Annotated in this window: 52 protein-coding genes (2 of these 52 only partly in view); 10 read left to right on the top strand and 42 right to left on the bottom strand. The window is 58.2% G+C overall.

The window, feature by feature from the left end; translation table 11 throughout:
- From KDN35_RS02280 to KDN35_RS02305, 6 genes are all read right to left on the bottom strand, one after another.
- Window positions 1-444 carry the 5' portion of a GNAT family N-acetyltransferase gene (locus KDN35_RS02280; protein WP_171564889.1) on the bottom strand. It extends 234 nt beyond the left edge of the window, so only the first 444 of its 678 coding nucleotides appear in the window; its start codon is at window positions 442-444; its stop codon lies off the left edge, out of view.
- A 16-nt stretch (window positions 445-460) separates the two neighbouring features.
- Complete coding sequence (locus tag KDN35_RS02285; protein WP_171564890.1) at window positions 461-1318, bottom strand: carbon-nitrogen hydrolase family protein; 858 nt, start codon at window positions 1316-1318, stop codon at window positions 461-463.
- A gap of 190 nt (window positions 1319-1508) precedes the next feature.
- Entirely contained in the window at window positions 1509-2768 is a 1260-nt protein-coding gene (locus KDN35_RS02290) for a M20 family metallo-hydrolase (protein WP_171564891.1), read from the bottom strand.
- Window positions 2765-4387 (bottom strand): amidohydrolase, encoded by a 1623-nt coding sequence (locus tag KDN35_RS02295; protein ID WP_212131986.1) that lies wholly within the window; start codon window positions 4385-4387, stop codon window positions 2765-2767. The genes KDN35_RS02290 and KDN35_RS02295 overlap by 4 nt, the downstream gene beginning before the upstream one ends.
- Window positions 4388-4411: 24 nt before the next feature.
- A complete protein-coding gene (locus tag KDN35_RS02300) occupies window positions 4412-5899 on the bottom strand; it encodes a sodium:solute symporter family protein (RefSeq protein WP_171564893.1) in 1488 nt (495 codons plus the stop codon).
- Complete coding sequence (locus KDN35_RS02305) at window positions 5896-6096, bottom strand: DUF3311 domain-containing protein (RefSeq protein WP_171564894.1); 201 nt, start codon at window positions 6094-6096, stop codon at window positions 5896-5898. Before KDN35_RS02305 ends, KDN35_RS02300 begins: the two co-directional genes overlap by 4 nt.
- A 174-nt stretch (window positions 6097-6270) precedes the next feature.
- On the opposite strand from KDN35_RS02305, the gene KDN35_RS02310 reads away from it, so the two are divergent.
- Window positions 6271-7893 (top strand): PucR family transcriptional regulator, encoded by a 1623-nt coding sequence (locus KDN35_RS02310; RefSeq protein ID WP_171564895.1) that lies wholly within the window; start codon window positions 6271-6273, stop codon window positions 7891-7893.
- Between the two features lie 86 nt (window positions 7894-7979).
- Here the strand turns inward: KDN35_RS02310 and KDN35_RS02315 are convergent, their stop codons facing one another.
- The 7 genes from KDN35_RS02315 to KDN35_RS02345 form a co-directional block, all read right to left on the bottom strand.
- Complete coding sequence (locus KDN35_RS02315) at window positions 7980-9593, bottom strand: ABC-F family ATP-binding cassette domain-containing protein (RefSeq protein WP_171564896.1); 1614 nt, start codon at window positions 9591-9593, stop codon at window positions 7980-7982.
- A gap of 386 nt (window positions 9594-9979) precedes the next feature.
- The gene (locus KDN35_RS02320; protein ID WP_212131987.1) at window positions 9980-11104 is read right to left on the bottom strand and encodes a sulfate/molybdate ABC transporter ATP-binding protein; all 1125 of its coding nucleotides are present in this window, start codon (window positions 11102-11104) and stop codon (window positions 9980-9982) included.
- A complete protein-coding gene (cysW, locus tag KDN35_RS02325; RefSeq protein WP_171564898.1) occupies window positions 11104-11964 on the bottom strand; it encodes a sulfate ABC transporter permease subunit CysW in 861 nt (286 codons plus the stop codon). The genes KDN35_RS02320 and cysW overlap by 1 nt, the downstream gene beginning before the upstream one ends.
- A 3-nt stretch (window positions 11965-11967) precedes the next feature.
- Complete coding sequence (gene cysT / locus KDN35_RS02330; RefSeq protein WP_171564899.1) at window positions 11968-12813, bottom strand: sulfate ABC transporter permease subunit CysT; 846 nt, start codon at window positions 12811-12813, stop codon at window positions 11968-11970.
- Between the two features lie 35 nt (window positions 12814-12848).
- Window positions 12849-13898 carry a sulfate ABC transporter substrate-binding protein gene (locus KDN35_RS02335; RefSeq protein WP_212131988.1) on the bottom strand — a complete coding sequence of 350 codons (1050 nt, stop codon included), beginning with the start codon at window positions 13896-13898 and terminating at the stop codon, window positions 12849-12851.
- A 268-nt stretch (window positions 13899-14166) separates the two neighbouring features.
- The gene (locus KDN35_RS02340; RefSeq protein ID WP_171564901.1) at window positions 14167-14811 is read right to left on the bottom strand and encodes an MOSC domain-containing protein; all 645 of its coding nucleotides are present in this window, start codon (window positions 14809-14811) and stop codon (window positions 14167-14169) included.
- Window positions 14812-14960: 149 nt separating this feature from the next.
- Window positions 14961-15500: a dUTP diphosphatase gene (locus tag KDN35_RS02345; RefSeq protein ID WP_171564902.1), complete on the bottom strand. Its 540-nt coding sequence runs from the start codon at window positions 15498-15500 to the stop codon at window positions 14961-14963.
- A gap of 345 nt (window positions 15501-15845) precedes the next feature.
- Here KDN35_RS02345 and KDN35_RS02350 point away from each other — a divergent pair, with 345 nt between their 5' ends.
- From KDN35_RS02350 to trhO, 5 genes are all read left to right on the top strand, one after another.
- Complete coding sequence (locus KDN35_RS02350) at window positions 15846-16583, top strand: hypothetical protein (protein WP_212131989.1); 738 nt, start codon at window positions 15846-15848, stop codon at window positions 16581-16583.
- Entirely contained in the window at window positions 16576-17667 is a 1092-nt protein-coding gene (locus KDN35_RS02355) for a DUF3419 family protein (RefSeq protein ID WP_171564904.1), read from the top strand. The genes KDN35_RS02350 and KDN35_RS02355 overlap by 8 nt, the downstream gene beginning before the upstream one ends.
- Window positions 17664-18668, top strand: a complete 1005-nt coding sequence (locus KDN35_RS02360; RefSeq protein ID WP_171564905.1) for a hypothetical protein — start codon at window positions 17664-17666, stop codon at window positions 18666-18668. Before KDN35_RS02355 ends, KDN35_RS02360 begins: the two co-directional genes overlap by 4 nt.
- A gap of 10 nt (window positions 18669-18678) precedes the next feature.
- Window positions 18679-19374, top strand: a complete 696-nt coding sequence (locus KDN35_RS02365) for an iron-containing redox enzyme family protein (RefSeq protein ID WP_171564906.1) — start codon at window positions 18679-18681, stop codon at window positions 19372-19374.
- Window positions 19375-19495: 121 nt separating this feature from the next.
- Window positions 19496-20437 carry an oxygen-dependent tRNA uridine(34) hydroxylase TrhO gene (gene trhO / locus KDN35_RS02370; RefSeq protein WP_171564907.1) on the top strand — a complete coding sequence of 314 codons (942 nt, stop codon included), beginning with the start codon at window positions 19496-19498 and terminating at the stop codon, window positions 20435-20437.
- Between the two features lie 106 nt (window positions 20438-20543).
- On the opposite strand, the gene KDN35_RS02375 is transcribed toward trhO, so the two are convergent.
- The 5 genes from KDN35_RS02375 to KDN35_RS02390 form a co-directional block, all read right to left on the bottom strand.
- Window positions 20544-21593: a sensor histidine kinase gene (locus KDN35_RS02375; RefSeq protein ID WP_171564908.1), complete on the bottom strand. Its 1050-nt coding sequence runs from the start codon at window positions 21591-21593 to the stop codon at window positions 20544-20546.
- Complete coding sequence (locus KDN35_RS02380; protein ID WP_212131990.1) at window positions 21590-22264, bottom strand: response regulator transcription factor; 675 nt, start codon at window positions 22262-22264, stop codon at window positions 21590-21592. The genes KDN35_RS02375 and KDN35_RS02380 overlap by 4 nt, the downstream gene beginning before the upstream one ends.
- A 5-nt stretch (window positions 22265-22269) precedes the next feature.
- Complete coding sequence (locus KDN35_RS02385; protein WP_212131991.1) at window positions 22270-24051, bottom strand: ABC transporter ATP-binding protein; 1782 nt, start codon at window positions 24049-24051, stop codon at window positions 22270-22272.
- Between the two features lie 296 nt (window positions 24052-24347).
- Window positions 24348-24473 carry a hypothetical protein gene (locus KDN35_RS20055; RefSeq protein ID WP_283092121.1) on the bottom strand — a complete coding sequence of 42 codons (126 nt, stop codon included), beginning with the start codon at window positions 24471-24473 and terminating at the stop codon, window positions 24348-24350.
- Window positions 24474-24505: 32 nt separating this feature from the next.
- The gene (locus KDN35_RS02390) at window positions 24506-24955 is read right to left on the bottom strand and encodes a hypothetical protein (RefSeq protein WP_171564911.1); all 450 of its coding nucleotides are present in this window, start codon (window positions 24953-24955) and stop codon (window positions 24506-24508) included.
- Between the two features lie 254 nt (window positions 24956-25209).
- Between KDN35_RS02390 and KDN35_RS02395 the strand changes: the two genes are divergently transcribed.
- Entirely contained in the window at window positions 25210-26193 is a 984-nt protein-coding gene (locus KDN35_RS02395; RefSeq protein ID WP_171564912.1) for a glycerophosphodiester phosphodiesterase family protein, read from the top strand.
- A 105-nt stretch (window positions 26194-26298) separates the two neighbouring features.
- Here the strand turns inward: KDN35_RS02395 and KDN35_RS02400 are convergent, their stop codons facing one another.
- The 4 genes from KDN35_RS02400 to KDN35_RS02415 all read right to left on the bottom strand — a co-directional run bounded on the left by KDN35_RS02400 (window position 26299) and on the right by KDN35_RS02415 (window position 29712).
- On the bottom strand, window positions 26299-27399 hold the full coding sequence (locus KDN35_RS02400) for a YheC/YheD family endospore coat-associated protein (protein ID WP_171564913.1): 1101 nt from the start codon (window positions 27397-27399) through the stop codon (window positions 26299-26301).
- Between the two features lie 42 nt (window positions 27400-27441).
- Entirely contained in the window at window positions 27442-28362 is a 921-nt protein-coding gene (locus KDN35_RS02405; protein WP_212131992.1) for an RluA family pseudouridine synthase, read from the bottom strand.
- A gap of 33 nt (window positions 28363-28395) precedes the next feature.
- Window positions 28396-28743, bottom strand: a complete 348-nt coding sequence (locus tag KDN35_RS02410; protein WP_171564915.1) for a thioredoxin family protein — start codon at window positions 28741-28743, stop codon at window positions 28396-28398.
- An 81-nt stretch (window positions 28744-28824) separates the two neighbouring features.
- Window positions 28825-29712 carry a LysR family transcriptional regulator gene (locus KDN35_RS02415; protein ID WP_171564916.1) on the bottom strand — a complete coding sequence of 296 codons (888 nt, stop codon included), beginning with the start codon at window positions 29710-29712 and terminating at the stop codon, window positions 28825-28827.
- A gap of 112 nt (window positions 29713-29824) precedes the next feature.
- Between KDN35_RS02415 and leuC the strand changes: the two genes are divergently transcribed.
- Complete coding sequence (gene leuC, locus KDN35_RS02420; protein ID WP_171564917.1) at window positions 29825-31255, top strand: 3-isopropylmalate dehydratase large subunit; 1431 nt, start codon at window positions 29825-29827, stop codon at window positions 31253-31255.
- Entirely contained in the window at window positions 31255-31851 is a 597-nt protein-coding gene (gene leuD, locus KDN35_RS02425; RefSeq protein WP_171564918.1) for a 3-isopropylmalate dehydratase small subunit, read from the top strand. Before leuC ends, leuD begins: the two co-directional genes overlap by 1 nt.
- Before the next feature lie 287 nt (window positions 31852-32138).
- Here the strand turns inward: leuD and KDN35_RS02430 are convergent, their stop codons facing one another.
- The 20 genes from KDN35_RS02430 to KDN35_RS02525 all read right to left on the bottom strand — a co-directional run bounded on the left by KDN35_RS02430 (window position 32139) and on the right by KDN35_RS02525 (window position 57521).
- Window positions 32139-33797: an AMP-binding protein gene (locus KDN35_RS02430; protein ID WP_171564919.1), complete on the bottom strand. Its 1659-nt coding sequence runs from the start codon at window positions 33795-33797 to the stop codon at window positions 32139-32141.
- Window positions 33798-33973: 176 nt separating this feature from the next.
- A complete protein-coding gene (locus KDN35_RS02435) occupies window positions 33974-34444 on the bottom strand; it encodes a hypothetical protein (protein ID WP_171564920.1) in 471 nt (156 codons plus the stop codon).
- A gap of 80 nt (window positions 34445-34524) precedes the next feature.
- The gene (locus tag KDN35_RS02440) at window positions 34525-35016 is read right to left on the bottom strand and encodes a YajQ family cyclic di-GMP-binding protein (protein WP_171564921.1); all 492 of its coding nucleotides are present in this window, start codon (window positions 35014-35016) and stop codon (window positions 34525-34527) included.
- Between the two features lie 49 nt (window positions 35017-35065).
- The gene (locus KDN35_RS02445; RefSeq protein ID WP_171564922.1) at window positions 35066-35854 is read right to left on the bottom strand and encodes an SDR family oxidoreductase; all 789 of its coding nucleotides are present in this window, start codon (window positions 35852-35854) and stop codon (window positions 35066-35068) included.
- Window positions 35855-36068: 214 nt separating this feature from the next.
- Window positions 36069-39152 carry an efflux RND transporter permease subunit gene (locus tag KDN35_RS02450; RefSeq protein ID WP_212131993.1) on the bottom strand — a complete coding sequence of 1028 codons (3084 nt, stop codon included), beginning with the start codon at window positions 39150-39152 and terminating at the stop codon, window positions 36069-36071.
- Between the two features lie 3 nt (window positions 39153-39155).
- On the bottom strand, window positions 39156-40379 hold the full coding sequence (locus KDN35_RS02455; protein WP_212131994.1) for an efflux RND transporter periplasmic adaptor subunit: 1224 nt from the start codon (window positions 40377-40379) through the stop codon (window positions 39156-39158).
- A 245-nt stretch (window positions 40380-40624) separates the two neighbouring features.
- Window positions 40625-42436: an oligoendopeptidase F gene (pepF, locus tag KDN35_RS02460; RefSeq protein WP_212131995.1), complete on the bottom strand. Its 1812-nt coding sequence runs from the start codon at window positions 42434-42436 to the stop codon at window positions 40625-40627.
- A 122-nt stretch (window positions 42437-42558) separates the two neighbouring features.
- Complete coding sequence (locus KDN35_RS02465; RefSeq protein WP_212131996.1) at window positions 42559-43848, bottom strand: UDP-glucose dehydrogenase family protein; 1290 nt, start codon at window positions 43846-43848, stop codon at window positions 42559-42561.
- Between the two features lie 9 nt (window positions 43849-43857).
- Window positions 43858-44934, bottom strand: a complete 1077-nt coding sequence (locus tag KDN35_RS02470; RefSeq protein ID WP_171564927.1) for a glycosyltransferase — start codon at window positions 44932-44934, stop codon at window positions 43858-43860.
- Window positions 44935-45054: 120 nt separating this feature from the next.
- Window positions 45055-45876 (bottom strand): glycosyltransferase family 2 protein, encoded by an 822-nt coding sequence (locus KDN35_RS02475; RefSeq protein WP_371808871.1) that lies wholly within the window; start codon window positions 45874-45876, stop codon window positions 45055-45057.
- Entirely contained in the window at window positions 45873-46919 is a 1047-nt protein-coding gene (locus KDN35_RS02480) for a glucose-1-phosphate thymidylyltransferase (protein WP_171564928.1), read from the bottom strand. The genes KDN35_RS02475 and KDN35_RS02480 overlap by 4 nt, the downstream gene beginning before the upstream one ends.
- Window positions 46920-47042: 123 nt before the next feature.
- Window positions 47043-48236, bottom strand: a complete 1194-nt coding sequence (locus KDN35_RS02485) for a glycosyltransferase family 4 protein (protein ID WP_171564929.1) — start codon at window positions 48234-48236, stop codon at window positions 47043-47045.
- Complete coding sequence (locus tag KDN35_RS02490) at window positions 48217-48576, bottom strand: hypothetical protein (RefSeq protein WP_171564930.1); 360 nt, start codon at window positions 48574-48576, stop codon at window positions 48217-48219. The genes KDN35_RS02485 and KDN35_RS02490 overlap by 20 nt, the downstream gene beginning before the upstream one ends.
- A gap of 202 nt (window positions 48577-48778) precedes the next feature.
- Entirely contained in the window at window positions 48779-49474 is a 696-nt protein-coding gene (locus tag KDN35_RS02495; protein ID WP_171564931.1) for a DnaD domain-containing protein, read from the bottom strand.
- Window positions 49475-49599: 125 nt separating this feature from the next.
- On the bottom strand, window positions 49600-50889 hold the full coding sequence (gene asnS, locus KDN35_RS02500) for an asparagine--tRNA ligase (RefSeq protein WP_171564932.1): 1290 nt from the start codon (window positions 50887-50889) through the stop codon (window positions 49600-49602).
- 228 nt (window positions 50890-51117) lie between these two features.
- Window positions 51118-53910, bottom strand: coding sequence for a WIAG-tail domain (locus KDN35_RS02505; RefSeq protein ID WP_249178865.1), 2793 nt, complete (start codon window positions 53908-53910; stop codon window positions 51118-51120).
- Between the two features lie 212 nt (window positions 53911-54122).
- Window positions 54123-55634, bottom strand: coding sequence for an AAA family ATPase (locus KDN35_RS02510; protein ID WP_171564934.1), 1512 nt, complete (start codon window positions 55632-55634; stop codon window positions 54123-54125).
- Window positions 55627-56154: a hypothetical protein gene (locus tag KDN35_RS02515; protein WP_171564935.1), complete on the bottom strand. Its 528-nt coding sequence runs from the start codon at window positions 56152-56154 to the stop codon at window positions 55627-55629. Before KDN35_RS02515 ends, KDN35_RS02510 begins: the two co-directional genes overlap by 8 nt.
- A gap of 175 nt (window positions 56155-56329) precedes the next feature.
- Entirely contained in the window at window positions 56330-56809 is a 480-nt protein-coding gene (locus KDN35_RS02520; protein ID WP_171564936.1) for a cell wall elongation regulator TseB-like domain-containing protein, read from the bottom strand.
- Between the two features lie 28 nt (window positions 56810-56837).
- Window positions 56838-57521, bottom strand: coding sequence for a hypothetical protein (locus KDN35_RS02525; protein ID WP_171564937.1), 684 nt, complete (start codon window positions 57519-57521; stop codon window positions 56838-56840).
- 133 nt (window positions 57522-57654) lie between these two features.
- Here KDN35_RS02525 and KDN35_RS02530 point away from each other — a divergent pair, with 133 nt between their 5' ends.
- Window positions 57655-57671: the beginning of a hypothetical protein gene (locus KDN35_RS02530; RefSeq protein WP_171564938.1), read on the top strand. 145 nt of this gene lie beyond the right edge of the window; only the first 17 of its 162 coding nucleotides appear in the window; the start codon lies at window positions 57655-57657; its stop codon lies off the right edge, out of view.

Raw genomic sequence — 57671 nt, forward strand, 5'->3', positions numbered from 1 at the left:
CAGGCGCTTCAGCCCTTTGTGGACGACCAGTTCGTACATTGCCTGCATCATCCATTTGCCCAGCCCCAGCTTGCGGTGGGACGGACGGATGCAGATGTCCACGATGTACAGGGTGTCTCCGTTGGGATCGTGGTTGCGAATGTAGCCGCTGTCGGTCACTTCCTCCCAGGTGTGGTCCGGGTGAGCCGGGTCAAACGTGACCAGCAGGCCGGTGATGGAGCCGGCGAGAACGCCGTCCACCTCGACGCAGACGGCTCCCTCGGGAAACAGGGTGACGTGGTTGGTCAGCTGCTCCTTGTTCCACCACAGTTCCGAGGGAAACGGCGGCGGAAAGCTCTCCTGCTGGATCCGGATCAGCTCGTCAAAGTCGTCCGGCGTATAATTGCGGATCATCGCCTTGACCGGCTTGTCCTGATCAAAGACGTACAGCTCTTTGCGGTACATGAGGCTTCCCTCCGTTTTACTTCCAATCAGGATACAGGTCGATGCGGCGATCGCGCCAGGTGGTGACGGAGCCTTTTTCCCGCACGTCGTACAGGAGCTGCAGATCCAGGTCGGCGGTGACGATCATGTCGTGGTTGATCTCCCCTTCTGCCAGGACGCCGCGCGGCGGGAACGGCACGTCGTTGGGCGTCAGCACGGCCGCTTGCCCAAAGTTGGCCCGCATGAAATCGACCGTAGGCAGCGAGCCGACAGTGCCCGTGACGACTACGTACACCTGGTTTTCAATGGTGCGCGCATGGCTGGTGTAGCGGACGCGGTGGAACGCGTGCCGATCGTCGGTGCACGACGGGCAGAAGATGACGTCGGCACCGCGCGCCTTGGCCATCCGCACCAGTTCGGGAAACTCGATGTCGTAGCAAATGATCACGGCGATTTTCCCTTTCTCCGTCTCGAAAATCTCCAGTCCGTCTCCTGCGCCCATGTTCCATCCCTTGATTTCCCACGGGGTGATGTGGACCTTTTTCTGACGGCCGACACGTCCGTCCGGGTAAAAAAGGAAGGCTGTGTTGTAGAGCCGGCCGTTTTCTTCAATGATGTGGGTGCCGCCGATGATGTGCATGCCATGCCGGGCGGCCAGCGTGGAGAACAGATTGACGTAGTCCTCCGTAAACGATGGGAGGGCGGTAATGGGCAGGGCGCTGCCTGTCCCGTCGCCAATTGACATCAGCTGCGTGGTGAACAGTTCCGGAAACAGCAGGAATTCCGTTTCGTACTCCTCCGCCGTTTTCACGTAGTGCTCCACCTGGCGGGCAAATTCATCAAAACTTTGTATGGTATGCAGGTGATACTGCACCGCGGAGACGCGCATCTTCATGAAGACGATTTCCTCCTCGCAATATTCGTGATAGCTAAACTATAGCAAAAAAGCGCGCCAAAGTCTTCCTGCGGCCGCACTTTTGCCGCAGGTATCCTGAATACGGAACACGGCTGTCTGTACCAGGACAGACAGCCGTATGGAGAAATGCCGATTGGCGAAACCCATGACAGCCGGCGTTCACTAACGCCTATCGGAGCGCGGCCATCCGCAAGGCGGTGCGGTACAACAGTTCAGTGCCGAGCGCGATGTCTTCGGGGGAGGCATACTCCTGCGGGTTGTGACTGATGCCGTCCTTGCAGCGGACGAAAATCATCCCGTACTCGCAAGCGTAGGAAAGCGCCAAGGCGTCGTGGAACGGGCCGCTCATCAGTTCGGGCGTCGTAAGTCCCATCCGTTTGCTTTCCTCCCGCATCACTGCCTTGATCCACTCGGCGCAGTAGCGCGGCTCGCTGTTTGTGTCTTCGGTGATCGTGTACGCAAGTCCGCATTCGACCGCGGTCTGTTCGATTACCTCGCGCAGTTCCGCCTCCCGCCGGTTTCGCCGGTCAAGGTCGATATCGCGCAGGTCGATGCTGAACCTGACCCGCTCCGGGATGATGTTGCGCGAATCGGGGAAGACCTCCAGATGGCCGACGGTTCCCACCGTGGGAGCGTTCGGGTCCTGACTGGCGATCTTGTTCAGGGCGGCAATTACCTTGGCGGCCCCCACCAAGGCGTCACGTCGCATCGACATCGGCACGGAGCCGGCGTGACCGGCAAAGCCGGCAAATTCCACAGTCCACCAGAGCGGACCGGAGATGCCGGTGACAATGCCGACGGGCTGCCCCGCCTGATCCAGTACCGGCCCCTGCTCAATGTGCAGTTCCAGATACGCCCCGATTGCCCCGGCCGGATAGACGGAGTCGGCAAGCCGCTCCGGGTCACAGCCAAAGTCGATCAAGGCCTGTCTGCGCGAGATGCCGTTTTTGTCCGTTCGTTCCAACTCTTCGGCCTCCACCTGCCCGAGGATGCCGCGAGAGCCGAACAGCCCCTTTTGAAACCGGCAGCCTTCTTCATCGCAAAATGCGACCACCTCAATCGGCCGCTCTGGCTGAAATCCGTTTTCGATCATCGTCTGCACCGTCTCCAGCCCGCCGAGCACGCCGATCGTGCCGTCAAAACGGCCGCCATACGGCTGGGAGTCGATGTGCGAGCCGATCATCAGCACCGGCGCATCCGGCTGTCTTCCCTCCAGCCGCCCGATCAGGTTGCCAAAGTGGTCGATCCGCGTCGTGAGTCCCGCCTCCTCCATCCAGCGTTTGACCAGTTCCACGCCCGCCCGGTCCTCGGGGGACAGCGCCAGCCGGCACACCCCCGTCTCCCCGATTTTGCCGATTTGCGCCAATGCCTCGATCCGCTGCTGCAAGCGTTCCCGGTTGATCGCAAGCGCTCCTGCCTCGGTATTCATCCCTTCCTGACCTCCCTGCCCTGTTTTTGGTAGACAATCTCTCCGTCGATCATGGTGAGCTCCACTTGCAGGTCCCTGATCCGCTCCGGTGCTGCGTCGAGAATCCGCCCGTTCAAGACGACCAGATCAGCCAGTTTTCCCGCTTCGATGCTGCCTTTGATGTCCTCTTCAAAGCTGGCGTAGGCGCCGTTTACGGTAAACAGGCGAATCGCCTCCATCACCCCGATCCGCTGACGGTCCCCCACGACCCGTCCGCTTTTGCTCCTGCGGTTGACGGCGGCGTGAATGCCCAACAGCGGTGAAAAATCCGTCACCGGGCAGTCTGAACCCCCTGCCGACACGATACCGCTTTGGAAAAAGTCGCCGACGGGATACATGTGGCTGACCCGATCGCCGATGCTCCGGACGTAACCGTCGCCGTACTCGTAGAGAAAGGCGGGATTGGGAATCGGCACGACGCCAAGACGGGCCATCCGCTCGACCAAGTCGGGGGCGGAGACGCCGGCGTGCTCGATGCGGTGGCGGTGGTTGCCCCGCGGATGTTTGCGCAGCGCGTCCTCGATACAGTCGAGCAGCAGGTCAATGGCCCGGTCCCCCTGTGCATGAGCGGTAATCTGGAACCCTTTTGCATGCGCTTCTCCCAAAATCGTATGCAGCTCGTCCCGGTTGTAGTAGAGGATTCCGCAGTCGCCGGGACGGTTGTCGTACGGCTGCCGCATCGCCATCGTCGCTGCGGTGCTGGCTCCGTCCACGAACACTTTGGCGGGGCCAATCCGAAACCGCTCGTCTCCCAACCCTGTCACGACACCTGCCTCCATCATGCGGCGGACGAAGGCGTCTGACTCGTTCAACGCGCAGATCATCGCGTAGATCCGCACTTTTACGTCGCCGCTCCGCACCGCTTTCTGCATCGCCCGCAGGTTGTCCGGCCCGTATCCGCCCGCGTCGTGCACACTGGTGATGCCCGCGGCCACAAAATCGTCCGAAGCCAGGCGCAGGGCTCTCCGGTACTCTTCCTCGCTAAATGCCGCCGTTTCAAACATCTTCATGTGCGCCGTTTCCACCAATAGTCCCGTCAGCGCCCCCGTCTCGTCCCGGTCAAGCCGTCCCCCCTGCGGATCGGGCGTATGTTCGTCAAACCCGGCCAAGGCGAGCGCCCGGCTGTTGACGACGGAGTGATGGGCGCAGGTCCGCATCACGAAAATGGGATGCTCCGTCGACACCTCGTCCAGTTCCTGCCTGGTAGGGTAACGCCGTTCCTTCATCCGGTTTTCGTCAAATCCGGAGGCGCGCACCCACGATCCCGCCGGCGTCCGTTCCGCCTGCCGCTTCAACGCCTCCAGCAGGCCGTCCACCGAGTCGATGCCCGCCGCCTTGCAGTCCACCCCCAATTTGTTCGTGCCGTAGAGTGTGATGTGCAGGTGGGCGTCGATGAATCCCGGCAGGAGACTCCTGCCTTCCAGATCAATCACGCGCGTGCCCGCGTGCACATGGCGGCGCATCTCTTCGTCTCCGCCCACGGCGACGATACGGTTTCCGCTCACCGCCACCGCTTCCGCCACGCGGTTTTGCGTGTCTGCCGTCACTACCTGTCCGTTCAGAAAAACGATGTCAGCCATCTCATCCCCTCCCTTTTCCTGCCCCTAGATTGTCGGCGACTTTTCCGCCGCTGCCCGAGTCCCGGACGCTGTCAGCCGGGCGGTCAGGACATGGACCACCCCCATCACCGCCACGTTGATGAGCAGGGCAATCACGCCCACGTTGATGTCCTTGATGAAGGCCGGCAGCGATGGAAACAGGGTGCCTATCGTCACATCGGCCACCGTCACGTAGACAACCGTCAGCACGCCGCAGGCAATGCCCGCAAACGCACCGTACTTGTTGACCAGCGGACGTGCGGGCAGGCTGAACAGCAGCGCCGGAAACAACTGCGTCACCAGGCTGTATCCCATCAACAGCAGCGTGACCAGCGCCTCTCCCCCGCTCAGCGTGTAATACAGGCAGATCAGCGAGAGCACGGGCACCAGCCCTTTGGCGATGCGGCCGATCCGCTCTTCTGTGGCCGCAGGCACAAACACGTGGATCACGTTTTTCGCCAACAGGGTGGCAGCCGTCATCAGCAGCATCGACCCGGGCACCAGGGCCGTGAGCAAACCGGCCGCGCCGATCAGTCCCACCACCCAGGGGTCAAACGTCCGTATCGACAGCCGCAAAAGCGACAGGTCGCCCTCCGCTCCCTGCAGTCCGGGAACCTGCAGGATCGCGGTGAATCCAACGAAGAAGACGAACAGCAGCATCAGGGTATAAAGCGGCAGCACGACCGTGTTTTTGCGAAACACGTTTTCATTTTTGGCGGAAAACACGGAGCCGAACGTATGCGGCCACATGTAAAACCCGAACACGGTCAAGAGCACGGTGGAGACAAACCAGGAGATGCTCATCCCTTCGTCAGGGAAAATCAAGAAGCCCGGCTTGGCCGCATCCACCGCTTCAAACATCGGCTGTATCCCGCCGTAGTAGTGATAGGGCAGATACAGTCCGAGGAAGACGACCACGAAAAAGATCATGATGTCCTTGATTACCGCCGTCCAGGCGGAGCCGTGAATGCCGGAGATCATGACGTAGATGGTCACCGCCAGCACGCCGATCCAGACGGCGGCCGTCGGAGCAATCGTCCCGTACGAGGTCTCCGACACGATAATCCCGAGCCCTTTAAACTGCAGCACCAGGTATGGAATGATCGCCAGCACGCCAACCGTGGAGACAAGGATGCCGAGCATCGGACTGTTGTACTTGCTGACGAAAAAATCGGGTTGGGAAACCAGCCTGTGCTCCTTGGCGTACCGCCAGATAGGCGGCAGCAGCCAGTAGGACAGCACGTACGCAAGCGAAATGTATGCCAGCACGTAGTAGGAGGGGGCGCCTTTCGAGTACGCCCAGCCGCTGCCGCCCAGAAACGTGAATGTGGTGTAGATCTCGCCGGCAACGAGCAGGAAGATGAAGACCGATCCAAAGCCGCGCCCGCCTACCGTCCACTGCTCCATGTTCATGTCTTTTCCTCTCTGGGCGCGGATGCCGAGGAAAAGCGACAGGGCAAGAAACAGAAAAAGGATGACGAGTGCCGGATTCACAGCTTCTCCCCCTTTCTGTCGGATTGGTCCAGCTTGTTGACGGCCAACATGATAAGCGAGGTCAGCACCACCCACATGACAATCCAAAACAGCACAAAAGGCATGCCCAACACGTACGGTTCCACCCGGTTGACAAACGCCACCCCGCCCAGCATTCCAATAAACGGCAGCGCACCCAGCGCATATTTGACCTTCATTCTCATCCCCCTTTTGGTATGCGGTTTGTCCCATTGCCGGCCGGCTTGTCGGACTTGTATGCTACTATTATCGAAAGATTCACTCTTTTCCTTTGTCCCGTCAGCCAGAAAGAACCGGCGCTTTTTGTCTGCGGGACCAACGAACGACACATGCAGCGTATGGGGAGGAGTCAGATGATTACTGTGCGTGAATTGATCGAGGTGGCCGGCATGGACACCACTGATGTGTTGGCCGGGGAAGCGTTTCTGGACAAGGAACTGCACGGGGTCACGTCGTTTGATTCACCCGACGGCCATCTCTGGCTGCGACCGGGAGAATTTGTCCTGACGACCGGTTTTCCGTTTGTCGCCCAAGGGCGGGAAACCGCTTCCGGCTTGATCCAGTTGATCGACGCCCTGGCGGAACGGGGAACACCTGGGTTTGCCATCAAGCTGGGCCGGTACATCGACGCGCTCCCGGAAGCGGTGATTGACCGTGCCAATGAAAGGCAGATGCCGGTGCTTTCGTTTCCCATGGAAAAGGGCTGGTCGGATGTGATCGTGCCGGTCACCAGCTACATCAACGCCAAACAACGGCAGGAACTGGACCGGACCCACGCCATCTACGAACGGTTTCACCGCCATCTCACCAGCGGAGGGAGTGTGGAAAATCTGGCCGAACTGCTGTATCACATCCTGGAGCGGCCAATCAGTATCTACCTGCGTACCCCTCGGAAAAAGCTGGACGTACCTGCCTCTGTCACCCACGCACCGCCGCTGGAAAAGCTGCTCGGCCGGACAGGCCCGAATGCATCCGCCCGTGAGCCCCTCACGCGTTACCGGGATCGTCACCTGATTCGCTGGCTTCTGCACAACGGCGAAACACAGGGGGCCATCCTGCTGTGGGAGGTGGAACGTGACCTCCACCCGTGGGAAAAGGTGGCGATAGAACAGACAGCCGCGCTGCTTTCGCTGGAAATCGAGCGGCACCAGACGCTCGCAGCGGCCTGCCAGCGTTTTCGCAACGACTTCCTGCACTTGCTGGTCGGCGGCTGTGACGCTTCGCGCGACCTCCTCTACCGCAAAGCAGAAGAAGCCGGCTGGAGCCTGGCGGACCACTATGCTGCCGCTGTGCTGAGCGATGCCGGCGCTCCCGACATCATGCACACCTGGAGGGAGCGGGTTTCTCTATTGGAGGCGCTGCGGAGCGAGTGGGAACATATCTCCCCGTCCGTACTCTGCGGCCTGGACCGTGAGAACCGGATTCTGCTCCTGTTCCCCGCCGACGCGGGCTCGGCGGAGCCATCCCCAGAGGCCGTGGAGAGCGTTAAGCGCATCGCCCGCCGTCATACGCGCCCGCTCTGTTTGGGCATCGGACGCCTCCATCCCGGTTTGGAGGCCGTCCCGCACAGTTATCGGGAAGCGGTGATCGCGTGCCGGGCCGCCCTGAACGCCGTCTCGAATGCCTCCGCCGACGGCCAATCAGCGCCGTTGGTCGTGCGATGGTTTGCCCGGCTGGGCCTGGAACGGGTGCTGTTTGCAGCGAGCCCCGAACAGGAAGCCAGGCGCCTGGCCGATGAATGTCTGAACAGTCTGAACCGCTACGACCGGGAGCGGAACGGACAGCTCGTTCGCACTTTGCGCGCGTTTTTGGAGGCCGATGGCAATCACGCGGTGGCGGCGGAAAAACTGTTCGTGCACAAAAACACCGTCAAGTACCGGCTGCATCTGATCCGCGAGCTGACCGGCCTGCAGCCGGAATGCGGCCGGGACCAGCTTCTGTTTCGCATCGCGCTGACCGTGCACAGCGCTGGATGAGGAATTCTTTAGCCGGGAGACAGACAAAAAAAGCCCCTGCTCCTCACAAAGGAAGAGCCGGGGGCATAGGGGGAAAACGACCGGCCTTACGCGTAATGTTCTTCGCGCAGCCGCTTGATCTCTTCGCTTTCCAGGTATTCATCGTAGGTCATCAACTTGTCGATGACGCCTTTCGGTGTGATTTCGATAATGCGGTTGGCGATCGTCTGCACGAACTGGTGGTCGTGGGAGACGAACAAAATCGTGCCTTCGAAGTCGATCAGCCCGTTGTTCAGCGCCGTAATCGACTCCAGGTCCAGGTGGTTGGTCGGTTCGTCCAGAATCAGCACGTTGGCGCCGGAGAGCATCATTTTCGCAAGCATGCAGCGCACCTTTTCGCCGCCGGAGAGGACGTTTGCCTTTTTCAGCGATTCGTCGCCGGAGAAGAGCATCCGGCCGAGGTAGCTGCGGATAAATGTCTCGTCCTGTTCTTTGGAATACTGACGCAGCCAATCGACCAGGGTCAGGTCGGTATTGAAATACTCGGAGTTGTCCTTTGGGAAATACGCCCGGGACGTGGTGACTCCCCACTCAAACGTGCCGCTGTCCGGCTCGACTTCGCCCATCAAAATGCGGAACAGCGTGGTTTTGGCCAGCTCGTTGGGGCCGACAAAGGCCACTTTGTCCCCTTTGTTGATCGTCAGCGTCAGGTTTTCGAACAGCTTTTCGCCGTCGACCGTCTTGCTCAAGCCCTCAATCGCCAGCAGGTTCTTGCCCGCTTCCCGATCGGGCTTGAAATTGATAAACGGATAGCGGCGGTTGGACGGTTTGATGTCCTCCAGCGTGATCTTCTCCAGCAGCTTCTTGCGGGAGGTCGCCTGCCTCGACTTGGAGGCGTTGGCGCTGAACCGGGCGATGAACTCCTGCAGTTCCTTGATTTTCTCTTCCTTCTTTTTGTTCTGTTCCTTGGCCATCTTCAGCGCCAGTTGGCTGGATTCGTACCAGAAATCGTAGTTGCCCACGTACAGCTGGATTTTGCCAAAGTCGATGTCGGCGATGTGCGTGCACACCTTGTTCAGGAAGTGACGGTCGTGGGAGACGACGATGACCGTGTTTTCGTAGTCAGCCAGGAAGTTTTCCAGCCAGCGGATCGATTCGATGTCCAGGTGGTTGGTCGGCTCGTCAAGGAGCAGAATGTGCGGGTTGCCGAAAAGCGCCTGGGCGAGCAGCACGCGCACTTTTTCGTTACCGGTGAGATCTTTCATCTTTTTGTCGTGCAGCTCGGCCGGGATGCCCAGCCCGGTGAGCAGTTCAGCGGCGTCAGCTTCGGCCATCCAGCCGTTCAGCTCCTCAAACTCCGCTTCCAGTTGGGACGCGCGCATGCCGTCCTCCTCGCTGAAGTCCGGCTTCATGTAGAGCGCGTTTTTCTCTTCCATGATTTCATAGAGGCGCTTGTGCCCCATGATGACGGTTTTCAGCACCTCGTATTCGTCGAACTCGAAGTGGTTCTGTTTCAGCACGGCGATCCGTTCGCCGGGCGTCACCGAAACGTGTCCGCTGGTCGGCTCGATTTCTCCGGCGAGAATTTTTAAAAACGTGGACTTCCCGGCGCCGTTTGCGCCGATCAGGCCGTAGCAGTTGCCGGGTGTAAACTTGATAGAGACGTCTTCAAACAGGACGCGCTTGCCGTAACGCAGCGTCACGTTATGTGTGCTAATCATCGCAATACCTGCCTTTTTCCAATCGTTCAAACATTTATCTTAGCAGAACCTGTTCTGTTTTGCAAAAAGGCAAGTCGATCGGGCGTCGCGACTTCGCCGGCTGAAACAGCAGACGCAGCGGACAGCGGCACGTTCCCTTCCTACGCTGATAGAACAACGGCATCGCGGGCACACTACCGATACAGCCCATGCCAATCGCGGAAAGGGGTGGAAACAGATGTCCAAGCATAACGGAGTCAAAAACGAACAAGGCGACAAGGAAAATCCGTCGCAAACCCGGTCCTCTACTACGATCGGTAAAGAAGAAACGCGCTCCAAACAGCGCGGGGAATAACGGTCATAAAAAACCGGTCCGCACCGCAGACCGGTTTTTTCATGTTTTTCTCCTAACCGTTTGCCCGCAGAGCCAGCGCGGAGGCAGCCGGCAGCGCCGCCTGGACAAACCGGTTCTCCGGCTCCACGTAGACATACACGTTGCGCAGCGTAATGTACAGGGTGTCGCCCGTCTGGACGTTCAGCTCGGCAAATTGCTGCAGGGTCACTTCCGCTTCCAACGTCTCCTGGGTATCCAGCCGCTTCAGCTCCAGCCTCATGAGCGACCCCAATGCGTAGATGTGCCGCACCTCGGCGGCCAGGCTCTGCGCGTGCTGCGGCGTCCGGCTGAGCTCCACATCGTGCGGACGGACGTAGCCGACGGCTGGAAGTTCCTCGGATTGATTGGACCATTCCGCCGTAAACTCCGCATCCCCCAGGGTCACTTTGCCGCCGCGGATGCGCCCCTGAAACAGGTTGACCCTGCCGAGGAAGCCGTAGACGAATGGATTGGCCGGTTGGTGGTATACCTCCTGCGACGAGCCGGTTTGCTCCACCCGCCCTTCGTTCATCACCACCACACTGTCGGCCAGCTCCAGCGCCTCTTCCTGATCGTGTGTAACAAACACGATCGTCAGCTTCAGCTTTTCGTGCAGGCGGCGAAGCCAGCGGCGCAAATCCTGCCGTACTTTGGCGTCCAGCGCCCCAAACGGTTCGTCCAGCAGGAGATACTTCGGCTCGACAGCCAACGCCCTGGCCAGCGCGACCCGCTGCCGCTGTCCGCCGGAAAGCTGGGACGGATAGCGGTGGGCCAATCCCTCAAGCTGAACCAGGCGCAAGAGTTCATGGACCCGTTCGCGTATCTCTTCTTTTGACGGCCGGAACTTGCGCGGGCGGACGGTCAGGCCGAACGCGACGTTGTCAAAAATGGTCATGTGCCGAAACAGCGCGTAATGCTGGAAGACAAACCCGACGCGGCGCTCTCTCACGTCGCGATGCGTGTTGTCCTCCCCGTTGAAGTAAATTTGCCCTCGGTCCGGCGACTCCAGACCGGCAATCAACCTGAGCAGCGTCGTCTTGCCCGAGCCGGACGGCCCCAGCAGCGCGACCAGCTTGCCCTCGGGAATTTCCAGGCTGACGTCTTTGACGGCCGTAAACGACCCGTATGATTTGGTGATGTTGACCACTTTTATGCTCATCAGCTAGCCTCTCCCATCGCATGAAACTGAGGTGCCTCCGCCTGCTCTTGCCGCTCTGTCTTCCATTCGATGACGCTTTTTACCACCAGCGTCACCAGTGCCAGGGCGGCCAGCAGCGTGGCGACGGCAAACGCGGCGACAAAGTTGTACTCGTTGTACAGAATCTCCACATGCAAGGGCAGGGTGTTGGTCTGACCGCGAATGTGGCCGGAGACGACTGACACGGCGCCAAACTCTCCCATCGCCCGGGCGTTACAGAGAATCACACCGTATAACAGCCCCCACTTGACGTTGGGCAGCGTGATGCGGAAAAACGTCTGCCAACCGTTTGCCCCCAGCGACAGCGCAGCCTCCTCCTCGTCCTTCCCCTGCGCCTCCATGACCGGGATCAGCTCACGGGCGACGAATGGAAAGGTGACGAACGTGGTCGCCAACACAATCCCCGGCACGGCGAAGATGATTTTCAGATTGTGCGCCTCCAACCAGGGGCCAAACAACCCCTGACTGCCGAACAGCAGTACGAAAATCAATCCGGAGATGACCGGCGAGACGGCAAATGGCAGGTCGATCAGCGTCAGCAGCACGTTTTTTCCGCGGAAGGAAAACTTGGCGATCGCCCACGCCGCTGCCACCCCGAACACGACGTTGAGCGGGACGCTGATTGCCGCCGTCAGCAGGGTGAGCTTGACAGCGGCGAGCGTATCCGGATCGCGCACCGCTTCGAGAAACACGTCCACCCCCTGGCGGAAGGCCTGGGAAAAGACCGCGATCAAGGGAACGATCAGAAACAATCCCAAAAAGACAAGGGCAGTGCCGATCAACAGCCAGCGCACGACAACAGGTTCCGTCTGTTTGGTCAAAGGTTATCCCTCCGATCGGGCAGCGTTCAGTTTATTCGTCTTCCACTGCAGGTAATTGATCACCAGCAGCATCACAAATGAAGCGACCAACATGACAGAGGCGATGGCCGTTGCCCCCGTGTAGTCGAACTGCTCCAGCTTGGTCATGATCAACAGCGGCACGATCTCGGTCTTCAGCGGCATGTTTCCGGAAATAAACACGACGGAGCCGTATTCACCCAGTGCTCGCGCAAACGCCAGCGCGAATCCCGTAACCACCGCCGGAAGCAGATGAGGCAGTATCACGCGGGTAAACGTCTGCCACCGCGTCGCTCCCAGTGTCGCCGCGGCTTCTTCCACTTGTCTGTCCAAGTCTTGCAGGACCGGCTGGACGGTTCGGACCACGAACGGCAGTCCGATAAATGTCAGTGCCACCAAAATGCCCAGCGGTGTATAGGCGATTTTAATCCCCAAGACGGCAAACCACTGACCGATCCAGCCGGTTTCCGCATAAATGGTGGCCAGCGCGATCCCCGCCACGGCGGTGGGCAGGGCGAACGGCAGGTCGACGATCCCGTCAATCACCCGCTTCCCCGGAAACTGGTACCGTGCCAGCACCCAGGCCACGAGCACGCCAAACACCGCATTCAGGCACGCCGCGAAAAAGGAGGTCAGGAAACTGACCTGAAACGACGCGATCACCCGCCGATTCATCACCGTGTCGACAAACTGGTCCCACGTCATGCTGGAGGTCTTCAGGAACAGGACCGAGAGCGGGATCAGCACCAGCAGGCTCAAGTAAATCACGGTATAGCCCATGGTCAGACCAAATCCGGGCAAGACCCCTCTGGTTCGCTTAGATTTGTTCATGGATGGCACTCCCTACAACAACAAAATCGAGATAATCAAGGTTGGTAAATCTGGTCAAACACGCCTCCGTCCGCAAAATGGGTCTTCTGGGCGTTCTCCCAGCCGCCGAACACTTCGTCGATGGTGAACAGCTCAATGTCGGGAAACTTGTCTTGATTTGCCTTTCTCACTTCTTCGGAACGGGGACGGTAGTAATGCTTGGCGGCCAACTCCTGCCCCTCTTTGCTGTAGAGGAACTGGAGATACGCTTCGGCAACCTCACGCGTGTTGTGTTTGTCGACGTTTTTGTCCACCACCGCGACGGGCGGTTCCGCCAGGATGCTGACAGACGGATTGACGATTTCAAATTTGTCCTTGCCCAGCTCGTTGATCGCCAGGTAGGCTTCGTTTTCCCAGGCGAGCAGCACGTCGCCGATGCCCCGTTCCACAAAGGTGGTGGTGGCGCCGCGCGCGCCGGAGTCGAGCACCGGTACGTTTTTCAACAGGGCGGTGACAAACTCTCTGGCTTTCGTTTCGTCGCCGTTATGTTTCTTCAGCGCATATCCCCAGGCGGCAAGATAATTCCAACGGGCGCCGCCCGATGTTTTGGGATTGGGGGTGATGACAGAGATGCCCGGCTTCACCAGATCGTCCCAATCCTTGATTTGTTTCGGGTTGCCCTTGCGCACCAGGAAGACGATCGTGGATGTGTACGGCGAGCTGTTGTCCGGCAGGCGTTTCTGCCATTCAGCGGGCAGCAGGCCGTATTGGGCGATGGCGTCGATGTCATAGGCCAGAGCCAGCGTCACGACATCCGCCTCCAGACCGTCGATGACGGAGCGGGACTGCTTCCCCGATCCCCCGTGAGACTGCTTGATAGTAACGATCTGTCCCGTTTTCTCGTTCCAATACTTTGCAAAGTGTTCATTGATATCCTGATACAATTCACGGGTCGGGTCGTAGGAGACGTTGAGAAGCTCGACACCCGTACCGGAACCAGTCTGCTCTCCACCCGACGCCCCGCCACAGCCGGCCAGACTGAACGCCAGGACGATTGGCAGCAGTGATTTGTAAAACGGTCGGCGAACATGTTTCGAATGGTCCATGCCTGTTACTCCCCCAGATAAAGTCATAGTAATTTAATCGGAATTATATGTATTGTATTTCCGCTTTTTTCTCCCTGTCAACCCTTTTTTCCCCCATAATCCAGTCGGGCACCAGTGACGTCAATTTACCCTATGCGTCCAGCATGGGCAGCGTTCGTCTCGGCACGCGAAAAAAATACGACACCCTCTGTATGGGTGCCGCAAAGATGCAGACAAGGTCCGCTGCGCTAGGTGATGGGGCCGCGAACAGCCGATGCAGTCTGTCCGTTTACGCTTGTCCTGCCGACAGTCTCGATTCAAATGCCGCGCGCCAACTGTCAGACAGTTCCTTTACCGCCAGTATCCGCTCGATGGCGGCGCGGTTGCCCTTGTCGTGATACCTGATCCGGTTGACAAAGGCGACGCTTACCTCTGCATGCTGCCGCTCAAGCAGGCGAAACGGCATGTCCGTCCCGATCAGGCCCGGCTGCAGCACGCGGAAGTAAAAGCCGCTGAATCCGGTCTGCTGCACGAGATCTACCAGATCGGTCCGTCCGTACCTGACGTTTAGTTTGAAACAGGGACGGCGCGGCTGGCTCACCTGCACCACCGCCTCCCCCAATTGAAAGATGTCCCCGATGCAGACCGCTTCTTCTGTCAGCCCGCGAACCGTGATGTTTTCCCCGAATGCAGCGGGAATCAAGGGCTGTTTCAGCACGTTTTCCCAATGCGGATAATGATCGGCGCTGTAGACACAGAGGGCCTTGTCGGGGCCGCCGTGGTAGCGCAGGTCAGCCTGCCCGTCACCCTCCAACTGCGTCCAGTCCAGATAGACGGGACCATTTACCGGCTGTTTGAATATGCCGGTGCTCAGCTCCTTGCCCTGATAGGTGACAGACTGCGGCTTTCCTGCATTGACGGATACCACTTCCACAAAGACCACCTCCCTTCCATTTTCTGCTCATTGTACCACAGAGGCCATCCCTCTGAGTGTAAAATAGGAATCCAATAAAAACACCCTTGACCCTGTCATGACAGACAGGCGGTCAAGGGTGTTACTGCTTGGGAATCGGTCCGGAAGACTTACTGGACACCGCTGCTGCCAAACCCGCCAGCGCCGCGCTCCGTCTCATCAAGCTCGTCCACGACTTCAAACTGTGCCAATGGGACGAGGGCCAGCACGCCCTGGGCGATGCGGTCGCCTTTGCGGATCAGATAGGTGTGGCTGTCTACTTCCCGGTCGACTTTCACCGTTTTTTCACTGACGTCCAGGCAGGTATCGCCGATTTCGCCGGACGGCATGCGGGTGTTGTCCATCAGCACGCACACTTCCCCCCGGTATCCGGCGTCTACGGTACCAGGTGCATTGCTGATGCGCAGTTTTGTCTTGGCGCTGATGCCGGAACGAGGCCGCACCTGCAGTTCGTAACCATCCGGCAGGGCAAAGGCAAGCCCTGTGGGGATCTTTGCCGTCTGCCCAGGCGGTATCAAGACATCCTCCACTGCCACCAGGTCGAAGCCGGCGTCAAACGCCCGTGCATAGCGGGGAATGACGGCGTCTTGGTGCAGCAGTTTGATTTTCACCGGTGCAACCAGCCGTTGATTGATTGCGATTGTGCTCATAACAGGTCTCTCCTTGTACATGGATACGTGTTTTACCTACCATTACAGATCGCTGCATGCAAAGCCGCTCGATGTGGTGCAAAAGATTGCTTTAGAAGTCGATCTGCATCACTCCCGCACCTTGGCGGCACACAGGTATGTAATCCGGTTCCGCTCGCGCACCATCCAGAGAAAAAACGGACTGGCGAGATGTCGTGAACCATTTTCATAGTGTACAGGATGCCGCTATCCCTCGCAAGCAAGCGGATCATATTTTCGGACACTTTTCCAGTGTGCTTGTCAGCAAAGCGTCAGAAGAATTACAATCAAATGGTGAGTTGAGAATAATCTGGAAGGAGTGGGGTCGTGATCCAGTTTTCCAGCCGTCTGCTCACCGCCCTGTCCGCCGCTGACAGACAGATGTTGGTGGAGACGGCCAACCGCGCTTTTCCCCACTGCGACCAAACCGCCTACCTGGCGGAGCGCTTTCCCCTGTATGACGCAGTGCTGATGGCCCATGACGAAACCGGACTGGCCTCTTTTCAATTGATACAGCGGTTTCAGACAGACCACGGCCGGTTTGTCTACCTGGGCCCCTTGTTCTCCCTGCGGAAGGCCTATCTGCCGATGCTGCTTCATTTCTTCCGCAGCGCAATGGACACCTGGCCGGACGAGCCGCTTCACTTCATGGCCGAACTGCAGAATCCCGCCCTGCTGCTCGTCTGCAAAACCCTGTTTCCGCGGTCGTACCCGCTGCTTCACACCCGCGAAATTCCCCCGACCGTTCGGCAAACGGCACAGGCATTCGTCGAACGGATTGGGCATATCGACGGGTTTAGGCCGGACAACCTCACTTCGCGCAGCAGCCATACCCTGTACCGCCCGGCGGTTGGCTGCGATTCAGTGATGAGCTGGCTGCACGCCAGGGGCGTACGGATGGACCAAGGAGACAGCCAGATCCTGCTGCTCATCTGCCCCGCCGATGCTTCATCCCGCTCCCGGCTCATGCAGGAGTTGGAACGCGGCCGGCTGATGCTCGCGCACTGGGAGCGGTTTCGTCCGGTGATGCTACGAAAATTTAAGGAGGGCGCTGCCCGTGACTGACCTGTATTTTGCACAGATTCGCGAAGACAGCATGGTGGAACGAACGCTTGCGGACCGGTACCGTCCGAAAACGGTCGCCGTCATCGGGTCCGGGGGGTGTACGGCGTTTTCCCTGCTGCGCGACGATGTGCAGACGATTTACGCGATCGATTTCAACCCCGCTCAGGCCGCGCTGATTGAATTGAAAAAAGCGGCCATCGGGACCATGAGCCGCGAGGAATACCTGGCGTTCGCGGGAGAGACGGACGGAGCAAGAGAGTCGGACGGATCGGATCGGCAGGAAACGTACCGCCGCCTGGCGCCGCTGCTTCCCGATTACGCCCGCACTTTTTGGGACAGTCATCCGCACCTGCTGGCGCTCGGCGTGAACCAGTGCGGCGCGACGGAGCGTTTCTACCGGTTCATCAGCCAAAATATTCGCTTCAACCTCTACGGCGACGAGGTCTGGCAGGAACTGCTTTCCTGCCGCACCTTGGACGAGCAGGCCGCCTTTCGCGAGCGCTACCTGAACACAGACGCCTGGCACACAGCCGTGCGTCTTTTGCTGAGCAAAACCACCCACCTGCAGTTCTTCCCTGCCCACATGTTTGCCCAGGCCAGGGAACAGGACTTTGGCGCATTTTTTGAGGCGATGTTCAATAGAGAGCTGGAGCGACGGTTGATTGGCCACAACTATTTTTTCACCCAGCTCATGTTTGGAACGTACCTGCTCGACAGACCGGAAGGAGCTCCCCACTACCTGAGCGAGGAAGGCTATGCCTCGGCGAAGCGCAACCTTTACAAACTGCGGGTGCTGCCGCTCTCCCTGCAGCAGGCACTGCCACAAATGCAGGGCATCGACGCCTTTTTCCTCTCCAATGTTTTCGACTGGTCGGACGAAGCACAGCGTGCGGCGATTTGCGCCGCCGTGCTTGAAGCCAAAAGCAGGGAAGCGGTCCTGCTGTACCGCAACATGCTGTCCGCTCCTCCCCTTCCAGAGGCATTTTACGAGCAGCTGGCAGTGGACGAAGCGTGTTCCCGTGAGATGACCGACCTCGATCGGTCGATGATGTACCAGCGCATTACCGTGGGTGTGCTGAAATGAACTACTCGACATCCCCATTGACGAGGGAGCACAACGACGCACTGCTGGCCCTGGCCCATGCAACGGATACGGGCAGCGACCTGTTTGTCGTAGATCGCTCGCCTGATTTTTTCCGGCTGGGCGAAAGCTGGGGGGAATCGCGATACACGGGGCTGTGGCGCGGCAGCCGTCTGATCGGCTGCTTCGGGGTGACGAAGCAGGTCCGCTTTCTGAACGGCCAGGCAGAGCCCGTATTCTACCTGCACGATGTCAGGATTCATCCTGATTTTACCGGCACGCGCGCCTTTCAGCGGCTGGCGGGTCATGCTACGGAGAGTCTGGGCCAAGTGTGCCGCTGGGTGTTTGCCGTCGTCCTGGACAGCAACCGGCACCGCTCGCCGCTGACACGGGCAAACAGCTTGTTCCCGGAAGCGGTCCCCATCGGCCGCATCGTCCACCTTGGCGTGCCGCTGTTCTGGCCGATGGACGGAGACTGGCGTCGTGTAACTCCGATTGACGGCGAGGAAGCGTGGTCCTGTTACGAGCGCTGGTCAGCGGACACTGCGTTTGCGTACGCCGACCGCGACCGTTTTTTGCGCCGGGATGGCTGGTTTTTGGGCCTGCATGATGGCGGCAAACTGCGCGCCGTCTGCAAAGTCATCGACCAATCATCGGAGCGCCGACTGGTCGTCACCCGTATGCTCCCCCTTCCACTGCGCCTGATCCATGGTGCCTGTCGGTGGCGCGGGATCGCAGCCCTGCCTGGTCCCGGAGCGCCGTTTCTGCACGCCTACCTCGCCTATTACGCCAGCGCGGACGGAGAAGACAGGCGACGGACGTTTTTCGCCTATCTGGCCCGCTTTCACCGGCAGGCGTACCCTTATGTCTTTACCGGCGTCTCCCCGCAGCTGGCGGAGAGGTATCGACACCCGTTGTTTATCAAGCTGCGCTCCACCGCCTACGCTTACGGAGATGTCCCGTCCGGCCTGGCGCTGGGCGCCTATGAACTCACCTTGCTGTAGGAGGTATTCTATGACAAATGCATATACGGAAGTAAAGCAGCTGGCCGAGCAGCTCTTTGCCCGGCACCAGGTGGAGCGGCATCCGCTGTTTCTCGCGCTGCACGACCGATCGTTTTCCCCGGCGCAGGCCAAGGAAGCGGCCTTGCAAATCTATCACGTCGTGGAGCATTTCCCCCGTTTTTTGTCCGCCATCCTGACCAATCTGCCTGACTACCGGCTGCGCATGCCGCTGGTGGACAACCTGTATGAAGAGCACGGCCGGATGAATGAAGCACATGTGCACCTGGAGACGTACAAGCGCTTTTTGCGCGGCATCGGCGTGACAGACGCCGAACGGGACGTGAGCCGTCCGATCATTCCCGTACTGGCGTACAACCGCGCCATCACCGATCTTTGCCTGCATTACCCGTTCCCGGAAGGGCTGGCCGCCCTGGGTGTGATCGAAGAGATCGTGGCCCGCGTCTCTCCGCTCGTCGGCGCCTACGCAGCCTCTGCGTACGGCAATGCGGCTGATTTGGCCCATTTTACCGATCACGAAATCCTGGACGTGACGCATGCCAACGAAATCTACGAAGTGGTCGCCCAGGTGTATTCCGGCGACAACAAGCCGCTGGTGGAACGCGGCATGCAGTTGGGCATGTACTACCACACCCGGCTGTATACGGACATTTTGGACCATGTGCAGTCGTTTGCGGCTCACTTGTAACCGGCGGACATCAAATGGTCACATCCTTCCTGACATTTTTTTCGGCATTTATCAACGCAATGTGATATAATCACTGTTGCGTCAAAAATTCGATAAGAATAAAGGAAGGGTGAATTGTACCTTGCAAGTACAAAAGCCGTATCGTGTGCTGCTTTACTACAAGTACGTCCAGCTTGACGACTACGAGGAATACGCGGCGGAACACCTCAAGTTCTGTAAAGAGATTGGGCTGAAAGGACGTATCATCGTCGCACCGGAGGGCCTGAACGGCACGGTGTCCGGCACCATCGAACAGACCGACGCGTACATGGAATTCGTTCGCAAGGATCCGCGTTTTGCGGACATCTGGTTTAAAATAGATGAAGCAGACGGACATGCGTTCAAGAAAATGTTTGTTCGCCCGAAAAAAGAGTTGGTCACCTGGCGTCTGGAAGACGATTTCAGTCCGACCGAGCTGACGGGTAAGTACCTGACGCCGAAAGAATTCTATGAAATGATGCAGCAGGACGATGTGGTCATCATCGACGGCCGCAACGATTACGAGTACGAACTGGGTCACTTCCGCGGCGCCATTAAGCCGGACGTCCGCGCTTCCCGCGAGTTTCCGAAGTGGATCCGCGAGAATCTGAGCCAGTTCAAGGACAAGAAGGTGCTCACCTACTGCACCGGCGGCATCCGCTGCGAAAAGCTGACCGGTATCCTGCTGAAGGAAGGCTTCAAGGATGTGTACCAACTGCACGGCGGCATCGTCACCTACGGCAAAGACCCCGAGGTGAAAGGGCGCCTGTGGGACGGTAAATGCTACGTCTTTGACGAGCGCATTTCCGTGAAGATCAACCACACCGAGGAAGACGTTGTCATCGGCCGCTGCTACTACTGCGGCAAACCGGAAGACCGCTACGTCAACTGCGCCAACCCGTTCTGCAACAAGCAGCACTTCTGCTGCCCGGAATGCGAAGTGAAATACAAGCGTTCCTGCTCCGACGAATGCCGCGAACATCCGCGCAACCGCTACGTGGAAGAGGAAAACGCCAAGCTGCAAGCAGCCGGCTCTCAGGCGTAAACAGGCAAACAAGCTGATCTCGTGAATGAGATCAGCTTGTTTTTTTGCCTATGAGAGCATCTGGCTGCGCAGCCGTTCCTCCCCCATCCTGACAAGTAAAGGTTCGCTATTGTTTAAGGGGCAGCGTAACGGTAAAGGCCGCCCCTTCCCCCGGTTTGCTCGTCACGCTGATGGTACCGTGATGCATGTCGACTATTTTCTTCACGATGGACAGACCGAGCCCGCTGCCGCCGCTGGAGCGATTGCGCGATTTGTCCGCCTTAAAAAAGCGTTCGAACAAATGCGGCAGATCCTCCTCCGCGATGCCGATGCCGGTGTCGGCAACGCACACGATCACATGCTGCCCGTCCTGCTCCAAACGGACGGAGATGCTCCCGCCGTGCGGGGTAAATTTCACGCAGTTGTGCAGCAGATTGACCCACACCTGACTCATCAGTTCTTCATCGGCGACGACGTACACTTCCTCCAGGGACACGTCCATGTCGATCGCTTTGTCCGCCCACTGCGGTTCGCAGGCGAGGATCACTTGCCGCAATTGCCGGTCGAGGCGGTAGCGCTTCGGCTCAAACGGATGATGGTCCGACTCCAGTGACGTGAGCTTCAGCAGGTTGTCGCTCAGCTTCGACAAGCGTTGGCATTCCGTCTCAATGATGCTGAGATAATGCAGGCGCTCCTCCCGGCTGAGCCGCTCGTTTTGCAGCGCCCGGGCAAACCCGCTGATCGAGGTGAGCGGCGACTGGATCTCGTGGGAGACGTTGGAAATGAACTCCTGACGCATTTTCTCCATTTGACTCAGCTCGACGGCCATATGGTTGATGCTCTCGACAAGCTGTCCGAGCGGATGGTGTTCGTCCGCCTTGACCTGCAGGTTGACGTTGAAATCCCCCTTGGCGATTCGACGCAAGGCATCGTACAGTGACTGCCACAACATTCTCTGTTTGGAGCGGATCAAGATGCCGATGGAAGCCATCAAAATGCCCGCCAGCACATAGCCGAGCATCACGGTGATGAGCTGCCTGACGTAATCGGGCATCTGCCTGGTCAGCCCGCCGGCGTACTGCGACATCAGGAAATAGACGGCCGACCAGCAGGCAGTAAAAAATCCCACCACAAACACGATGCCCGCTGCGTGGCGCAGGATTCTTTTTCCTTTCATGAGCGAACCTCCAATCGGTAACCAAGCCCGCGGATGGTGCGGATCCGAAACGAGTGCCGCTCTTCCGGAAAACGCTCGCGCAGGCGCTTGATGTGCACGTCGACAGTCCGCTCATCCCCTTCGTAATCGTATCCCCAGATCTGCTCGATCAACTCCTCGCGGGAAAAGGTCTTTCCTGGGTAACTGGCCAGTTTGAATAACAGTTCAAACTCCTTCAAGGGCAGAGTCAGCTGCTTGTCCCCCACCTGCACTTCGTAGGTCTTGCGGTCAAGCAGCAGTTCGCCGATCTGCACCCGCTGCGACACGGCGATCCGGTATCGTCTCAGCAGCGCTTTTACCCTGGCGACCAGTTCCAGCGGTTCAAATGGCTTGACCAGGTAGTCGTCCGTGCCCAATTGGAAGCCTTTGATTTTCTGCGACGTTTCTCCTTTGGCGGTCAGCATGAGCATCGGGGTGTCGTAAAGTTCCCGCAGTTCACGGCACAGCTGCCACCCGTCCATGTTGGGCATCATGATGTCCAGTATCACCAGATCCGCCCGGGTTGTTTCCAGGAGCGCAAGCGCTTCCCTGCCATCGGCGGCCTCCAGGACGGAAAATCCTTCCTCCCGCAGAAAAACGCCGACCAGCTCCCGAATATGGGGATCGTCATCTACAACCAGTATGGTGGCCATGCTCCTCATCCCTTCCCCGCCTGGATTTGCGCCGCGGTCTGCTGATCGATCCGCAGCTGTTGGCTGGCAAATTCGCGATACATCGCATGAGTGGTGAACAGTTCCTCATGCGTTCCCCGGCCGGTGATCCTGCCTTTTTCCAGAAAGATGATGTGATCCGCGTCCATGACGGTGGACAGGCGGTGGGCAATCACTAGCGTCGTCCGCCCCTTCATCAGATTTTGCAGCGCTTTTTGCACCTCGATCTCCGATTTGCTGTCCAGGCTGGATGTAGCTTCATCCAGCATGAGGATGCGCGGATTGCGCAGCAGCGCCCGGGCGATGGCGATGCGCTGACGCTGGCCGCCGGACAATTTGACACCTCTTTCTCCCACCTGGGTGTCGTACTGGTCCGGCATCTCCTCGATAAAGTGATCAGCGTAAGCCATGCGTGCGGCGCGACGTAGTTCTTCCTCGCTGACCTCCCGTTCCATACCGTAACAGATGTTCTCCCGGATGGTTCCGGCAATGATCGGGCTCTCCTGGGAGACGTATCCGATCTGGCTCCGCCACGAATGGAGAGAAAACGCGTCGATCGGGTCCTGGCCCAGCCTGATCGTCCCCCCCGTCGGCCGGTAGTAACGTTCTATCAGCGAGAACAGCGTCGTTTTCCCGCTGCCGCTGGGCCCCACGATCGCCGTGACGCGCCCCGGCTCAATCGTGAAGCTGACGTCGTCCAGTACCGGTTCGCCCGCCTTGTAGGCAAAGCTCACATGCTCCAGGGTGATCGGCTGATGCGGGTCGGTGACCTCACGTCCGGCCGTCAGGTCTTCTTCTGCCGCTTCCAGCGTGGTAATGATTCGCTCGGTTGCTCCCCTCGTCTTTTGCAGATTGGTTACAAACATGGACAATTGGCTCATCGGGATGACGATTTGAAAGAGATACAGGATAAACGCGACCAGATCGCCTGCCGTGAGCGCTCCGGACGACACCCGCATGCCGCCGTACCCGAGAATGAGCACCAGCAGCGTCATCATGACGAGGGAAATAAACGGGGAGATCAGTGCGTGCACCGTCCCCTCTTTGATGCCGAGGGAAAGCAGATTGGTAATGCCCCGTTTGCCGTTTTGGTACTCGATCGCTTCCGCGTTTGATGCCTTCACCAGTCGAATCTCCGACAACACCTGGTTCAAGGTCGCGGAAAATGCTGCGGTCTCATCCTGCATCCCGCGGGAAATTTTGTGCATCGTCCTTCCCAGCGGCTTCAGGACCAGAATCGTCAGCGGAACGGCAGTCAGCATCAGCAGTGTCATTTTCCAGTCCAGAAAAAGCAGGATCGTTACCGAGCCGACGATGGAGATCGCACCGGTAAAAAAGTTGGTCAAGTGGTCCGTAATCAGTCCCTTGATGACCGCTGTGTCATTCGTCATCCTGCTGATCGTCTCGCCGGTCTGGTGGTCGTCGTAATAGGAAACCGGCAGAACGAGCAGCTTTTTCCACAAGCGGTCCCGCAGACCGGCCACCACGCCCTGACCGATCCGGTTGAGCAGGTAAATCGACAGTCCGCCGGCGAGCGATTGGGCGAGAAAGGCAACCGTCAGCACGGCCACCTGCCCCTTGTCCAGCGACGCCAGCGAAAAGCTGTTGACGAGGTCTTTCGTGAACAGCGGAACGAACAGGCCCACGACGGTGGAAGCTACACTCAGGAACAGCGCGATGGCCAGCGGCAGTGCAGGAGGTTTCGTCTGTCTGATCAGATTGAGAAATGGGCGCCAGCCACCCGATTGTTGCTTCGACATGTTCTCCATCTCCTTTTGTAAAAACGTTTGCCGTGATCCTTACAACGCTTGGGGGACCGCCTGCACGGCCGGGTCCCTCACCAGACCGCCTCGCGGTTTCCTGTCTGTCATACGTGTTCACTCCTTTTCCACTCTTATGGCCGTGAACAGGATACAACACGTATATGAACGGAATGTGAACGACGCGGGCTCAACGCACAAGACTGCATGACCGGATGGCAGGTGTCGCCGCCACAGTCAGCTCTCCGCCAATCAGGCCGAAAACTCCGGTGTTCGTCTAAAAGTACGAACAAACCGGAGTTTTCTTACGCCAGTTTTATCGTTTTTTTCAATGTTCTTCGCCCGGACGATTGCGCTGATTCCAGCACGTTTCTCGCTTCGCGCATCCGCTCGAGCGCGAGCAGCCGGTCTAACGGAATGGGGCGGCGCATGTCCTGGGAACGTCGGGCGCATTCGCCCCCGTTTACAGCGTGGTCTGGGACGTCTCCGCTTTGTTCAGCTGTTCTTTGAACACGTCACCCAGCACCCCGATATCCACTTCCCATTTGTTCTCTTTGTAATACACCGTCGCCTTGGAGTCGCCTTTTTTCCCAATGATCCGGATGCTGGAAGTCTTCACTTCGTAGCTGCCGTCGTCATGAAACGTAATATCCGCGTCCTTCAATTCCGCCTCCAGAATCGGGACGACTGTCTTCTGCACCGCATCCTGCGTGGTCTGCACGGCTGTGCGTCCCATATCGATTACCTGCTCCGGGCTGAAATGAAAGACCAGCACGAGAATGACGCCGATCACTGCCATCACGGCGAACAGCCGAAACAGGCTCCGCATGATCCATTGAAAGGCGGCGACCACCACAATCAAACATATGACGATGGGCCAATAATCTTTGACGAGGTTGAGCAGCGAATCCACATCCATCACTCCTTTTATACCCATTCTGACCCAAACGGGGCCGTACCTAACCATGCCTCAGGTTCCAGTTGCATACTGCCAGAAGCTATTCCTATTATGAATGGTTGTAAATGGTCCGGTCAAATGGCACGGCACGTTCCGTTATGGACGATCGTGTGAAAACTGCTCCTTCCCGGCTGCTGTTTGTGCACAACCCGCCCATCCATGGTATCATGGTGTACTGTACGAACAGCATGATGGACAAGGAGAGTAACATGAACAGATTTCGTGCGTTTTTCAAGAACAAGTTTGTATTGGTTTGCATCGCGCTCGTTGCCTTCATGTATGTAAACAATACATCGCTGCTGGCCGAGAAGCGGACAGGCTCCCCCCTGCTGTTGGCTCATCGGGGATTGGCGCAGACGTTCAGCATGGAAGGCATCACCAATGACACCTGTACAGCCGCGCGCATCTTCAAGCCGGAGCATCCTTACCTGGAGAACACGATTCCGTCCATGGAAGCTGCCGTCAAGGCGGGAGCCGATATCATCGAGTTTGATATCCATCCGACAACGGACGGACAATTCGCCGTCTTCCACGATTGGACGCTGGATTGCAGAACCAATGGAAAAGGAGTTACCCGAGAACACACCCTGGATGAATTGAAAAAGCTGGACATCGGCTACGGCTATACGTATGACAACGGGAAAACGTATCCGTTTCGCGGTAAAGGCGTGGGCATGATGCCTTCACTCGATGAAGTGCTCGCTCATTTTCCCGAGCAGTCCTTTTTGATTCACGTGAAAAGCAACGACCCGGAAGAAGGCAAACAACTGGCCCGGTACTTGTCCGCACTGCCGGAAACGCGCCTGAAAAAGCTAGCGGTATATGGTGGAGATCAGCCGATCGAAGCGCTGCGCGAAGAGCTTCCACAGGTGCGCGTCATGTCCGTCGCGACGATGAAGAGCTGTTTACTCCCGTATATCGCCGTGGGATGGACCGGGTATGTCCCGGAGGCGTGCGCCAATACGCAGCTGCACATTCCGGAAAAGATCGCCCCCTGGCTGTGGGGCTGGCCTGATAAGTTCCTCAATCGGATGGATGCCCGCAACACCCGAACCATTTTGGTAGCGGGCGGCGGAGATTTCTCCGAAGGTTTTGATACGGTGGAAGACCTGACACGTTTGCCTGCCAACTACACCGGCGGCATCTGGACCAACCGCATCGATAAAATCGCACCTGTGTTCAAGACGCAATAGCAACCCTGCCGGAGATTGTTTGCATGAATAAGGGGCTGTCCCGAACCTGTTCGGGAAGCCCCTTTTTTCTTCGTACAAGATGTGACTGTTTGTAAAGCCCCGCTGTCACAGCGCCGCTTGTGACGACTGCCGCTCGTCTCCGGGGTGCTGCCGGATGAGGTACAGGGCGTATTGAATCGGTTTGCGGATCGCTTCTCGGTACACCTGAGGCATACCCAGTTCGCGGAAGATTTCACGCCCTGGCTTGGGATTTACCTCGATCAGCCAGGCACGGCCGTCAACGTCGATGCCGATGTCCAATCCCAGTTCGATCATCCGGCCGAAGTGCTGTTCTATCGTCTCTGCCGTCTGGTAGGCCAACTGCTCGCAATCCGTGATGATCTCCTGCGCCCGCTGTTCGCCAAACCGTGAGCGCAATAACGTCTCGACGGGTACGGCTTTGCCGCCGCCGTGCAAGTTGGCTGTGGCGCTCTTCTCCCCGCCGACGCGCATGCCCGCGCCGGTGATGCTCCAGCGGCCGTTGCCGTCTTTTTGGATCAGCAGGCGCATGTCCACTGACCGTTTCGGCACCAGATCGAGACGAAGCCCTTGCTGAATAATCATCTTCTCGGTTTTCCACCGGTCGATCCAGCGCAGCAGGGCCGGAATGCGTCTGATCAGTGCAGACACTTTCGCCCGATCCTTGTTGCGCGCCAGAAGGCGGTACCCTTCCGCCGTCTTCTCCAGCCGGACAATTCCCCTGCCGCCGGTGCCGTTCAGCGGCTTCAGGTAGAGCAGCCGATGACGCGCCAGCATGCTGCGCAGATGCTTGTGGTTGTACAGCATCGCCTCGGGCAGCCAGCGGTGCATCCGCTCATCCCGCCGCAGGACCTCGTGCACTTTCCACTTGTTGGCCAGCCGGCTGTTGGCGTACCGAAAGCCATTTGTCCGGCGAAACGTGACGTACTGCCGAAACGCCGCCGTCGGCTTGTAGCGGTAGCGGTCGATCACCACGTCGGGACGGGGAAACACGCGGGCCTTCCAGCTTCGCCCATCCGGGACAAAACCGCGCACCTGCCTGCCGGACGGCGACACGTCCTGCGGCGCAAACAAAAAAACCGTACCGCCCAGCGCCCGGCCTGCCCGGATCAGCCGGCGAAAGTAGGCCGGCTCGGCAAATCGTTTTCCCTCCCGCCAGGTCAGGATGCCGATCACGGGTCGTCTCATCACACCACCCTCTTTCGATCCCTTCCCTGGCAGTGTATTCACCTAGCGGCGCATTGGCGCTTGACGCAAGGTCTGTTCCAAACGGAGCAAATCGTCCGGCAGCGGCGATCGCACCTCCATCGGCCGTTCGCCAAACGGGTGGGAAAAGCGCAGGACGGCGGCGTGCAGGGCCTGGCGGCTGATCATGCCGCCCTTTCCGCCGTACAGGGTATCACCAAGCAGGGGATGGCCCAAATGGCTGAGGTGGACGCGAATCTGATGGGTGCGGCCCGTCTCCAGCCGGCACTCCAGCTTGGACGCTTGCGCATACCGCTCCACCACGCGGTAGTGCGTAACCGCCGGATCGCCATTGGATGACACCCGGCGCCGATTGGGATGATGGCGGTCCTTGCCGATCGGTTGGCTGATGGTGCCGCTGTCCTGCTTGACCATTCCGTGCACGAACGCGATGTAGGTGCGCGAAATATTCCGCTCTCGCAACCGTTCGTCCAGGAGGGCCGATGCCAGGGCGTGTTTTGCGTAGAGAACGACCCCGGAGGTGTCCTGGTCCAGCCGGTGGACGTGACGCACCTTGGCTGCCACCCCCGTCCGCGCGAAATGGCCGGCGATCAGATGATCGAGCGTCCTGGTGTGACGCGGCTCCGTGGGATGGAGCAGCAGCCCGGGGGGTTTGTTTGCGACCAGCAAATGGTCGTCTTCGTACAAGATGTCTGCCGGTTCATCAACCGGTGCGAGCCCCAGCGGTTCCGGTCGGCAGAGGCGGAGCCGAATCTCCTGTCCGGCTTTCGCCTCCGCAAGCTGGGCAGCCGGGGTGCCGTCCAGCAAGACCTCCTTGTGCTGAAAGAGCAGATGCACCTGCTTGCGCGGCAGTCTCCACTGCTCCCGGAGCAGCGCCCCTACGGACGCGGCGTCCTCCACGAGATGGCCGACCAGCCACTCCCCGTCTTTTTTCATGTGTATCATGCCGTCGCAACTCCTGGTTGGTATTCCATCCGGTTAGGCCTGCTTCAAGCCCTCGTACACTTCTACTGCGCGGTTCAGGAAGTGTTCGATTTCCTCCCGGCTTTTGCCCAGCTTGCTGACAAAGCGGACCAATTCCTTGCCGTTGGCAAAGGCGATAAAGCTGGGGATGCCGAAGACGTCCAGCTTTTGCGACAGTTCCGGCAGGGTGTCGCGGTTGACAGCGACCATGTCCAACTTGTCCTTGTAGGCTTCCTCAACTTCCGGCATGAACGGATCGATCCGGTGGCAGTCCGGGCACCAGTCCGTGTAAAACTTGACGACCACGGGTTTTTCCGAGGCGATGGCTTGTTCAAATTCTGCTTCGGTCTTGATTTCCTTCATTTCCAATCATCCTTTCTCGGATTTCGTGTGGATTTAGTGTATCACAGCCGCAGATGTTTGTCCCCGAAGGGTTGCACTTGGCTACATCGCGCTCCCCTGCTCCACCAGGGAACGGACAAACAACTCTGCCGGACGGGAGAGCGGCCGGTCTTTGCGGTAAGCGACGACCAGCGTGCGATACGGCCGTCCGGTCAGGCTCACGTAGACGGGCGGTGCCGTCGTGCCCGGTGCCAGGGAAATCATCTTGGGGGCAAACGAAAAGCCCATCCCCGCCGCCACCAGCGACTGCACCGTCTGGATGTTGCTGCTCTCAAAGACGATTCGCGGACGGAATCCGGCCTGTTCGCACAGGCGCAGCGAGATCGTGCGGAAGCCCTGCCCTTCTTTTAGCAGGATAAACGGCTGTCCGGCCAATTCGGCCAGATCTATTTCCTGCCGCTCCGCCAGCGGGTGCTGCGGCGGAACCGCCAGGTAAATCTCCTCGTGAATGGCGGGGATTACCTCCAGTGAGGGATCGGCGATCGGCATCGTCAACAGGCTGACGTCGATTTTTCCCCGGACCAGAAGCTGCTCCAGGTTGCTGGACGTCTCTTCTATTAGTTGCAGTTCGACGCCCGGAAACTGCCTGGTAAAGGCGGGGATGACCCGGGGCAGGACGTACGCGCCCGTAATCGGCAGACTGCCCACCAGAAGTTTACCGCTCTCGCCGACCGCGTAAGCGCGCATCTCCCGCTCCAGGGCTTCCGCCATATCAATCAGCGACTGGGCCACCTGAACGAAGCGCTGCCCCGCGTCTGTCAGCTCCACGTGCTGCGGCAGTCGATGAAACAGGGTTACCCCGAGCAGTTTTTCCAATTTGGCAATCTGCTGGCTGAGCGACGGCTGGGCCAGATGGAGCCGGCTCGCCGCCCGGGAAAAGCTGCGCTCTTCCGCCACTGCCAGCACATAACGAATCTGTCGTAATTCCATGAAGACCTCCCGATAGGCAAAAGCTATCCATCTCATAATAATTATATCTTTGAACTATTCCTAATGCCATGATACAACCGTGATAAGAGTTTTGCACGAAGGAGGACGACACATGAAACCCCGCACGATGTTTGAAAAGATCTGGGATGCCCACGTGATTCACGAAGAGCCTGGCAAACCCAGCCTGCTGTACATCGACCTGCACCTGGTCCACGAGGTCACCTCGCCCCAGGCGTTTGAAGGACTCCGCCTGGCCGGGCGCCGCGTCCGCCGTCCCGACCTGACGTTTGCGACGATGGACCACAACGTGCCGACGGCTGATCGATTCAATGTCAAAGACCCGATTTCCCGTCAGCAAATGGAGACACTGACGAAGAACTGCGAGGAATTCGGCATTACGCTGGCCGACCTGAACAGCCCCGATCAAGGGATTGTGCACGTAATCGGACCGGAGCTGGGATTGACTCTCCCCGGCAAAACGATCGTCTGCGGTGACAGCCACACCTCCACGCACGGCGCATTTGGCGCTCTCGCCTTCGGGATCGGCACGAGCGAAGTGGAGCACGTGCTGGCTACCCAATGCCTCCAGCAAGCCAAACCGAAGACGCTGGAAGTGCACGTGAAAGGCGAGCTGGGCTTTGGCGTCACTGCCAAAGACTTAATTTTGGCGATCATTGCAAAATTCGGGACAGACTTTGCTACCGGTTACGTGATTGAGTACACCGGTGAGGCTATCCGCAAACTGACGATGGAAGAACGCATGACTGTCTGCAACATGTCGATCGAGGCGGGAGCGCGGGCCGGCCTGATCGCACCGGACGAGACCACGTTCGCCTACCTCAAGGGCAGACGCTACGCGCCGCAAGGGGAAGATTTCCTGCGTGCCGTCGAGCGCTGGAAACAGCTCCGCACCGACCCGGGCGCCACGTACGATCACCGCGTGGAAATTGACGCCAGCGAAATTGCGCCGCAAGTCACCTGGGGAACCAGCCCGGGCATGGGCACCGACATTACCGGCACCGTTCCTGATCCCGATTCGTTCCCGACGGAAGCGCAGCGCAAAGCGGCCAAGGACGCCCTCGCCTACATGGGTCTCACACCGGGCACCCCGATGACCGCGATCAAGATTGACCGCGTCTTTATCGGCTCCTGTACCAACGGCCGGATTGAAGACCTGCGCCGTGCTGCCGAAGTGGCAAAGGGACGCCGCGTCGCCCCGCACGTGCACGCAATGGTGGTTCCCGGTTCGCAAGCTGTAAAGCAGCAGGCGGAACGTGAAGGCCTGCACCTGATCTTCCAGGAGGCCGGCTTCGAATGGCGCGACTCCGGCTGCTCCATGTGTCTGGCGATGAACCCGGACGTGCTTCAGGAAGGCGAACGCTGCGCCTCCACTTCCAATCGCAACTTTGAAGGACGCCAGGGACGCGGCGGACGCACCCATCTGGTCAGCCCGGATATGGCGGCAGCCGCAGCCATCGCCGGCCACTTCGTGGACGTGCGCGAATGGAAACGTGAAGGCGTGAACAAGGAGGTCCTGCAATAATGAAACCGTTTGTCGTACACACCGGGATTGCAGCGCCGTTGGACCGCGTCAACGTGGACACCGACGCCATCATTCCCAAGCAGTTTCTCAAACGCATCGAGCGCACCGGATTCGGCCAGTTTCTCTTTTACGAATGGCGTTTCAACGCTGACGGCAGCCCGATCGAATCGTTCGTGCTGAACCAGCCCAAATACGCCGGTGCCACCGTCCTCTTGGCCCGCAACAACTTCGGCTGCGGCTCTTCCCGCGAGCACGCTCCTTGGGCGCTGCTGGACTACGGCTTCCGCGCCATCATCGCGCCGTCGTTTGCCGACATTTTTTACAACAACTGCTTTAAAAACGGCATCCTGCCGATCAAGCTGAGCGAAGACCAGGTGCAGGAGTTGTTCAGCCGTGCCACAACCCGCGACAACTACCAGCTGACGATCGATCTTAAGGAGCAGTTGATTACGGACGGCGCCGGCCTCTCCTATTCGTTCGAGGTGGACGAGTATCGCCGGTACTGCCTGCTCAACGGGTTGGACGACATCGGCATCACCCTGCAATACGAAGATAAAATCGCCGCCTACGAGGCGAAGCGGGAAACGTTTGCGTAAATCCACGCAAACCGGCGAAGGCATGGAGCACTCCGTGCCTTCGCTTTTTCATGTGACCATACCTCCAGCTTTTCCCACCCATCATAGTGCACAGCGGCCGGAAAGTAAAGATGGCCCTTATCGAGCTGTTCCCAAGAGCTGCCCAACGCTGACAACGTCCGCTTCAAACTCGTATCGACAAACCAACGCCGGGGCATGCCCCGGCGTTAATCACTGTTCGCTTTCCACGCTGCTCGTGATCCATTGTCACACTGCATGTTGTTTTTCAACTCTTCGCAGTCCATCTGTCACGCGGTTTCGATGCTGTCCGCAGCCTCCAGGCCGAACGCGCGAATCGCCTGCTCCCGCAGCTTGAACTTCTGGATTTTGCCGGAGGCAGTCATCGGGTATTCGCTGACGAACTGGATGTAGTGCGGAATTTTATACCGGGCAATCTTGCCCTCGCAGTATGTTCGCACCTCTTCCTCTGTCAGCGTCTCCCCTGGTTTCACCTTGATGCAGGCCAGCACTTGTTCGCCGTATTTCGGGTCCGGCACTCCGACTACCTGGACATCCAGCACTTTGGGATGGGTGTAGAGGAATTCCTCGATTTCACGCGGGTAGATGTTTTCTCCGCCGCGAATAATCATGTCTTTCAGCCGGCCGGTGATGCGGAAGTAGCCATCTTCGTCCATCGTCGCCAAATCCCCGGTGTGCAGCCAGCCTTCTTCATCGATGACTTTGGCTGTCTGCTCCGGCATATTGTAGTACCCCTTCATCACAAGATAGCCGCGCGTGCACAGTTCTCCCTGCACACCGGGAGGCACCGTCTCTCCGGTGACGGGATCGATCACCTTCACCTCCACGTCGTCATGGGGCTTGCCCACGGTGGAGACCCGCCGCTCAATGGAGTCATCCGGCCGCGTCTGGGTGATGACCGGTGAGGATTCCGTCTGTCCGTACGCAATCGTGATCTCGCGGATGCCCATTTTCTCCACGACGCTTTTCATCACCTCAATCGGACACGGTGAGCCGGCCATGATCCCGGTGCGCAGTGAACGAAGATCCCGCTCTGCAAACGACGGGTGGTTCAATTCGGCGATAAACATCGTCGGCACGCCGTACAAGGCGGTACAGCGCTCCTCCTCCACGACGGACAAGACCATCCCCGGATCAAAGGTAATCACCGGAACCATCGTGGCTCCGGTCGCCACGCAGGCAAGCGTGCCCATCACACAGCCGAAGCAGTGGAAGAATGGCACCGGAATGCACACCCGGTCCTCCATCCCCAGCCGCTGGCACTCAGCCACCTTGATGGCATTGTTGACGATGTTGTTGTGGGACAGCATGACCCCTTTGGGAAAACCGGTCGTTCCCGATGTGTACTGCATGTTGATGACGTCGTCCGGGTGCAGTTCCCGCTGACGAGCCGCCCGCTCTTCGTCAGGCACGGCTGCGCCGCGTTCCAGCAGATCGCGCCACAAAAACATGCCGGGCTGCCGCTCCTCTCCGATGTAGATGACGTTTTTCAGATGCGGCAGGCGTGCCGACCGCAATTGCCCCGGTTCGCACTCGTCCAGTTCGGGGCAGATTTCCCGGATCATCTCCAGGTAGCTGACGCCCCGGAACGAGTCGATCAACAGCAGCGTGGTGGATTCCGACTGGCGCAGCAGGTATTCCAGCTCGTGAACGCGATAACTGGTGTTGACGGTGACCAGCACGCCTCCGATCTTTGCCGTGGCAAACTGGCTGATCACCCACTCCGGCACGTTGGTGGCCCAGATGGCGATGTGTTCCCCCTTTTGGATACCCAGCGAGAGAAACCCCCGGGCGACCTGGTCGCACACGTCCCGGAACTGTGAAAAGGTGTAGCGCAGGCTCCGCTCCTTATAGACCACGGCCTCTTTGTCAGGAATGCGGCTTGCCGTTTCGTCCAGCAGGTCACCGATCGTAATGGAACGCAACATGGAAAACACCCCTTTTCGTTTTATATGTCTGACTATTCTGTCTCTTGTAATCAATTCGATTTTTCGGCGGAATATTCCTTCCTGTCATACGCCTTTTCTCAACCGTTCTCCTGAGGGAAAGCCGATCCCATGACATCCAGAAAGAAAAAGCGTCCCTTTGTCGGAACGCTTTTTCCTCACTGCACCACGATTCGCTTCACCGCTTCCACCTTGTACGGCAGGTGATTGCTGTAATTCAGCTCAACCCGCAGCTCGTGCTCCCCTTTTGGCAGCTTTTTCAGCAAAAACTCCGGCTGGTAGATCATCCCCTTTGGTTCGCCGTTCAGGTACAGGTGTGCGTGCCCTTGACCGAACACAGCCTGGCTGGCATCACCCGAATCCTCGACAAATTGAAAGTTCTGGGTGAGCAGTTTGACTTCAGCTGTGTCTCCCTCCACCTTGACGTCCAGGTTGAGGGACGGCTTCGCGGCACCGGCCGGCGGATCAGCGGTCAGTGCGGATGCGGGGACGCTCTGATCTCCCGGGCTGTAGGGGTCGGATGCGTGCAGCGGGTCTTTGACCAGCAGGATGATGCCCGCCACCAGCACAATCAGAAAGACGATGCCGCCCAGGATCAGATTGCGCAGACTGATGATAAAGACCTTCATCGCTTACTCTCCCTTTCGCGTATGCTTGTCACCTATTGGTACATGCATACGCGAAGAGAGAAAAAATAGAAGCAAAACTTTTATCGGTAGTTGATAAATTGCACCTCAATCGGCAGGTCGGCCTTGCGGATGGCGGCGATCACCGCCTGCAGATCGTCCTTGCTTTTGCCAGACACCCGAATCTGATCGTCCTGGATCTGCGATTTCACTTTCAAGCCGGTCTCCTTGATGATGCCGGTGATTTTTTTCGCATTGTCCTTGTCGATGCCCTGCACGAGCTTCACCCGCTGGCGGACGGTCCCGCCTGCGGCAGGCTCCACTTTGCCGTAGTCCAGATTTTTGACCGGCACATTCCGTTTGACCAGTTTGCCGATGAGGATGTCTTTGACCTGGCCCAGCTTAAATTCATCGTCGGAGACCAGCACGATCTCCTCTTTCTCCAACGTGATGCTGCTCTTGCTGCCTTTGAAGTCAAAGCGGTTTTCAATTTCCTTGACAGCCGTGTGGATGGCGTTGGTCACCTCAGCCAGATCCACTTTGGATACGATGTCAAACGAACTTTCCTTGCTCATGCCTGCTCCCCTTCACCTGCATTTTCCATCCATTATAGCACAGCGATGGTCAGATTGCCTTGACCAGGCCGCCGTCGACAAGTAACGCCTGTCCTGTCACGTAGCTGTTGGCAGGGGAGGCCAGGAAGGTGACGACACGGGCGAACTCATCCGGTTGGCCGTAACGTCCCAGCGGAATCGCAGCCTCCGCCAGTCGTTTCACCTCGCCAACGTCTACCTGGAGCTGCTCCGCCCGCAACTTGTCCAGCGAAGCGACTCGATCCGTCGCAATGCGTCCGGGGCCGACCGTGTTGATGAGAATCCCGTCCGGGCCGAGCTCCACGGCCAGGCTTTTCGCCAGCCCGACAATCCCGGTGCGGAAGGTGTTGGACAGAATCAGGTTTTCCAGCGGCTGTTTGAACGACGAGGAAGCAAAATTGACGATGCGGCCGAACTGCTGCTTGCGCATGTGCGGCAGCACCGCGCGAATCGCCCGCACGAAGCTAAGCAGGTTCAATTCAAAAGCGGCGATCCACTGCTCGTCGGTCAGCTGATCAAAGGTGCCCGCTGCCGGACCGCCTGCGTTGTTGATCAAAATGTCCACACGGCCGAAGCGGGCGGCCGTCTCATCCACCAGCTTCTGGATGTCTTCGGCTTTGGTCACATCCACCAGCATCGCCAGCGGTTCTTTCCCTGTCTTGTCGATGATTTCCGCCCGAGTGGCGGCCAAAGCAGCTTCGTCACGGCCGCAGATGGCGACGTTCGCCCCCTCCGCCGCGAGCGACAGCGCCGTCGCTTTTCCCAGTCCTTTTGTCGAAGCCAGCACGATGGCCACTCTTCCCTGCAATTGCAGATCCATGTCAATTCTCCTTTCAGCTTTCGCAATGTTCTGGGATTTCATGTATGCCTTCATTCTACAGAAAAATCTGACCAATGCAAGCAAAAGGGAAGAGGCCGGACACTTTCCGGCCTCCTGGGTTGGCTAGGTGCAGGCGGCAGCCGTGGGCATGTGGATGCCAGCAGCAAGGGTCCCGGCTGGAACCCTTGCATTGCTTGCTGCCAACCGGTGCTGCTTACAGTTCGGTGGCAGGCATCTTGTTTTTCGCCTGCTGTTTGGCGAGCCGTTTGGCGTGACGGGCTGCTTTGCGGGCCAGTCGACGTTCCTTGACGCTTTCAAACAGGGAGTACAGGACCGGCACCAGGACCAGAGTGACCAATGTGTGGAAGATCAGGCCGGAAATGACGGCGGTTGCCAGCGGCGCTTCCAGATCAGACCCTTCGGCGAAAGCCAACGCCATCGGCAGCATGCCGAGAATCGCGGTCAGTTTGGTCATGATCACGGGCCGCACGCGGTCTTTCGTCCCCTGGAGAATTGCCTCCGTCAGCTCCATGCCGCGGCTGCGCAGCAGGTTGATGCGGTCGATCAGGAGAATGGCGTTGGAGACGGCGATCCCCACCAGCATGATGATGCCGATCATCGCCATTTCGCCGAGAATCCGCTGCGTCAGCACAAACCCGAGGATGACGCCGACCAGCGCCATCGGAATCGTCAGCATGATCAACAGCGGCTGGGACAGACGCCCAAACTGCGTCACCATGATGACGTAAATCAAGGCGATGACGCCCAGAAAGACGAAGAATCCCTGCGTCATGTTGGCGCTCTGCTCTTTCAATTTGCCGGCGATCTCCACCTTGTACCCGGCCGGGACAGCAAGCGCAGGCAGTTTATTCGCCACCTGGCGACCCACCGTTCCCAAATCGCTGCCCAGCAGTTCGGCGGACACGGTAACCATCCGCTCTCCCTTTTCACGGGCGATGGTGACCGGCGACTTGCTGTGCCGCCACTCCACCAGTTCGGAGAGCGGCACCTGCTCACCTGTATTGGAACTGATCATGATTTGCCGCAATTGCTCCGGATGCTTCAGCCAATTGTCCGGCATTTTGGCGACCACATTTACCTCAATCCCGTCGCTCGTGATCGTCGTGACCGGCTGTTCCCCGATCATCATGCTGATCTGCTGCATCAGGGAGCGGGCATCCACCTGCATCCGGGCGAGCGCTTCCTGCTTGGGAATCAAGGTGATTTTCTCCTTGCCCTCCTTGAAATTGTTGCGGATGTTGGTCACGCCCGGGATCGTTGCCAGCATGGCTTCCACGTCGCCGGCGAGCTGACGCATTTTCTCCAGGTCATCACCGACGATATCCAGCTGGACAGGCGGCTCATTTCCCTGGCCGCCAAATGCGGTCGTGATGCTCTCAATGCCGGGAATCGCCTTGAGCCGGTCGTTGATGTCCTGGGTCAGCGCTTCCTTGTCGCGCTCCCGTTCCTTCTTCGGCTTCAGGGAGATGAACAGTTCCGTCTTCTCTTTGTTCCCGAAGAAAAAGACGTCTTTTACTTCCGGGATTTGCCGCAAAGATGCTTCCGCCGCAATGCCCGCACGCTGCGCATCTTCCAGACTGGACCCGGTCGACATGGTCATCGATGCGAACACCAGGTTTTCGTTCGTGTCAATGCTCTGCCCCATTTTGACAAAAGGCAAAAGGAACGTGGAGCTGACAAAGATGACAATGGCGAGGATGACCGTTTTCACCCTGTGGCGCAAAGCCACCTGCAGCAGTCGGTTGAACCACAGCACGATCGCGTGGTCTTTTCCTTGTCCCTCCAGTGACACGTTCTTGTCCTTGCTGAGAAATCTGTCGGAAAAAACCGGGACGAAGAAAAATGCAGCAATGGTCGACGCCACAATCGCCGACGTGACCGTGAAGGCGATCGTCTGCAGAATCGGTTTCATCCAGTCTTCAAAGTCGGCAAAGACCAGCGGCAGAAAGACGATGATAATCGTCAACTGCGAAGTGAACACCGGGGTCAGCACTTCCCGCGTTCCTTTCACAATCGCCTGCTGCAGCGGCTCTCCTTTTTCCCGGAACTGATAAATGCTCTCCAGAACGACAATCGCCGCGTCGACGATCAGGCCAACCGAGAGGGAAAGTGACAGCAGGCTCACCATGTCGATGTTGTACCCGCCCCATTTCATCGCGATAAACGTCATCAAGGCGGACATCGGCAGCGTCGTGGCGATGACCAGTGTCACACGCCAGTTGCGCAGGAAGACAAACAGGATGATGATCGCCAGCGCCCCGCCGAGCAATACGTCCCGGCTGAGGTTGCTCACGGCGTGCTCAATGTAGGAGGCGGCCTCAAACATCACCTTGAGCTCGTAGCGTCCGTCGGCTTCGGCGTTGATCTGCTTCACGACCTCCTCCACGTTGCGTTGAAGTGTGATCAGATCGTGCCCTTCTGCACGCTTGACGCTGAGGTGGACAAAAATATTGCCGTTTGTCAGCGCGATCGAATCTTTAACCTTGCCGCGCAAATCTTCAACGGTGGCCAACTGGTCCAGGGTCACCGTCCCTTCCGGCGTGTCGATGTTCAATCGGTTGATCTCCTGGACGGTCGTGTACGTGTTGTCGATCATGATGACGGTGTCAAATCCGGGATTCTCCAGCATGCCGACAGCTTGTTTCCAGTTGGTCGCCTGGAGCTGCTCCATCACTGATGCGGTCGTCGTGCGGTAGGCGGCCAGCCGTTCCGGCCGCAGCGTGATGGCGATCTGATTCGCAAAACTGCGATCCGACACTTCCACTTCCTTGACCCCGGGGACGGATTCGATCCGGTCTTTGATCGCAGTTTTCGCCAAGTTGAGCATCGATTGCGGGTCCGCCCCCACCAGGGCATAGTCAATCAGGGCGTCGTCCCCGAAATTGGCCTGGGTGACGTTAACCGTGTCAACCGCCTTGGGGAATGAGTTGCGCAGGCGGCTCACCACGTTTTGCACTTCCTGCCTTACTTTGTCCCCTTTGCCTTCTTCGGCGATCACCGTGATGTTGACATTCCCGGTGGTGGTTGTGGACGTGTACTCTTTCACGTCAGGGATCGACTTGATCTCCTGTTCGATTTTCCTGGTGACCTTTTCTTCCATCTCCTCGGGCGGAAGCGATCCGCCGGAGACGTCGACGCTAATCCACGGGAAGTTTGTCTTGGGAACCAGTTCCACTTGAAAGCTGAACAGCGAGCCGAACCCGGCGATGACGATGACAAACGTGACCAGAAATACAATGAGGCGTCGCTTCAGCAGAAAGAGAATCGTCTTTTCCATGCGTTATTCCCCTTTCGCCTCCACTTTTTGCCCCTCAACGTAGAAGGTAATGCCGGCGCGCAGCAGTTGGTCGCCCGGTTTGACACCGGAAACGATTTCGATCTGATCGCCTACCAGTTGTCCCGTTTTGACTTCCCGCTTGATGATCACGCCGTTTTCCACCGCCATCACATAGTGCGTGGATTCACTCACGCCGACGCTTTCCAACGGTACGAGAAAACCGTTGATTGTACGCGGGATCTCCACTGTGGCCACCATTCCCCCGCGCCATATGCCTTTCGGATTGGGGACGGTCACTTCCACCCGAAACTTCCCGGTCTGCTTGTCGACCACCGGCGAGACGTAGGTGACGGTTCCCTCGTTCTTCTGGCCGTCTTCGCCAATGACCTGGACCTTGGCCTTCTCGCGGAACTGGTTGATTAGCTCATTGGTGACGTCCAGTGTCACTTTTACCTCCGACAAATCGACCAGATGGATGATGGATTCGCCCGGATTGGCCAATTCGCCCACCTGCTTGGAGACCTCCACCACCGTACCAGCGAACGGGGCGATGATTTTGGTGTCGTTCAGCGTCTTTTTCGCCCGCTCCACTTGACCCGCCGCCTGTTTCAGCGAGGCGTTGGCCATGGCGATGTCTTCAGGCTGAGCTCCCTTGAGCAGTTCGTCGAGGGTCAGCTTGGCGTTGTTCACGGCTAATTGCGCCTGGTCCAAGGCCCATTTCCGGTCGTTCCATTCGCTTTTGGAAATGGCACCGCCTTCGAACAGCTTTTGGCCTTGCTCATACTCCTGCTTGGCCTTCTCCAGCTGGTTCTGGGCGCTTTGCAGTTGCAAACGCTGCTGTTGAATCGCTTCTTCCGTCGCACCCTTCAACGTCTTGCTCTTGCGGGCCGCCGCTTCTTCCACCTGGCTTGCCGCCGCCTCCACTTCCTTCTGGTAGTAGCTGGCATCAAGCGAAGCCAGAAGCTGACCCTGGGCGATCTTCGCTCCTTTCGTCGCATGGATGGCCGCAACCGTGCCTCCCGTGCCAAACTGCAGGATGGCATCCCGCTTGGCTTCCACGATGCCGGTCACGGACAGCATGACGGGGTGATCCGGTTTCTTTACCGTCAACACCTGGACGACTTTGGCTTTGGCGGGCTGCTCTTCCGGCGGTTGAGCTGCCCCTGGTCCGCAGCCTGCGGTGATGACCAGCAGAGAAGCAAGAAAAATGGATGCGCGTTTGTTCACAATAATTCCCCCAAGTCTGTTACAATCATTTCCAAGGAACATTGTGCCAGGGGCCCCATATTATTCGAAACCGTCAACAGGTGGAACTTTTTCTCCTCCTCAAGACGGAGCCAACCCCGACAATGTCCCCAGAAGGGTAATACGTCGCGGATGGAAAATGATTACATCATTATTAAAAAAAGTTGGAACAAATTCGCGCTGCAGCAAAAAAACCGGGACACGCTGTCCCGGTTTTGCACATTCGTTTAGTTTGCTCCCGCCAATTGTTCCATCTCCGTGAGCATCTCGGCAAAGACGCTCAGCGCCTCGCGGATCGGCTGCGGCGAGGTCATGTCGACGCCCGCTTTTTTCAGCAGATTGAGCGGGTAGTCGGAGCTGCCGCTCTTCAAGAACTGCAGGTACCGCTCCACCGCCGGCTGTCCTTCTTCGAGAATTTGTTTGGCCAGCGATGTGGCCGCAGAGAACCCTGTGGCGTATTTGTAGACGTAGAAGTTGCGATAGAAGTGGGGAACGCGCGCCCACTCCAGATCAATCTGGCTGTCCACGACCATCTCCGGCCCGTGGTAGGCCACATTCAGCTCGCGGTAGATTTCGCTCAGGCTGTCGGCCGTGAGCGGTTCATCCTGTTCCGCCTTGGCGTGCACGGTTTTCTCAAACTCGGCAAACATGGTCTGGCGGAAGACAGTGGTGCGGAACTGCTCCAGATAGTAGTTGATCAGGTACATCCGCTGTTTTTTGTCCGTGGTCGTCTGCAACAGGTGGTGCATCAGCAGCGCCTCGTTCAGCGTAGAGGCCACCTCGGCGACGAAGATCTTGTAGTCGGCGTAGGTGTACGGCTGCGTCTGATTGGAGTAGTAGCTGTGCAGGGCGTGCCCCATCTCGTGCGCCAGGGTAAACATGTTGTTGACGTTGTCCTGGTAGTTCATCAGCACATACGGATGTGTCGTGTACGCTCCCCAGGAGTACGCGCCGCTGGTTTTGCCCTGGTTTTCGTATACATCGATCCAGCCGCCGGCAAATCCTTCGGCGAGGACGCGGCCGTAGTCCTCTCCCAGCGGCCGCAGCGCTTCCTTGATCGTCTCCACTGCCTGCTGGTAGGGAATCTTCATCTCCACTTCCGGCACGATCGGCACGTAGAGATCGTACATGTGCAGTTCGTCCACACCCAGCATCTTTTTGCGCAGCGCGATGTAGCGGTGCATCAGCGGCAGGTGCTCACGGATGGTGGCGATCAGGTTGTCGTACACCGAAATGTCGACGTTGTCCGCAAATAGGGCGGCGTACAGGGCGGACGGGTATTTGCGGGTGCGGGCGTAGAACACGTCCGCCTTGACCGCAGATGTGAGCGAGGCGGCAATCGTGTTGCGGTGCTTGTCGTACGTGGCGTACAGCGCCTCGAACGCTTCCTTGCGCACACGGCGGTCCTTGCACTCCATGAACTGGACGTAACGCCCTTTGGTCAGTTCCACTTCTTCGCCGTTTTCATCGGTGATCATCGGGAATTTGATGTCGGCGTTGTTCAGCATCCCGTAAATTTTGGACGGCGCCGAAGCAATCTCGCTGACATTGGCCAGGATCGCCTCCTCCTCGGCCGACAGCGTATGCGGCTTGAAGCGGGTGATTTCGTCCAGCAGGATGCGGTAATGATCCAGTCCCGGCACCTGATTGATCCACGCTTCCAACTGCTCGGTCGGGATCGCCAGAATCTCCGGTTGTATGTACGAAATCGCTCCGTATACCTGCGTGCTGAGGGCGGTCGCCCGGTCGGTCAATGCCTGGTAGGTGCTGTTGGTGTTGTCTTCGTCACGCCGCATGCGGGCGTACACGTACACCTGGTCGAGCGTCATCAGCAGTTCGTCCTGCAATTTCAGAACGTCCAGCAGTTGTTGGCCGTCCTGCGACAGCGTGCCTTTCTTGGCTGCGATCTGCTCAGCCATCTCCTTTACTTTGCGGACGTCGTTCTCCCAGTCAGCGTCGCTTTTGTAGATGTCTTCCAGCCGCCACTTGTACTCAGCCGGAATCTCGCTTCGCTTCGGCAGGGTTTTGCTATTGTTCACCGCGATCACTCCCTTGTATTTTCTCTCCTTGGGGAACCCTTCCATAAGTGTATGGTAGCGCATTCTACCATTCGGTTCAAATAGCTCCGTACGCAAAAAGCTGACTTTTCTCGACGGAAAAGTCAGCTTCTGCCCACGCCGACATAGACGAAACCGGCTTTCGACAGCGCATCGGCCGGCCAGGCGTTGCGCCCGTCAAACAGCACGGGAGCGTTCATCACCGCCTTCACCTGCTGCCAGTCAAGGTCTACACACTGTTTCCACTCTGTCACCAGCACGGCGGCATCCGCAGCCTGGAGCGCTACATACGGATCGGACGCGTACGTCACCTGAGGGAACAGCCGGGCGACTGCCGGAGACGCCACCGGATCGTACGCCGACACCGCTGCCCCTTCACGGAGCAAAACATTCAGCACTTTTAGGGACGGAGCTTCCCGGATGTCGTCCGTATTCGGTTTGAACGCCAGGCCCAGCACGGCAATCCGCTTGCCGTGCAGCGTCCCCAGCCGATCGCGCAGCCGAGCGATAAACCAGTCCGGCTGCGTCGCATTCAAATCCCGCACCTTTTCCAGGATGGAGAGAGAGACGCCGTGCTGTTTGGCCAGCTGCAGCAGGGCGATCGTGTCCTTGGGAAAACACGACCCGCCGAAGCCCAGCCCCGCCTGCAAAAACTCCGGCCCGATCCGGCTGTCCAGCCCCATCCCGCGGGCTACGGTCTGCACGTCCGTGCCCAGAACCGCGCACAGCCGGGCCAGCTCGTTCATAAACGAAATCTTCGTGGCTAAAAACGCGTTGGACGCGTATTTGATCAGCTCCGCATCGGCTCGCGTCGTGAACACGCGCGGTGCCTTTACCCCTTCGTACAACCGCTTGAGGACGGCAAACGCCTCATCCGCGTCGGCCCCGATCACGATGCGGGACGGCGAAAGCGCATCCTGTAAGGCGCTTCCTTCCCGTAAAAACTCCGGGTTGGACGCCACGTGTATCCCCCCGCAGGCGGCAAGCAGGGCGGCCACGCGATCGGCCGTGCCGACAGGAACCGTGCTTTTGATCACCACGGTGCGCTGCTTCGGCACATCCGCCTGCAGGGCGCGAATATCATCCACGGCGGCAAACAGATAGGACAGATCGGCTGAACCGTCGGCTGCTTCCGGCGTGCCAACGCAGATGAACAACACATCCGCATCGCGTGCGCCCTCCTTTAGACTGGCGGCAAAGCGAAGTGCGCCGCTGTCGATCGCCCGGGCCAACGCTTCCTCCAGACCAGGTTCGTAGATGGGGCAGATTTTTTGTTTCAAGCGGTTGATTTTCGCCGCGTCGACATCCACCCCCGTCACCCGATGTCCGTGCAAGGCAAAGGACACCGCCGTCGTCAGACCCACGTATCCCGTACCTACTACGGCTACCTCCATGCTTTCACCTCATCGCTGCTTTTTCAGTACGCGAAGATACAAGTCTTCCAGTTTTGCGCGCTGTTTCTCTATATCGTGGCGGCGCTCCACCTGTTCTCTCGCCCGGATCACCACGTCCGGCCATCGGTCCTGCTCCTTCAGCACGCGTTTGATCATCTTGGCCAGCTTGGCGACGGACCGCTCCGGCACGAGGTATCCCGTCTTGCCGTGTTTCACCAGTTCGGGAATACCTGCGTGATAGGTAGAGATGACTGGTCTGCCGACCGCCATGGCTTCCATCAGGACGTTGGGGATGCCTTCCTGATTGCCGTTTTTCGCCGTTTTGCAGGCGAGGACGAACACATGGCAGTTCGCCAGTTCACGCCCAACCTCGTGATGGGGCTGGGCGCCGCGCAGCGTAACAGCATGCTGCAGGCGGTGGCGTTTGATCAGGCGGCGCAGTTTCTGCTTCTCTTCCCCGTCCCCGACAATCGTCAGCGTCGCACGGGGATACTTGCGGCGAATGCGGGCAAACGCCTTGATCAGTGTGTCCATCCCCTTCTTTTCGGTCAAACGGCCGACGCTCAGCAGGCGAAACGCCCCGTCGACGACCGGCTGCGGAGGCTGCAGGGGAAATTTGCCCAGATCAATCCCCGAGCGGATCACGGTGATTTTTTTTTGCGGACAGCCGAGTCGGATCAGCTGCCGCTTCATGTGCTTGCTGACGACCGTAAACGCCTTTCCGTGACGAAACAGCCGCTTCAGCGCGCGGCGGTAGCGGCTGTCCTGTTGCACGCGTTTGGTCACGTCAAATCCGTGAAAGGAGGTGATCAGCGGCAGTTTCGCCTTTCGCGCATGCGGCAGCAGCTCCACTCCGGCCGTGCCAAACCGGGCGTGCAGGCAGGCAAACTTCTGTTTTTTCAGCCAGCCGGCAAGACCCTTAAACCGCCTGCGCACGTACACGGGCCAATAGGGAAAATCCTTGCGGTTGCACTGCCGCCGCGTGAGCACGACCGGCTGCACACGCTGGTGGCCAAGCAGTTGTTCGTAGATGAAGGTTTCGCTTTTCGGCAGGAATTTGCGCCGGTAAACAAGAACCCGATGCATGCGATGGCCTCCCGATTACATCTGTGAGCCGTTTTGAACGGTGCGCATGTGCTTGCGCTGCGGTTTGTGGCGGACAGACGAAGAATCCCTCCCACTGCCAACACATGGCCGGCACGGTCCTCATCTGTGTGACCGCCTCACTCGCTGCAGCTCCTTGATGATGAGATACCCGCCTTTATAGCCGTAGACGGGTTTGTACTTGCCCCCCCAGCGCGTGAGATAGTACTGAAAGGTCTCTCTGCGAAGCCGGTTCCGTTTCGATTTCATCTCCTTGTCGGTAAGCTGACCCCGGTGCTTGGTCCTGTTGTACAGCATGCGGTTGATCCACTTTACGGGATACCGTTCGATCAGCCGGAGAATCATTCGCCGGTCTTCCATGATCCGTCCCTCATACGGATCAGAGGTATCCCATCCTCCTACCTCCCGCAACGCCTCTACCCGATAGCACCGCGGCGCCACCATCCAGCGGTTGTACTGCAAAAAGTCGTATTTGTTGTGAAATTGCTTGTGGGTGATGATAAACGGATCGCAGCAGCGCTCGCGCTTGACCCGCCAGATTTTCACGTTTCCATAGAACAGCGCCGTGTTCTTCTTGTCTTTGCGGATGTATCGCTTCAGGATGGAGAGTGCCTCACGCGGCAGCCAGTCATCCGAATCCAACTGGACCAAAAACGGCGTATCCACCATCGCCAGCGCTTGGTTCATCACCTTGGAAATGCCGGAGTTCTCCTCCATCTGGAAATACTGGATGCGAGGATCTGTGAGATAGGGGGCGACCTTCTCGTACGTCTGGTCTGTAGACGCATCGTCCATGATCAGCAGTTTCCAGTCTGTACACGTCTGCTTGAGCACACTGCGGATCGCCTTGTCGATAAACGCTTCCCGGTTGTACGTGGGAATGACGACAGTGAACGTAGTGGGCTTGGGCGGCATTGTCGTCATGGCGGACTCCCCTTCGCCCTGGGCATGCGGATGGAGGATTTGTCACTGAGGATAAACACCCCACTGCTGTCCGCTCCGCTGCCGGCGAGATGGGATGAACGGCCAAACACGCTGTTGGTCACCGGCCATTCCACGTCATTGAGGGAGCTGTTTTCGAGCAGAATGCTGTTTTCAATGTGCTTGCAGTTTTTCAACTGAACGCCGTCCTGTATCGCCACATAGGGACCCAGCCGACAGTTTTCGATCCGGCAGCGCTTCCCGATCAACACCGGACCGATGATGGTGCAGTTTTCCACAATGCTGTCGCTGCCGATTTCGTGCCGGACGCCGAGCTCCTGTGTCAGCATCCAGCGGTTGGCCTCGAGCCAGCGTTCAATCGTTCCCACATCCGTATATTGTCGGTGGGTAACGGTATGGGCAATGTGATAGCCGCTGTCGATCATCGACTGGATCGCGTCTGTGATTTCGTACTCACCGCGTTTGGACGGACGCAGGGTGGCAATTGCTGCAAAAATCGGGCGGGTAAACAGGTAGGCGCCGATCACTGCGAGATTGCTTTTGGGACGCTGCGGCTTTTCCTCTACGGAGACCAGACGCTCATCCTGGATTTCCGCGATCCCGTAATCCTGCGGTCGGTCCACCTTACTCAGCATCACGACACCGTCCGCCCCGGTGCGGGTAAAGGTCTTCGTCAGCTCGTGCAAGGAATCCATCAGCAGATTATCGCCCAACAGCAGGATAAACGGTTCGTCACGCAGGAACGGCTGCGCCAGCTGCACGGCATGGGCAATTCCCAATGGTTTTTGTTGTTCAAGAAAGGTAATGGTAGCCCCAAATTGACTACCATCACCAACATATTGTGGAATTTCCTTTTGGGACGGTTGTATGACAATTCCGATATCACGCACACCCACTTCACGCAGTTTGAGTATGCAGTAATGCAATACCGGGTGATTGGCCACAGGGAGAAGGGTTTTGGGTTGGGAATAGGAAAAGGGATGCAGGCGGGTGCCGCGTCCAGCACACAAGATTAACCCTTTCACGACAATCACTCCCCAGTTGTGCTCTGCGATACTTATAAGGTATGCGGCTTTTCCCTTCCGAGCAGGGCTTACGTCCTCAACCGCAAAAGAACGGGCGACCATCCCCTCCAATCGGTCATCCGTTCAGCCGATGCTGCGCAGCGGCTGCCTGCTCTGTGCCTGCTTTCGCCCTGTTCGTTTGGCGATGACTTCCTCGAAAACACGCAGATACTCCTGGGCGGTCGTGTGCCAGGAAAATTGCCTGGCTCGCATCAGCGCCCGCCTTCCCATGTCAGAACGGAAACGGGGAATCCTCCACAGCGACTCCCAGACGGAAGGAAGTTCCTGTGACCACTCCTCGGGCGGGATGAGGAACCCGCTGCCCAGGTGGTTGACCACTTCCGCGATGCCCCCCCGCGGCGTGGTGATGACTGGCTTGCCGGACGCCATCGCTTCCAGATTGACGCGGCAAAATGGCTCTTGCCATACCGACGGTGTCGCCACCACATCGCCAATCTGGTAGTACAGCGGCATCTGCGCGCTGGGTACGAAGTTGACGAAGATCACTGCGTCGCCCAGCGGAGCCGCCAGTTCTTTCAGACGGCGCACGTAGGCATTTTCGCGGTTGCTGCCGTATCCCGTCCCTCCGACGATGACCAACCGGGCTTTTGGGTCCCTTTCGAGCACGTGCCGAAACGCTCTGAGTAATACGTGCACCCCTTTTTCGCGAATCAGCCGACCCGCGTAGACCAACACCCGATGATGCGACTTCAGCCCCAACTGCCGACGCAGTTTCTTCACCGCGCGGCTTTTTCGGGCTGCCTGATAGGGGGTGACGTCCACCCCGAGGTGTACAGCGTGCACCTTGGCCGCGGGCAGCCGGAGTTTCTCAATAAAATGGCTGCGCAAATACTCGCTGTTCGTGAGTATGCCGTCTGCCAGCCGGCCTACCCGCCGCATTTGTTCTGCGCTGATCAGCGGCGGGGACGCGTAGACGTGGGAGTGCATGTTCACAACGATCGGCACACGGGGAAAATGGCGCCGCAGCGCCGGTACATAATGCGGCCGGTTTTCCACCAGAATCACATCCGGCTGCCGCTTGCGCAGATCGCGGATCACGCTGCGCAGGTATGGGCCAGGGCCGCTGTAGTCGAAGCGGACGAACTCCCGGTGTCTCTCCCGAGTGGACTCTGGGTAGTCGGGACACGTGCGGGTGTAGATCGTCACCTGATGCTGCGGCCCGAACACTTTGCTCACTTCGTCTATATCGTGCTCTACGGAGCTGCCCTTGACTGGCGGTACGGAAAACGGACCGGGGCTAATGATCGCGATGTTCATCTCGCTCTTTCTCCCACTCTTTTTTCAAGGAGAGGACGACCTGGTACAGATACTCACAATCCCGTTTCTGTTCGGCTTCCAGCGCCTTGAAACGTTCCTCCCAGGCGGCGAGCGATTGCTTCAGCTCAGCTACCTGCGCCTCGAGCTGTTCGATCCGCTCCTTCCACGTCGATTCCTCGGGCTGTTTGACCTGCTCATTCGGCGCCTGCCCTTCAAACGGAAGCAACTCCGGCAGTTTGACGGAGGTGACCCGTTCGACGGCTTCCTCGACGATGACATGACCGGAAAAGACGCCCGGCATGACCCAGTGGGGCGGTTCCCCTCGTTTTCGTTTCTCCACGGCAACATACCTCCAACCTGCGTGCCCCGGCGGCAGCGGGTCACCATGTTACCCGTCCAAACCGATGCCGCACGGGCACACGTCACGTATTTCGTAATATGGTATGAAACGACGCGGAAATGGGTACGTGTACAGCCGCGAAACGACAGCAGCCATTCACACCGGTACGTGCCCAACAAAAAAACCGCTGTGACTTACGTGCTCACAGCGGTTGCCGGTAATCGCGCGAGGGGGCCTGTCGCCGAAAACGCAGACTGTAATGCCGCGCCTCCTCCACGCTGGTGATCTGTTGTTTTTGCCACTCCAGGAGAATCCGATCGATGTAGCGGATGTGCAGTTTGCCCACGGCTGCTGCTTCCCGAAGGGCGGTCAGGATCAATTCCTCCGCATGGCCATCCTGCTCAACCCACATGTGGATCGTCTCGATTTCAAAGGGAGACAGGGGACGTCCGAAGGCCTGTTCGAACCGGCTGTACAGGTCGGTCGGCTCCTCGAAAGACGCCGCGGCCGCCTCGGCAAACGGTTCTGCCACCGAGTCGACGATGCGGGAAGCCGTGAGCTGCTCACGCCAGCTCTGGTACAACTTGCGGTACAGCGGCGTCAAATTGTACTGCTCGTGGCGCAGTCCCGTTTGCTGGTCAATGTATTCGTCAATCCTGATCCACTCTTCCTTCAACAGCTTTTGCAGCGTCTGGATCAGCCGCGCAGGCGTGAGGGACATGCGCTCTTCCAGTTCCTGCAGGGTGGGAAACCGCTTCCCCTCCTGTTGAAACGACAGCAGGTGGATAATCAGCATCATCTCCTCGTCGGACAGAGACATGCGCTTGTACATCTTCAGCAGCAGATTGGAGACGGATGTCGCGCCTTCTTGCAGCAGTTGCAAAATATGGGGGTCCATGAAACCATTCACCTCATTGACAGGCCGGTCATCCGGCAAATCCAAACAAGAAAACACCCTGCCGCCCACCGGCAACAGGGTGTCGGGCCGTCAGGCAGCCGCGCTGCCGCATAACGGTTGGGGCATTATGGGTAGAGACGGTACAGCATGCGCGGGAACGGGATCGTCTCGCGCACGTGGTCAAGTCCGCAAATCCAGGCGATCGTCCGTTCCAGACCGAGGCCGAATCCGGAGTGCGGCACCGTGCCGTATTTTCGCAGATCGAGGTACCACTTGTAGGCGTCTTCGGACAGGTTGTGTTCGGCGAAGCGCTGCTCCAGCAGGACCGGATCGTCAATCCGCTGGCTGCCGCCGATAATTTCACCGTAGCCCTCCGGCGCGATCAGGTCGGCACAAAGCACCACTTCCGGACGGTTCGGGTCCGGTTTCATGTAGAACGCTTTGATCTCGGTCGGATAGTGGGTGATGAAGACCGGCTTGTCAAAGTGCTCGGCGATCATCGTTTCGTCCGGCGCGCCGAAATCGTCGCCCCACTTGATGTCGCTGCCCTTTTCCTGCAGCAGCTTGATCGCGTCATCGTACGTGATGCGCGGGAACGGAGCCACTACGTTTTCCAGCTTGCTGGTGTCGCGCTGCAGTGTTTTCAGTTCACGCTGGCAATTTTTCAGGACGGACTGCACGATATGGGAGACAAACGCCTCCTGAATGCGCAGGTTTTCTTCGTGATCGACAAAGGCCATCTCGGGCTCGATCATCCAAAACTCGATCAGATGGCGGCGCGTTTTGGACTTTTCCGCACGGAACGTCGGTCCGAAGGAATAGACACGCCCCAACGCCATGGCGGCCGCTTCCATGTAAAGCTGGCCGGATTGCGACAGGTAGGCATCCTCGTCAAAATACTTGGTGTGGAACAGGTTGGTCGTTCCTTCTGCGGATGTCGGCGTGAGAATTGGCGGGTCCACTTTGTAAAACCCGTGCTGATGGAAAAATTCAGTAACAGCGCGGATCACCTCGGAACGGATCGCCATCACGGCCCGCTGGCGCGGTGTTCTCAGCCACAGGTGACGATGGTCCATCAGGAAGTCAACGCCGTGCTCCTTGAGCGAGATCGGGTAATCTTGCGCGAGTTGAATGATGTCGATTCCGGTGACAGTCAGCTCATAGCCGCTGGGGGCCCGCTCGTCAGCGCGCACGACACCGGTTATGTACAGAGAGCTTTCCTGAGTCAGCTTGGAAGCCGCTTCCCACACTGCTTCCGGCACCTCGGCCTTAACCACGACGCCCTGAATAAAGCCGGAGCCATCGCGAAGCTGCAGGAATTGTATTTTACCGCTGCTGCGCTTGTTGTAGAGCCAGCAGCCCAGTCGCACTTCTTGTCCCACGTGCTGCCCGATCTGGGCAATGGTCGTCATCATCGGCTTGTTTTCCCTCCAATATCCCATTCAAAACAAATTCCGACTTGGTTGTAACGAATCAATTATACTATCGGGTATGTATAAATTCAATGAAAGACTGACTAGGACCAAGGTTACCGTAAAAATATTATGGTAACAAAACGCGCACGCGAAGCAACTGTCCCGCCTGCAGGTGCACGAGCGCAAAAACAAGGCCCTCCCTGCCTGAGAGGGCCCGCTTCTCCGTTGTCAGTGCTGCTCCGTCTCATCCGGATGGACGGAATATACGTTGCCTGGTTCGTTTTCGGCATCCTGCTCATCTGCGAATACGGGATGGCTGTCAGTCTCGGGCGCATCTTCGGTCTGTCCGGCGTCTTCGGCGTGGACAACAGCAGCCTCCTCCGTCTGTGCCTCTGCACTCAGGTCGACGTCAGGCTCTACGTCCTCCTCCGCCAACACAATCGGCTGTTCCTCGTACAACGTCTGCGCCGTTCCCTTTTCCCCGACCGCAATCCACTGCAATACGCCAGAAGTCTCCTGGCCTTCATCGGTGCGGAACACGCTCACGACGGCATACGTTCGGTTCGTGAATTTGAGCGATGTACAACATCCCAACTGATTGCTCATGGCGATCAGGCAGTAATGGGGATCTGCATAGGGAACGTTGAGCCGGATGGTCACATCTGTCGACTTTTCCCCGGTAGCCAGGTGAAACGGAACGATTCCGAACTGCTGCAGGGTGTTCCCTTGTATGCTGCCGGATTCCAGCGGCCGAAACGACAGCTTTTCCGGTGTGACAGCACCATCGGCGAGATGCTGCGTGACGATCGCGTTCTCAGCCAAATGCTCGGCAGTTACGGCACCAGCCGCCAATTTTTCCGCCGTCACGGCACCGGCAGCCAGCTTTTCCTCGGTCACGGCAGCCGCAGCCAGTTTCTCCTCGGTCACGGCGTCCGCCTTCAGATGGACAGCGGACACGATCGATTCCTGCAGATGATGAGACGCAATGCTCTTTCGCTGCAGGTGTTCGCCATGAACCGAGCCGTTGGCCAGCTTATCCCGATTGATCGACCGGTCCACGATGTGATCTGTCGACACTGCAAACACGTCCAGCTTATCGCCGTCCACGCTGCGTGCCGCCAACTTTTCCCGGGTGACCGCCTGATCGGCCAGGAATGTAGAAGTGATCAACTGCGGCTGGAGATGCTGAGGGCCTATCGCCTGCGGACGAATATGGTCGCTGTCGACGATCTGGGGAGTGAGCAGATCGCCGGTCACGCTGCCGGGAGCCAGGTGCTCACCGGTCAGGCTGCCTTTCACCACGTGCTCTCCGGTCACCGAACGGGCTTCCAGTTTGGTGCCATCCACACTGCCGTCCGCCAGTTTCTCCCGGGTGACGCTGCTGTCGGCCAGCTTTTCCCCCGTCACGGCGCCTGGTAGGATGTGTTCGTTGTGCACGGAGCCGCTCACCAGATGCTGGGCATGCACGGACTTCTCGGCCAGTTTATCCCAGGTGACCACGCCATTTGACAAATGACGTGCCTTGATGGCCTCCGTAGCCAATTTCGCCGATGTGACGGCCCCGTCCGCCAGTTTGGGGGTGGTGACGCTCAGGTCCGTGATTTTGTCAGTGGAGACAGATTCGCTCGCCAACTTCGACGTGGTCACCACGTGATCGGCCAGGTTGTTCGTCTGGATAATGTGATCCTTTAAATGAACGTTGCTGATAATGCGCTCGCGCAGATGGACATCTTCAATTGCGCTCCTGGCCAGCTTCTCCTTGGTGATCGCCCCTTCGGCGATGTGTCTGGCTTCGATCGACTCATCGGCCACATGGACACCGTAGACGCTGCGCGGCGCCAGCTTGTCGGCTTCCACCGCCTGATGGGCCAGTTTGCTGGTGGTCACCTGCTGGTCGCCGATTTTCTTGCTGGTCACCACGTTGTCCTGCAGGTGACTGGTTTGAATCACGCCTGCCTGCAGATGGACACCACTGACAGCTCCCTTGGCCAATTTTTCACTGGTGACACAACCGCTGTCCAAATGCTCCGACTGAACCGCGAACGGTGCCAGCTTTTGGCTGTTGACCGCCTCCGGAGCCAGATGGTGAGGGCCGATGATCAGATGGGCAATATGCTGCTCCCCAACGCAGCCCGGCATCAGGTTGACGCTGTCCACAGCACGTTCTGCCAAATGTTCGTGCAGAATTGCCCCGCGTTTGATGTGCTGGGATTCGACCGCTTCCTCGTCCAGCTTGCTTGCGGTCACTGACGCGTCCCTCAGTTTGTCGGTCGTGACAGCACCGTCCTCCAGCTTGACGGAATTGATGATGTAGTTGGCCAGATTGCCTGTTTGAATCGTGCCCATTTTGATCTTTTCCGACGTGATCGCCTGATCCTGGATCAGTTCGCTGGTGATCGCCTGTTCCTGAATGTGCTTGGTCTGGATTGCTCCCTCGGCAAACTTGATCGAGTCGATCGTCTTGTCTGCCAGCTTTTCCGATGTGATGCTGTTGTTCATCAGCTTGTCACCGGAAATGGTGCGGTCCTGAATCATCTCACCCGTAATGACGTATCTGCCGATGTGGATGGATTGGATGGCTTCCGGGGCAATCTTGCCGGACGTGACGCTGTTGTCGGCCAGTTTGGCGCTGTCGACGGCGTAGTCTTTCAGCAGGGTGTTGTCGATGCAGCCTGGCTTGATCTTGGAAGCGTCGATCGCCCGGTTCGCAATCTTTTCGGTCGTCACTGCCTGGTCGCTCAGATCGTCCGTGTAGACAAAGGAATATTCTTGCTCCTGTTTCCGCTCCTTGATGATCTTGGAGAACGTTGTTTGATTGGAGGAAACGTTTTGTGGGGGCACATTGTGCAGGGGCGGAATGACGTCACTGCTTTTGTTGGTGATTGTGAACGATTTCGGCTCAAAATCCTCGTAATCGTCTTCATCCGTCAATTCCGACTCCAGCCGTTCGAGCCAGACCAACTCTGATGTCTGCGGCAGAAAGGGAATCTCGAACGACTCATTCTTCGAGCGTTTTCCCAAGGATTTGTGCTGTTTTCTCCGGTTTACTTTTGCCATTGGGTCTCCTTCCCTTCTGATGTCACTCCCATGTGCTCTTGTAGGATATTCAACACGGGCGGGGTTGGGTACCCTGTCCTGCAAAAAAAGTCGAGACGACAACTGGTCTGAACAGCGGAAAACCGGCACGGCCTGTTCCCTGCCAGAGATTGTAGAAACACAAAAAAGCCGGCGGATCAAACCGCCAGCTCCTTGGACGATTGCCGGGCTTCGGCCAGCAGGCGGCGGAACGCATCGCCATGCAGCACTTCCTCTTCCAGCAGCGTGTTGAGGCCAATCTGGAACACGGAGTCGAATTTGCGCAGCAGCGCGCGCGTCTTCTCCAGCAGTTCCTCCAGCAACCGGTTTACTTCTTCGTGAATGTGCGTTTTGTCTGCGAATTGCAAATGGACAATCCCCAAGCGGGACATCCCGCTTTGGACAATCTCCGTCGCCATGTTCAGCGCCTGCTCAAAGTCGTTTTTGGAGCCGGTGCTCCGGCCGCCGTAGTAGATTTCTTCGGCAACGGCGCCGCCCAGGCAGACCATGATCTGCTGTTCCAGCGCTTCCTTGGTATACAGGTAGCGATCCTCCAGCGGATTTTGACGGACGTACCCCAACGCTTTGCCGCGAGGACTCAGCGTCACCTGGGAGACAGAACCCGGGCGCACGTGTTCGCTGACGATCGCGTGTCCCAGTTCGTGCAGCGCCACCCGTTTCTTTTCTTCCAGGGACGCTTCCCGGTCCACTTTTTCCCCCAGCATGACCTTGTCCACCGCCAGCGCAAAGTGGCGCGCCTCAATCATCTCACTCTGGTCGCGCATGGCGTAAATTGCTGCTTCATTTGCCACGCTCTCCAGCTGCGCGCCGGAGAAGCCAAACGTCTCCTGCGCCACTTTGTCCAGCGAGACATCGGAAGCAAGCGGCTTGTTGGCGGTGTGGATCATCAGAATCTGCTCGCGTGCAGTCTTGTCCGGCAGATCGACGCTGATGTGCCGGTCAAAGCGTCCGGGACGCAGCAGAGCGGGGTCCAGCATGTCCTTGCGGTTGGTCGCGGCAATCAGCAGGATGCGCGGCTTGTCGCTGGTGGCGATGCCGTCCATCTCGGTTAACAGCTGGTTCAGCGTCTGGTCGTATTCGCGCTGCTGCTGACCGTCGCGCTTGCCGCCGATCACGTCAATTTCGTCGATGAAAATGATCCCGCTGTCCTGACCGTTCTTTTCCGCCAGGGCTTTGACTTCCTTGAACAGATCACGAATGCGCTGAGCACCCACCCCGACGTACATCTCCACAAACTGGGAACCGGACGCAGCCAAAAACGCGGAATTGGTGTAATTGGCAGCCGCTTTGGCCATCAGCGTTTTCCCCGTCCCCGGGGGACCTGTCAACAGCACGCCTTTGATCGGGCGAATGCCGTACTGCTCAATTTTGTCCTTGTGCACGAGAAAATCGAGCGCTTCTTTCAGCTCGTTTTTGGCCCGCTCCTGTCCGCCGATGTCGGCGAACGTCACGTTGGAGGCGGGTACAGCGTGTTTGCTCGGCTGGGACTTTCCACCGAACGGAAGTTTTCCCTGATTCTGCCGCACGATCAGAAAATACATGGCCGTCAAGACGGCGGCAAACAAGAGAAACGGTGTAATGTTGACACCGAGAAACAGCAGAAAAATCAGGATGCCGGGAACCACGCCGATCAAGATTTCCTTACCCATGCATCGTCACCTCGTTTCCGGCCGAACGGGGAATGATCGCGTAGAAGTCGTCCTTCCCCTTTTTCAAGTAGACGTAGACGTTGCGGTCGTCCATCAGTGCGGACGCTTCATCCAGCCGATGAGCGGTCTTCCACTCCGTCAACATCTGCGGAATGCGGCTGTATTGATGCAAATCCAGCGCTTCCGTAAAGGAAAATAACCCATCCATCCAAATCTGTTCCAGGTCTTGCGAATCGTTGTCCACGTCAACTTCCACCGTCTTGCCCCGAGCCAGGTCGGCAGTTTCCTGGAGCAAGCGGCGGTATTCCTGCGGGAACAAATCCGGGCGGGTCACTTGCAGCTTTATCTCAATGCGATCCTTGCTAACATCCAAGTGCGTCAGTTCCGCTGACTTCATCTGTCCGATATGGGTGCGAAGCGGTGTTTCCACTTCCATTTTTTGGTATAAAAACCAACCACCGAACAGGAGAGTGAGCGTCGCCAGCAGCGAGAGGCCAATTGCACGTTTTCGCAGTTGCACAGCTACTCCCCCTTTTGTTGTATTGTGCGCTCAGTCAACGGTTCCAGTATATCACATCCGTATAGCGTTTTTTGTATGCAGATGTTGGATACCCGGCCCCGAGCAGAACGGCAAAAAGGCCTTTTTCACTTGGAAAAAGGCCTTTTGAGCGTACATCTGTACATCTGCATCCGGCCTACGCCGGCGAGACGATGTAAGAGGTGAGCAGCTTGCCGCTGAACAGGTCGTAGTGGAGATAGTGAAAGCGGCCGTCACGATCCTGCAGGGTGACTTCCCAGAAGCGGCTGTTTTCGTCCAACCCCGGGACGATGTGCAGCACACGCGCATCGGGAAAGCCTTTTTTGACTGCCTCTTCGACACTTTCCCGGCTGACCGCCCTGTCCATCGTGTCAAACACGGCCTTGTCGGCGGTCAACCATGCGACTACCGGTGTTCCGACCTTGTTTTTGCCCAGCACGACGGCGTAGGACTCTTTGCTGCGGTACTCGTCAATCACATCGATCTCGGTGATCGTCGTCCGTTCCTGTACCCACTGCCGCACCTGGTCTTCGAAGTCGTGCCGTTTGCCCACGACCGTGGACGTCAAGTGATAGGCGGCACCCAGGGTGACCACCAGACAAACGGCTACAGCCCCTATTATGATTCGTACCAACACAATGACAATCCCCTTTATCCTCCATACGTTACAGCCGGAAGCGAAGCTGGTCCTGCTTCGTGCCGGCCGGTGTCTTCATTTGCAGCAGTACGTCCAACTGCCGCAATTCCCGTGTCGCACCATCGTACCACACATGGTAATCGACGGAAATCTGGCGGGCCATTTCCGCCTCCTGGATGGGAAATGACGGTCCCAGCCACGTCGCCAAAAGCGAGCTGACCTCTTCAGCCGGGATGGACAAGCGGTACCCCTGCCACGCCCGGTTGGAGGGGTCCGACACGGCCAGCGGCGTGACCGAGTGCAGGTGAGCTTTCAACAGTGCCGCATGCTCGTGGGGCGTAAACAGGGCATAGGGCAGCGCTGTGTGGTCCTGCACCTGGCCGTCCACGCTCACGCTGACATCCTGTCCGCTTCGCCTAAGTTCCATGTGGTGACCGTCAAACTCCCCGCTTACTTGAAACTGCTGTCCCTGGTAGCGTCCGCTCAGGACGTGATCTTTGAGCAATACTTCAAACGGCCTCTCCTGTTGCCCGGTGAGCTGGTCCAAGAGAGCGGCCACGACCGTCCGATCCGCTTCCGCACGTTCCGCCTCCGCCATGATGGTCACCTTCCCGTCGTGCCGGTTGTGCAGTGCCCCCAGCGACACGCCAAGGAAAAACAGGCCGAGAAAAACAGGGATCAGCCACCAGAGCTGCTTGGGCCGGACGTACATGTCCTTCCCCTCCTGTCCCGTTTTTCCTTACCCTATGTGCGGCGGGAAGGTTTTAGAACGCTACGGAAAACTTGCTAAACATACCCCCGGTCGTCCCGGTCATACTACAGATACACCCCGAGGAGGTGAGCGCGTGAAACCGTCGCAACG

The organism is Brevibacillus sp. NL20B1 (assembly GCF_018195675.1).
Classification (GTDB): domain Bacteria; phylum Bacillota; class Bacilli; order Brevibacillales; family Brevibacillaceae; genus Brevibacillus; species Brevibacillus aydinogluensis.

Bases quoted from the DNA above. Each gene is read 5' to 3' on its own strand.
- KDN35_RS02285 (WP_171564890.1), bottom strand. From the start codon at position 1,318: ATGAAGATGCGCGTCTCCGCGGTGCAGTATCACCTGCATACCATACAA.
- KDN35_RS02290 (WP_171564891.1), bottom strand. From the start codon at position 2,768: ATGAATACCGAGGCAGGAGCGCTTGCGATCAACCGGGAACGCTTGCAG.
- KDN35_RS02295 (WP_212131986.1), bottom strand. From the start codon at position 4,387: ATGGCTGACATCGTTTTTCTGAACGGACAGGTAGTGACGGCAGACACG.
- KDN35_RS02305 (WP_171564894.1), bottom strand. From the start codon at position 6,096: ATGAAGGTCAAATATGCGCTGGGTGCGCTGCCGTTTATTGGAATGCTG.
- KDN35_RS02310 (WP_171564895.1), top strand. From the start codon at position 6,271: ATGATTACTGTGCGTGAATTGATCGAGGTGGCCGGCATGGACACCACT.
- KDN35_RS02315 (WP_171564896.1), bottom strand. From the start codon at position 9,593: ATGATTAGCACACATAACGTGACGCTGCGTTACGGCAAGCGCGTCCTG.
- KDN35_RS02320 (WP_212131987.1), bottom strand. From the start codon at position 11,104: ATGAGCATAAAAGTGGTCAACATCACCAAATCATACGGGTCGTTTACG.
- cysT (WP_171564899.1), bottom strand. From the start codon at position 12,813: ATGAACAAATCTAAGCGAACCAGAGGGGTCTTGCCCGGATTTGGTCTG.
- KDN35_RS02335 (WP_212131988.1), bottom strand. From the start codon at position 13,898: ATGGACCATTCGAAACATGTTCGCCGACCGTTTTACAAATCACTGCTG.
- KDN35_RS02345 (WP_171564902.1), bottom strand. From the start codon at position 15,500: ATGAGCACAATCGCAATCAATCAACGGCTGGTTGCACCGGTGAAAATC.
- KDN35_RS02360 (WP_171564905.1), top strand. From the start codon at position 17,664: ATGAACTACTCGACATCCCCATTGACGAGGGAGCACAACGACGCACTG.
- KDN35_RS02365 (WP_171564906.1), top strand. From the start codon at position 18,679: ATGACAAATGCATATACGGAAGTAAAGCAGCTGGCCGAGCAGCTCTTT.
- KDN35_RS02375 (WP_171564908.1), bottom strand. From the start codon at position 21,593: ATGAAAGGAAAAAGAATCCTGCGCCACGCAGCGGGCATCGTGTTTGTG.
- KDN35_RS02380 (WP_212131990.1), bottom strand. From the start codon at position 22,264: ATGGCCACCATACTGGTTGTAGATGACGATCCCCATATTCGGGAGCTG.
- KDN35_RS02385 (WP_212131991.1), bottom strand. From the start codon at position 24,051: ATGGAGAACATGTCGAAGCAACAATCGGGTGGCTGGCGCCCATTTCTC.
- KDN35_RS20055 (WP_283092121.1), bottom strand. From the start codon at position 24,473: ATGCGCCGCCCCATTCCGTTAGACCGGCTGCTCGCGCTCGAGCGGATG.
- KDN35_RS02395 (WP_171564912.1), top strand. From the start codon at position 25,210: ATGAACAGATTTCGTGCGTTTTTCAAGAACAAGTTTGTATTGGTTTGC.
- KDN35_RS02400 (WP_171564913.1), bottom strand. From the start codon at position 27,399: ATGAGACGACCCGTGATCGGCATCCTGACCTGGCGGGAGGGAAAACGA.
- KDN35_RS02405 (WP_212131992.1), bottom strand. From the start codon at position 28,362: ATGATACACATGAAAAAAGACGGGGAGTGGCTGGTCGGCCATCTCGTG.
- KDN35_RS02410 (WP_171564915.1), bottom strand. From the start codon at position 28,743: ATGAAGGAAATCAAGACCGAAGCAGAATTTGAACAAGCCATCGCCTCG.
- KDN35_RS02415 (WP_171564916.1), bottom strand. From the start codon at position 29,712: ATGGAATTACGACAGATTCGTTATGTGCTGGCAGTGGCGGAAGAGCGC.
- leuC (WP_171564917.1), top strand. From the start codon at position 29,825: ATGAAACCCCGCACGATGTTTGAAAAGATCTGGGATGCCCACGTGATT.
- leuD (WP_171564918.1), top strand. From the start codon at position 31,255: ATGAAACCGTTTGTCGTACACACCGGGATTGCAGCGCCGTTGGACCGC.
- KDN35_RS02430 (WP_171564919.1), bottom strand. From the start codon at position 33,797: ATGTTGCGTTCCATTACGATCGGTGACCTGCTGGACGAAACGGCAAGC.
- KDN35_RS02435 (WP_171564920.1), bottom strand. From the start codon at position 34,444: ATGAAGGTCTTTATCATCAGTCTGCGCAATCTGATCCTGGGCGGCATC.
- KDN35_RS02440 (WP_171564921.1), bottom strand. From the start codon at position 35,016: ATGAGCAAGGAAAGTTCGTTTGACATCGTATCCAAAGTGGATCTGGCT.
- KDN35_RS02445 (WP_171564922.1), bottom strand. From the start codon at position 35,854: ATGGATCTGCAATTGCAGGGAAGAGTGGCCATCGTGCTGGCTTCGACA.
- KDN35_RS02450 (WP_212131993.1), bottom strand. From the start codon at position 39,152: ATGGAAAAGACGATTCTCTTTCTGCTGAAGCGACGCCTCATTGTATTT.
- KDN35_RS02465 (WP_212131996.1), bottom strand. From the start codon at position 43,848: ATGGAGGTAGCCGTAGTAGGTACGGGATACGTGGGTCTGACGACGGCG.
- KDN35_RS02470 (WP_171564927.1), bottom strand. From the start codon at position 44,934: ATGCATCGGGTTCTTGTTTACCGGCGCAAATTCCTGCCGAAAAGCGAA.
- KDN35_RS02475 (WP_371808871.1), bottom strand. From the start codon at position 45,876: ATGACGACAATGCCGCCCAAGCCCACTACGTTCACTGTCGTCATTCCC.
- KDN35_RS02485 (WP_171564929.1), bottom strand. From the start codon at position 48,236: ATGAACATCGCGATCATTAGCCCCGGTCCGTTTTCCGTACCGCCAGTC.
- KDN35_RS02495 (WP_171564931.1), bottom strand. From the start codon at position 49,474: ATGGACCCCCATATTTTGCAACTGCTGCAAGAAGGCGCGACATCCGTC.
- asnS (WP_171564932.1), bottom strand. From the start codon at position 50,889: ATGATGACGACCATTGCCCAGATCGGGCAGCACGTGGGACAAGAAGTG.
- KDN35_RS02510 (WP_171564934.1), bottom strand. From the start codon at position 55,634: ATGGGTAAGGAAATCTTGATCGGCGTGGTTCCCGGCATCCTGATTTTT.
- KDN35_RS02525 (WP_171564937.1), bottom strand. From the start codon at position 57,521: ATGTACGTCCGGCCCAAGCAGCTCTGGTGGCTGATCCCTGTTTTTCTC.